The sequence below is a fragment of the Microbacterium zouquanmingi genome (assembly GCF_052266675.1).
Classification (GTDB): domain Bacteria; phylum Actinomycetota; class Actinomycetes; order Actinomycetales; family Microbacteriaceae; genus Microbacterium.
Window position 1 is genome coordinate 510,362 of record NZ_JBQPRA010000001.1, and the last position, 56,409, is coordinate 566,770.

The window sequence follows — 56,409 nt, forward strand, 5'->3', positions numbered from 1 at the left end:
GGACTGCGGCGGCCGGCGGTCGCCAGTGGAGCGGATGGCGCCGGTATCGCGTCGCCACGCAGTGCCCCACCCGTCGGCGTGTAACCGTGATAGTTCGGCGAATTGCGTTATCGACTCCGGGCCCAGCGCGTCGGCGGAGCTCAGTGGCTTCGGCGCGACAAAGGCGATCATTCGTGACATGGCGCTCCCTGGTGGTGCTCACTCTATCCAAAGTGGATCCATATATGTTACTTTTGGATCCTGTTAATAGACCTGGAGGGGCATGAACTCGATGCCGGCGGCGAACGCCGCAGAAAATGATGTTGCACCTTCGACAATCGAAGGAGCAATCGATGTGGCGCGCGAGCGCGGCCGCACCCTCGGCGCTGCCGAGTCGCACCACTTCAATGCGGCCGGCGCTGCGTTGCCCTCGGCGGCGGTCGTCACCACGGTGGTTGACCACCTTCGTCTCGAGGAGACAATCGGTGGGTACGAAGCGGCGGCACTTGTCAAGGATGAGTACGAGGGAATCTACGCGGCGGCGGCGGCGGTGCTCGGCTGTGATCCAGACGAGATCGCGCTCTTCGACAGTGCGTCGACAGCCTTGCGTGTCATCATCGATGCCCTGCGGCCAGCGCCTGGAACGCGCATCATCGCCTCGCGCAGCACCTATGTCAGCCACGCCCTTCATCTAATGACTCTCGTGCGAGAAGGCGGCGTCGAGTTGCTTATCGCGCCGACCGACGCGTCGCGATGTGTCGACCTCGCGGCTCTGGCCGACGTGCTCGCCGACGGACGGCCGACGATCCTGAGCGTGGCACATGTTCCCACGTCATCCGGGCTCGTCGAGCCGGTCGTCGAAATCGGCGACCTCGCCCGACAGTATGGAGCGACGTACCTGCTCGACGCCACCCAGTCAGTCGGCCAACTCTGCGTCGACGTGCGGCAGATCGGCTGCCACGCGCTGGTCACGACGGGCCGCAAATTCCTGCGCGCACCGCGCGGCACGGCGCTCGCCTACGTCGACCGGGCATTCGGCGCATCGCTCGCGCCGGCGGCACCGGATGTGCGCGGCTCGCGCTGGTCGGCTGAAAGAGACTGGGAGGTCGTCCCCGGTGCCCGGCGGTTCGAGACCTGGGAATCAGGCGTCGCCGCGCGGCTAGGGCTCGGCGAGGCGCTACGCGAAGTCATCGAGCGCGGCATGCCGGCCACCGCCGTGTGGCTGAGCGAGACGGCCGCGACCGTGCGCACGGCACTTCGCCGGCTTCCCGGCGTCGTCGTTGTGGATCCAGACGGATGTACTTCCGGCATCGTGACCTTCGTCGTGGGCGGCATCGCGTCCGATCAGGTCGTGGCGCGGCTGGCAGAGCGGATGGTCCGGGTAGTCTCGGTGCCGGCATCGCACGGGCAGTGGGATCTCGGGGACCGCGCGATCGAATCCGTCGTGCGCGCGTCGCCGCACGTGTATAACGATGAACAGGACATCGCTGCACTCATCGAGGGTGTCGCAGCCCTCGCGCAGGAGGTGAATCGGTCGTGAGCACGTTGGATGCCGAGGTTCTCATCCTCGGACTGGGCGTTCACGGCAGTGCGGCCGCGGCAAGCCTCGCGCGGCGCGGCATCGACGTGATCGGCGTCGACCAGTTCACGCCGGGCCACGTGCGCGGCTCGTCTCATGGGCGCACGCGCATGATCCGTCACGCCTACCCCAATCCGGTATGGAACGACCTGGTCGATCGCGCATTTGAGGGGTGGGCCGGCCTGGAGCAGGAGTCGGGTCTCACACTCATCCACCGCACCGGCGGAATGTACGCACATCGCGGTGAGGCGCAGTTGCAGGGGCCGGGATGCATCACGCTCGACGATCGTCGGGAGATGCACGACCTCATGCCGGGCTTCGCCGTGCCCGACGGCTACCGCGCCGTCTACGACCCGACGGCCGGTGTCATTGAGGCCGAGCGTGCGCTGCGCGCCTTCCAGAACTCGGCCTCATCGCACGGCGCGGACCTGCGCTGGGGCGTCCGCGTGGACGGCTGGGAGACGGACGCGCGCTCCGTCGTCGTGCGCACGGATACCGGACTTTTGCGTGCGCGACGCCTCGTGATCGCCGGGGGAAGCTGGATGAGTACCCTCGTGCCCGAACTCGCGGATCTTCTCGAGGTGTGGCGGATCCTGACTCTGACGGTCGCGCCGGGGCAGGAAGTCGGCGTACCGCCCTCGCTCGGTGCGTTCTCGGTCGACCGCGACGCCGGGCTCACCTTCGGAATCCCTGATGTCGACGGCAACGGCGTCAAGGTGGGTGTCGATGCTGGAGCGATCTGGAACCCCGCCGTCCCCGTGACTCCACCCACGGAGGAGGAGACCGGCGAGCTGCAGGCACTGCTCAGCGCCTTCGTCCCGGGCATCGACACCACGCCTCTCGAACTCACCGCGTGCCTCTACACGATGACCGCAGACATGAGATTTACCATCGGCGCTCTGCGTCGCGCGCCCGAAGTCGTGATCGCCTCAGCCTGCTCGGGGCACGGGTTCAAGTTCGCGCCCGCGGTCGGCGATGCACTCGCCGACCTCGCGACGGACATCGTCCGCGAAGACCTCGCATTCGTCTCTACCGCCCGACGGGAGCTGTAACATGCCGATCGCCCTCGCCGCTCCGCACCCCGAGGCCGTTGCCGCGGGAGAGCGCGCCGCCCAACGGGGTGGCAACGCCCTCGATGCAGCCCTCGCCGCCGCAGCGATGCTGACCGTCGTCTATCCTCACCAGTGCGCCCTCGGAGGTGACCTCATCGCTCTCGTCCGCTCACCCGACGGCGAGACCACGGCCGTACTGGCGGCGGGCACCGCGCCCGCCGCGGTCGAAGCCATCGCATCCACCTGGAGCGAGGTGCCCCGGCAGGGCGCCCACTCAGTGACGGTGCCCGGGACGGTCGCCGGCTGGCATGCCATCGCAGGCCTCGGCGCCCGCTACGGACTGTCCCCGGCGTTCCGGGATGCGGCTGAGGCGGCAGAGCGGGGAACGCTCGTCAGCGCGGGACTCGCGCGGGCGCTGGCTTCCCGCGCGGACGCCGTGCTGGCGAATCCCGGGATGCGAGGTGTCTTCGCCGGTGCGGGCGCACTGCTTGCCGAGGGCGACGTCCTGCGGCAGCCTGCCCTCGCCGCGACGATGAGTCGCCTCGAAGTAGACCCGGGCGACTTCTACGAGGGACGGACGGCTGAATCTCTCGTACGGACGCTGCGGGAGGCGGGCGGACTGCACACGGCGGAGGACTTCCGCGGCTACAAACCGGAGGTCACCCCCGCCCTGACGCGGCAGGTAGGGCGTCGGACATGGCACGTCGCCCCGCCGCCGTCGGTGGGCCCGGTGCTGATCGGAGTGGTGAGCGCCGCGGAAGACGGCGAGTCCCTCATTCCCTCCGCTCCGCGCCTGGTGGATGCCGCGCTCAAGGGCGTGCACGCACGATCCGCGCACCTCGCCGATCCGCGAGCGGTACCGGTAGATGTCGAGGCGCTGCTGCGGCTCGATTCCAGTCAGTCCCGCTTGTTCACCGAGCCGCCGCCGCTCGGCGACACGGCCGCCGTAGTGGCGCTGGATGACGAGGGATGGGGCGTGACCATCGTACAGAGCGTGTATCAGACGTTCGGGTCTGGGCTGCTCGATCCCGATACGGGGGTACTCTTCCACAATCGCGGCAGTGCGTTCAGCGCTGACCCGTCCTCGCCCGCCTTTATCCGCCCCGGCGCTCGGCCGCCGCATACGCTGTGCCCGGCGATCGTCGACGCAGAGGAGTCTCTGGTGGCCGCCGGATGCCAGGGCGGCCGCGCGCAAGCATGGATCCTGTCGCAGTTGCTTCCCGCGGCGGCTTCGTCGTCAAACCGGCTGGAAGAGGTGCTGGAGCGCCCTCGCTGGGTCGTCGGAGACCGGGATCTCGGGCAGCCGCAGCTCACTCTCGTGGCAGAGCCGGGCGTGGCGGAAGACGCCGTTGCCCGGGCTCGGGAGCTGGACATCCCCGTCGTATGGTTTCCCGGGCGCGCAGACGAGGCTGGACACGTTCAGCTGGTCCGTCGGATCAACGGCTCGTTGGAAGCGGCCAGCGACCCGCGGGCCGACGGCATCGGAACAGTTTTCGGTTGAGACAATTCGCCGCGAGCATCGCGGCGTTCGAAGGAAGGAAGATGTGATGGAGGCCAACAGGTTGCCTGATGTCGCAAGTGCTGAGATGGGAGAAACCGTGGGTGCTGCCCGGCATTGGACTGAGCCGCTGGTTCCGGCGGAGATCGGCGAAGTGGCCGCGCTCGTCCGTGCGGATGCCAGGATCGGCGAGAACCCGCGATTCTGGGGCATGGCCGTGGAGGAGGCGCTCGCTCGCTCCCTCATGCCTGGCCAGGGTAGGCCCGTGCGTCTCGTGGTCATGAATCCCGACGACCGCGCAGCGTGGGAGGTCACCGGCTGGACGAGCGGAACGGACCGAGAGGCATCCCTCGGTTCCTGGTCGCCCATCGACTCGAAGCGCCCCGGCGTGTCCTCCGAAGAAGCGCGCATGATCGCACAGGCTGCACGCAACCACCCGCTGCTCAAGGAAGCGCTCGCCAAGCGGGGGATCACCGACACATCCCTCGTCTGGGTCGACCCGGAGTCGATGACCGGCTTCGAGCCAGAGGGGCTCGAGGACCGCCGGCTGTCATGGGGGTCGGTCTGGTATCGCGAGAGCGCGGACGACAACGGCTATGCGCGGCCCATCGCCGGGCTCGTGCCGATCCTTGATCTCGAGACGCTGGACATCATCCGGCTCGAGGACCACGGCATCATCCCCCTCACCACAGAAGGTGGCAACTACCGTTCTGGAACGTGGGGACCCGACCGTGAAGTCGCGCCTCTCGATATCACCCAGCCAGACGGTCCCGGCTACCAGGTGGATGGCAACCGCGTGACGTGGCAGAACTGGTCATTCCGGGTGGGATTTACCCACCGCGAAGGACTCGTCCTGCACGACATCGAGTATGCCGATGGGGATGCCGTGCGCACAGTGCTGCGCCGCGCCTCGATCAACGAGATGTACGTCCCATACCTCGACCCCGACCCCACGGCGTATCGGAAGAACTTCTTCGACTGGGGTGAGTACGGCGCGGGCCCGCTGACGGCGTCGCTGGAACTCGGCTGTGACTGCCTGGGTGAGATCCGCTATTTCGACGCCCATGTGCTCGACGGGTTCGGCGTGCCCCAGACCATCACGAACGGCGTCTGCCTGCACGAGGAGGACAACTCGATCCTTTGGAAGCATGTGAACACCCGAATCGGCGAGGGGGATACGCGGCGCTCGAGACGGCTCGTTGTCTCGTTCTTCGCCACTGTCGCCAACTACGACTACGGCTTCTACTGGAGCTTCTACCAGGACGGTGCGATCGAGCTGGAGGTGAAGCTCACGGGCATCCTGTCCGTCTCGGGCATCGCCGACGGCGAGATGCCGAGGACCGGTCGTATGGTGAGCCCGAATGTGCAGGCACCCACGCACCAACACTATTTCGCCATGCGTCTCGATACGGCCGTCGATGGGCCGCTGAACCGGCTCGTCGAGGTGCACGCCGAGGTCGAGGAGGATGAGGAGCTCAACCCGTACGGCAACGCCTGCAAGATGGTGTCGACCACCATCGCGTCGGAGCGGGATGGAGGGCGCAGCGCCGATAACACGCGAGCCGTGCACTGGCGCATTGAGAACACGGAGAAGAAGAACCGCTTCGGCGAGTCGACCTCCTACCGCCTTATGATGCCGAACACGACACGCCTCTTCGCCAAGCCGGGAAGTATCGCCGAGCGAAAGGCGCCCTTCGTGTCGAAGCAGGTCTGGGCGAGTGCCTACGACTCGCGGCAGCGCTACATCACGGGTGATTACCCGAACCAGGCTGAGCTCGAGGCGGAGGGTATTACCGACTGGCTGAAGGCCGATCGTCCTCTCGACGGCGCTGAGCTGGTCGTGTGGCCGGTCGTGGGGGTTCACCACTACCCGCGACCGGAGGAGTGGCCGGTCATGCCAGTCGCCCGGATCGGGTTCCGACTCGAACCCGACGGGTTCTTCACGAGGAATCCGGCGCTCGATGTCCCGCCGTCCGAAAGCGGTGCGAGTTGCCATTCTCCCGCTGAGGCGGCTGCCCCCTGCGACCATCATGGTCATGATGCGCACGGTAGCGACGGGCACCACGGGCACTGATGTTGGGCCAACTCCTGCATGCGGGTGCCCTGGCCGCGGCCGCTATCGGCGCATGCTGCGTCGTGGCGGGCCGCCCGGGTGCTCGCTTGCAGGAGTTTGGAGTTGCGGCTCTCATGGTCGTCGCGATGGCCGATGTCGTCTTCAGTTGGGGGCTTTTGGCTCCGGTGTGGTGGGCCGCCCTGATGGGTGCGGTTGCTCTGCTCTCCCTGTTGTTGCCTCTGCCTCGGGTGGTCGGCCCCGCGGGTCGAGTGTCAGTCCGTGACGAACGGGCGCTTGACGCCTTGGGAGGCGTCCTCATGGGGGCGATGCTGCTGGTCATGACGGGCGGTGAGCCGGTGGCTGGCGGTGAGCCGGTGGCTGGCGGCGGTCACGCGGGCCACGGCAGTTTGTCAGGGATGCTGGCCGCGGTTCTCGTGGCCGCCAGCATCGTGTTCCTTGCGGCATCCGTGTACATGGCGCGGGCGATGCCGCGGGCAGATTCGCCTGTCGCGGTAATCCGTCGGATTCCGTCGCTCGCGATGGCGTCGTCGACGGCGCTGATGGCGGGCGCGCTCGTCTTTTAATGCCCTTGTTCAGCCGTTGAAGACTGTCGAGGATCGGCGTTCGTACCAGCGTGCGAGCTGTTCTCCGGCCTTCTGAACGTGGTCCCGCATCTCGGCCCGAGCCGCTTCCGCGTCCCCTCGGCCGAGGGCATCGAGGATGCGTTCGTGTTCATGGAAATTCGCTTCGCGGTGTCGGTTGTCGTTGGTGAGTACCTGTGCGGACACGTTGCGGGGAAAGGTCTCGTTTATCTCGTCGATAGATCGGGCGAGGCGGAAATTGCCGGAGAGATCGGCGATGGTGCTATGGAAGATGTCGTTCTCCTGGCGGCTACCGAGTGCCGTTTCGTCGTCTCGCTCGCTTTCAGCGACGGAACGCTCGTACATGGCGCGATTTGCTGTACGAAGTCGCTCGATGTCGCTCTTCGCGACGTGGTCCACGGACAGCGCGGCGGCGAGCCCCTCTAGTTCGGCGCGCACCTGGTACGCCTCGCGGACCTCCCACGGTACCGGCACCCTGACGAGCGCCCCGCGATTGGGTACGACGTCGATGAGCCCGCCGGTCTGCAGTTGCCGCAGCGCCTCGCGCACCGGTGTGCGGCTGACACCGAAGTCATTAGCCAACTCCGCCTGCCGCAGTTGCGATCCGATCGGTATCTCACCGGACATAATTCGCGCGCGAATCCGTGCTGCGATGCCGTCGACGAGCGCGTGGCCCGAATTGTCGGCCGGTGGATTCTCCTGACTCACTGTCTCTCCTCTGCGTCCGCTTGCGAGCACGACGCGATTGAACGTTATCAGAATGCCCCTGCCGGACGATACAACCCTTCGCGCGGTGTCCACAATTCCACAATATTGGATCCATATATCCTGTGTTAGGATCCAACCATGGTCACGGTAGACAGTCGGCAGGAATTCTCGGCTCGCGTACGGTCGATGACTCTCGAGTCGGACGACATCCTGTCGCTTGAGTTCGAACCGCTCGACGGTGTCGTGCGGTCGTGGACGCCGGGCTCGCATATCGACCTCGTCCTCCCTGGTGCTCCGGTGCGCCAATATTCGCTCTGCGGCGATCCTGAGTCCGGCCGGTTGCGGATCGCGGTTCTGCGCGAGCAGCACAGTCGAGGCGGGTCGAAGGCGGTGCATGAGGCGGTTCGGCCCGGGGATGAGGTCGTCGTCCGAGGGCCGCACAATCACTTCGAGCTCGAGCCCGCGGCGGATTACCTCTTCATCGCTGGTGGCATCGGGATAACTCCGATCCTGCCGATGGTGCGGGCGGCGCACGCGCAGGGCGTGCCGTGGCGCCTCGTCTACCTCGGGTCGACTCGACGTCGGATGGCGTTCCTTGAAGAGCTCGCGCGCCTGGAGTGTGGCGAGGTGACAATCGGGGCACGGGACGAGGGATCGCGAACGGATCTGGTGAGCGTTGTGGCTGCCCACCCCCACTCCGCCGTCTACGCATGTGGTCCTGAGCGCATGCTGAGCGCGCTGCAAGAGCTCCTGCAGGCAGAGCCGGAGCGGCTGCACCTCGAGTACTTCGTTGCGCCGGAGGTTAAGTACGCGCCAGGCGGCGCCTTCTCGATCCGTCTCGCGCACACGGGCGTGGAGCTGAGCGTGGAGCCCGACCAGAGCGTGCTTGAGGTGATGCGCGACGCGGGCGTGGAGGTACTCACCGACTGCGAAGAGGGCATCTGTGGCAGCTGCGAGACCCGCGTCCTGGAGGGAGAGATCGAGCATCGAGACTTCGTGCTGACGTCTCAGGAGCGCGCACACATGGACTGCATGATGGTCTGCGTTTCGCGCGCCAACTGTTCACTGCTGGTGCTCGACACGTGAACATCGGTGGATACAATCACCAATTAATCGGATCCTGAAGGGAATATTGCGATGCTGAAGCAGGAAGATAACGAGAAGGTCACCAAGTCGGGACCCGGTACGCCGCTAGGAAATCTGTTGCGGTCGTACTGGCAGCCGGCGGCGCTTGTGTCCGAGATGCCCGGTGAACGCCCTGTCAAGGCCGTCCGCATCATGAGCGAGGATCTCGTCCTGTTCAAGAAGCGCGAGGGCTGGGGGCTCATTAGTCGCCACTGCGCCCACCGTGGTGTCGATCTCTCCTTCGGGCGACTGGAGGAGGACGGCATCCGCTGCCTCTACCACGGATGGCTGTATGACGGTCAGGGGCGATGTGTTGAGCAGCCCGCCGAGGCCGACCACAGTCAGTTCCTCGGCAAGATCCGGATCGCGAACTACCCCTGCGTTGAGAAGAACGGCATCATCTTCACTTACATGGGAGCCGGCGACCCGCCCCCGTTCCCCCACTACGACTGCTTCGTGGCGCCCGACGAGTACACCTTCGCCTTCAAGGGCCTGTGGGAGTGCAATTGGCTGCAGGGGCTCGAGGGCGGCATCGACCCGAGCCACGTGTCGTTCCTCCACCGTTTCATGGAGGAGGATCCTCGCGACACCTACGGTCAGCAGTTCGCCGAGGAGGTCGAGGGCACAGGCAAGAAGCTCTCGATGCTCGTGGGCGAGAGCTACCGCCCGGACATTGAAGTCGAGAGCGCGGATCACGGGCTCCGCGTGTACGCAGTGCGTCAGCTCACCGAGGAAATCAAGCACGTCCGCGTGACCAACCTGATGTTCCCCAACGCGTTCGTCGTCCCGTTCGGTAACACGAAGGTGTTCACGCAGTGGCACGTCCCCATCGACGACGAGCACCACTACTGGTACATGATCTGGTACGACTTTGCCGAGACGACCGACAAGGACACACTGCTGCAGCAGCGACTCCAGGGAGTGTCGCTTCCGGACTACCGGCCCGTGCGCAATCGCAGCAATAACTGGGGCTTCGATCCCCAGGAGCAGAAGGAGCTCACTTACACCGGCATGGGGTTGGACATCAACGTCCACGATCAGTGGGCGGTGGAGAGCATGGGACCGGTCCAGGACCGCACGGTGGAGCGGCTCGGAATCTCCGACCGCGCAGTCACCGCGAACCGCAGGCTCCTGCTGCGCGCGATCGACTCCTTTGCGGCCGGTGGGGAGACCCCGTCGCACCCCGTGAGCGAGGAGGAGGCGGCGCAGCTGACGGGGCCGGTTGCGATGGACACGATCGCCGCGAACGACGCGTGGCAAAAGCGCTGGCTCGAGCGGGAGCAGGAACGACGGGATGCCTCGCCGTGGGCGGGACCGCATGCGAACGTCGAGGAGCAGATCGATGCGTGAACGCAACGTCGACGAACGCCCGTTCGCGGAGAGCGGGGGCGGCGTCTCGGCCCGCCCCATGCTGGCGACCGACCGCGGCGGCTTCATCGGCCGCCACGAGCTGTGGGATGAGGCGGCCTACGCCGCCGCCGGGCAGATGCGCCGCGTCGTGGACGAGCTCGGGATCGAGATGGTGCGATTCTCGTGCGTTGACCAGCACGGTATCTTGCGGAGCAAGACGATCGCTCGCGGCGCACTGTCTGCAGCGATGCGCGCCGGGGTCACGGCGCCGAGCTCCCTCCTGCTGAAGGACACCTCGGGTGAGTCGGTCTTCTCCGTGTTCTCGCCCGACACAGGCGTAGGCGCGATGGGATTCAGCGGGGCGGGCGACATGGTCCTGGTCCCGGACCCGGCCTCCTTCCGCGTGCTGCCGTGGGCGCCGCACACAGGCTGGATCCTGTGTGACCTCCACTTTCCTGACGGTTCGCCAGTGCCGTTCTGCTCCCGTACGATCCTGCGCAACGAGCTGACCACGCTTGCGGCGAAGGGCTACGGCATGACTGTGGGCGCTGAGCTCGAGTTCCACCTGTTCCGCTCCGACGACGACGCTCTGGACACCGAGCACATCGGCGCCCCGGGTCGTCCGGGAGCGGCATTGCCCTCAGCTCCGACGACGCGCGGATCGCAGCTGCTGCACGAGGAGGGCCTCGATCGCATGCAGCCGTTCGTCGACGCCCTCTACCGTGGCCTCACGATGCTCGACCTGCCGTTGCGCTCGATCGAACTCGAGTTCGGTCCCAGTCAGTTCGAGATCACTATGGAGGCGGGCGCCGCCACCGCCACCGCCGACGCCATCGTCCTGTGCCGCTCGGCCGTCCGGCGTATCGCCGCCGGACTCGGCTACCACGCGACCTTCATGTCAAGACCCCAGGGAACCGAGGGCGCCTCCACGGGGTGGCACCTTCATCAATCGCTGACGCGACTGGGGACCGGTGAGAACGTGTTCATGCCCGACACGCCGGATGCCGCGATGTCGCTGACCGCGTCGTCCTACCTCGCCGGCCTGCTGGAGCACGCCCCTGCGGCATCGGTGTTCGCAACCCCGACCGTCAACGGTTACAAGCGGTATCAGCCGAACTCGCTGGCGCCCGACCGCATTGCTTGGGGTATCGACAACAAGGGCGCCATGGTCCGCGCGGTCGGCGGTTACGGAGATGCCGCGACCCGGCTGGAGAACCGTTCCGGAGAGCCTGCCGCCAACCCGTACCTGTACATCGCTTCGCAGCTCATCAGCGGCATGGACGGTGTCGAGCGCGGCCTCGTGCCGCCGGCTCCGACGAACGACCCTTATCGCACTGACGCTCCTGAGCTGCCGTCCAACCTCGGTGAGGCGGTCGACGCGCTCGAAGCGGATGGCACCTTCCGGTCGGCGCTCGGCGATGTCGTGGTGGACTGGTTCGCGACGATCAAACGCGCGGAGTTCATCCGCTACCAGCGCCATGTCTCCGATTGGGAGCAGCGCGAATACTTCGACATCTTCTGAATGAAAGGCGAACCAATGAGCATCCGAGCCTCCGTTCCCACCCTGCCCGACTTCGAGCCCTTCTTCTGTGCAGGAGAGTGGGTGCAGGCGGGAGATCGTCAGCGCCACGAGGTCACTGACCCCGCGACGGGCGAGGTGCTGACCAGTGTCGCCCAGGCGACCGACGCTGACGTCGACCGTGCGGTGAACGCTGCCGTAGAAGCGCACGCCGACAAGCGGTGGCGTGGGATAGATCCGCTCGAGCGGACGCGCATCCTGAACCGCGTCGCGGATCTCATCGAGGAAGAGCTCGAGGACATCGCCATCCTCGAGACGCGCGACAACGGCAAGCCGATCGAGCGGTCGCGTGCCGATGTCGGCAACGCCGCCCGCACCTTCCGCCACTTCGCGGGGGCGCCGTCTCGCATCGATGGGAAGGTCATACCTATCGACGGGGGCGCGCACCATGTCTACACGACGCTGGAGCCCGTCGGCCCGGTCGCGATCATCCTGCCGTGGAACTTCCCGTTCATGACGGCGGCGTTCAAGATCGCCCCGGCACTGGCGGCCGGATGCCCGCTGGTTGCCAAGCCGGCCTCGTACACTCCGCTGTCTCTCCTGCGCATGGGGCGCATCCTCGAGCGCGCCGGAGTGCCGGCGGGAGTCGTCAGCATCCTGACCGGTGACCGCAGGGTCGGAGAGGCGCTCACGACGCATCCGGGCATCGCGAAGATCACGTTCACTGGTTCCACCGAGGTCGGGCGCACGGTGGCGCACGCCGCCGCGGAGGACTTCACTCGCGTGACACTCGAGCTCGGGGGCAAGAACCCGAACATTGTGTTCGAGGACGCCGATCTCGACGCTGTGGTGGTCACGGCGATGCGAGCATCGTTCGGTCACTCCGGGCAGATGTGCACGGCGGGGAGCCGCCTGCTCGTGCAGCGCTCCATCCTGACCGAGATGAACGAGCGCATGGCCGCGGCTGTGCGCAAGGTCACGATGGGTGACGGCCTCGATGGCGGCATCACCGTCGGCCCGGTGGTTTCGGCGCAGCAGCGCGACAGTGTGCTCGCCTACGTCCGGAAGGGCGTCGATGAGGGGGCCACCCTCGTGGCGGGCGGTGGGACACGCGAGCCGGGCTACTACGTCGAGCCGACCCTCTTCACGAACGTGACCAACGACATGACGATCGCCCGTGAGGAGATCTTCGGACCAGTGGTCGGCATCATTGCGTTCGAGGACGAAGCCGACGCCGTGCGGATCGCGAACGACACCCCGTACGGGCTGGCGGCGGGCGTGTGGACGAAGGATGTAGGACGGGCACACCGCATGACGCGGGCACTGGATGTCGGCACGGTGTGGGTGAACACCTACAACATCTTCGATCCGGCGCTCTCGTTTGGCGGCGTCGGGGGCTCCGGCGTGGGACGCGATCTGGGGGATGAAGGCCTGCGCGGCTTCCTCGAACCCAAGAGCGTCGTCATCGCGGTGCCCGAGGCCTGAGAGGTGCGCACCGTCGAGAGCGTGACAGGCCCGCTGCGGCCCGAGCAGCTCGGAGTCACCCTTCCCCACGAGCACGTCTACATCAACATGACGCGCACAACGCCGCAGGACGGGTATCTCAACGTCGCCGAGGAGATGGCCGAGGAACTCGCGCTGTTCTCCGATGCCGGCGGCCAGACGCTGATCGACATGACGAACGGCGAGCTGAGCGACTACGCCGCGCCCGTCGGGTGGAGCGACGACCTCCGTGTGATGCAGCAGAACCCCGACACCGGATCCCGTTCGATCGCGAACGTGCTGGCCACGAAGGAGCTGTCCGAGAGCAGCGGCATCCAGGTCGTTCTGGGCACGGGCCACTACTACAACACCTACCTCAACAAGGAGTGGTTCGATCGCAACTCCACGAACAAGATCGCCGATTTCCTGATCGGCGATCTGCTCGACGAAATCCCTGGTACAGGGGTGCGGGCCGGCATCATCGGCGAGATAGCATCCGACCTGTCGCATATCACCGCGGCGGAGGAGCGCTCCTTCCGTGCAGCCGCCCGCGCGAGCCGGGAGACGGGAGCGATGGTATCGACCCACGCCGCGTCGTTCCCGACGGGTCTCGCCCAGCTGGACATCATGGTGGAGGAGGGCGTTGACCCCTCCCGCGTCGTGATCGGACACGCCGACACCGTCAAGAGCGTGGGCTATTCGCTCGAACTGCTTCGCCGCGGCGCCTTCGTCGAGTTCGACTGCTTGATGACCTGCCGCATCGGCGGGAACCTTGTTCTGGGTCAGATCCAGCGTCGGGTGGAGTATCTGCAGACGATGATCGACGCAGGGTACGCCGACCGCATCCTACTCTCGCAGGATGTCTGCCAGCGCTCGCATTTGCGGGCGCTCGGCGGGCCTGGCTACGTCTTTCTCTTCCGTGAGTTCCGGGACCTCGCGATCGAGGCGGGCATCGACCGCGAGGTCCTGGACGGCATCCATCGCGACAACCCGCGCCGCGCGGTCTTCGGCGAGTGACGACAACCGACGAAACGACAGGAGCACGATGCCCATCCACACCGTTCTCGGGCCGATCGAACCCGAGCAGCTTGGCCAGACCTCGATTCACGAACACCTGCTCAGTGATCTGAAGCTGTGGGCCAAGCCTCCGCGCGAAGAGCCCCCAGTGGGGGAGATCGGTCCTGAGACGGCCGGCTATCTCCGCTGGAACGCGCTCTCCATCCCGGACAACCTGGTGCTCGATGACCCCGAGCTCGCCGCGGCGGAATTGGCGCACGTCGCGGACGCGGGCGGGTCTGCTGTCGTCGAGCTCACCCTGGAGGGGATGGGCCGCCGGCTGGAGGAGTTACCTGCGATCTCGCGCGCTTCCGGCGTGCACATCCTCGTCGGCGGTGGGTTCTACGTCGAGGAGACCATGACCGACCACGTGCGGACAGCGGATGTCGATACGCTCGCCGAGCTGCTCATCGCTCAGCTGTGCGACGGCATCGGACCCACGGGCATTCGTCCGGCCATCCTCGGCGAGATCGGCACGAGCTGGCCCATCACCGACGCCGAGTGGCGATCGCTGCGGGCGGCCGCGCGTGCCGGCATCGAGACCGGCGCCGCCGTGTACACGCACCAGTCCTTCCGGGGTCAGGGCGGAGTCTCCGTGCTGGAGGTGCTGCTGGATGAGGGCGTGCCGGTCGACCGCATCGTCATCGGCCACCTCGACGAGCTGTGGGATCCGGGCTACCACCGCGAGATCGCGCAGACCGGTGCGATGCTCGCGTACGACACGTTCGGGACCGACCCCTACTACGGGAGCTGGAAGCAGCGAGGCCCGAGCGACGCTGAGCGGCTCGCGATGGTCGAGTGGCTGCTCTCCGAGGGATTCCTCGACCAGCTCGTCATCGGCGGCGACCTGTGGATGAAGACGCACATGCATCGTAACGGTGGGCACGGCTACGACCACCTGTTCCGCCGCATCGGCCCCGCGATCGCGGAGATCGCGGGCGACCAGGCCGCGGCAGACCGCATCCTGATCGACAACCCCCGGCGGTTGCTCAACCGCCCCTGAACCGACCCGCTGCCGGCGGGGACGTGCGGCCATCCCGTCATCAACGAAATGGAGACACGCATGAAGAAATCCGTGAACGCGATCGTGGTCGGCGCAGGCGTGATGGGCGTGAGCGCCGCGCTACATCTGCTCAGGGCCGGAGCGTCTGTGATACTCCTCGAGCGTGACAGCGTCGCCGACGGGACCTCTGGCGCCGGCGCGGGCTTCGTGGACCCGTGGACGCTGGGCGCCCCGGGAGGTGAGGGCGGCTTCGAAGAAGCGGCGATCGCCGACTACGGCATCGAGTTCTATCGCTCGCTGCACGACCTCGTGCCGGAGTCGCCCTTCCGTCAGCGTGGACTCATCTGGATGGCGGCGACCGAGGCGGACTGGTCGTACGTCGAGCCGCGGCTGACACGCGGACCGGCTGATGCGCGGGGCATCGAGCCGTCCGAGATCGAAGAGGTCACGCGCGGCTTCGTGAAGGCGCGAGGCGTCTTCCGCGGCGTTCTTCGACCCCGCAGCGCACAGATCTCCGCCGAGCGGGCTACTCGCGCCGCCGCCCAGGTCTTCGTGAACGAGGGCGGGGATCTGCGCGAACGCACGCCCGCGCTCGAACTCGTGGTCAAGGGCGGTCGCATCGCCGGGGTGCGGACGAGCGATGAGGTGATCGAGGCCGACGTCGTGGTCGTCGCCGCCGGCGCATGGACCAACCGGCTACTCGAGCCGATTGGCGAGTCGCTACCTATCGCACCGCTTGTCGTGTCGCGCATCGTCACCGAGCCGCTGGGTGTGCCCAGCGACCTGCCGCTTCTCTTCATCCGCGCCCAGGCCACCGGCCTGCCGCGCTCGTACTGGCTCCGCGAGGAGGACGGGCGTCTGATGTTCGGCACCGTCTATCCGACGGCCGCGCGCTACTCCTTTGTGGATCAGCCGATGCCAGACCGTCTCGATCAGGTCGACCTCGACGGCGTACTCGAGGTGCGCCGTGGCGCCGAGGCACTCGCAGAGGCGATTCCTGCTGTCGCGGCGTACCGTAACATGCGACTGAAGCACGGCACGCCGGGGCACACCCCGGATGGCCGCGCCCTCGTCGGTGCTCTCCCGGGCAACGAGAACCTTTACGTGCTCGCGGGATGCAATGAGCAGGGCGTCACGAACGGACCCGGCTTCGGTCGCGTCATCGCTGATCTGGTGATGACCGGTTCGACGGAACTGGCCGACGCATCGGTCTGGAACCCCGCGAGGTTCGGCGACGCGCCGCGTACCGCACGTGACGTGGTGACGGACATGGGGCCGCTCTGACGCCGCGGCGGTCGCGGTGACGGCTCAGCAGTCCACAACCACGAGGCGACGCGGGAGTACGGACAGTGACTGGAGTCCGTCTTGCGTCATCATGACGGTGTCGATCGCGGCCGCCTCGCACGAGGCGGCACGGTCGCTCATGATCGACTCGAAGTTCGACGTGTAGCCGTCGGCGAGCACGATCCGCTCCGGGCCGTCGTTGGCGAGGTAGGTGTGGCCGACCCAGCTGGGTGGGAAGGAGATGCCGATCGCATAGCCGCCCGTCCACCAGATGTTCTCATCCGGGATCAGGGCACGCAGCGCCGCCTCCGCGGCATCCATCGCGGGAGCGGGATCCTCGCCACGGCGCGCGGTGGAACACAGCACGCGCAGGCTCACCGCCGCGGCATCCATCATCGCTTCGGCCGGCGGATTGTCCGTACCCATCGAGAACACGCGGGAGAGATTCACGTGGTAGCGGTCCACGACCGCCGACGCGTCCACCGAGACGATGTCGCCTCTTTCGAGGCGTCTGCCCGACGGGAAGCCGTGCACCTCGCGCCAGGCGGACGGCCCGGATGCGACGAGCGGATGCTGCGCCGGGACTTCGCCGCGCTGTTCTGACATGAGAGTCGTCACCACGGCGGCGACCTCGAGCTCGGTCATCCCCGGTCGAAGTCGGCTGGGGAGTTCCTCGAATGTCGTATCGGCGATCCGGGCGGCGGCCCGCATCCGCTTCTGCTCCTCCGGGGACTTGTAGAGGCGTAGTGTGTCTACGATCCAGTCGCCTGTCGCGACCTGCATGCCGCGGGCGCGCAGCTCCTCACCCATCGCAACGGCGACCGAGGAGACGGGAGTGGGCGATGACCACTCGATCGCGATCCGCGCGCCGGGGCTCCGTCTGGCGAGTTGCTCGGCGACCTCGACCGGTGCCGAGCCGTAGTCGAGGAACTCCGCTTCGTCGTACAGGGCACCGTACGGAAGGAACTCGCGGTGGCGGGTCCAGTCGAAGAAGACACAACGTCCATCGTCCGCCCAGATCGCGACGCCGACGGGAAGTCGGGGGGGATACCAGGACGCGACGTAGTCGGTGAGCCAGAACAGGTTCGCCGGTGACGTGACGATGAGCACATCGATGTCACGCTCGCGGAGAGCCGCCTGCACCCTCCCGCGGCGAGTTCGGTATTCCACAAGGTCGAACGTGAGATCGTCGGGGATGTTCATCCTGCCTCCTTTGAGCAGAAACGGCGTCGAGGGACGCCGCCGCTCTTACATGATGTGTACAATCTCTCCTATATCGGATCCAATTGCAATGCCCAGAACTTCGGAGGAACAGACATGACCCCTATCGCGATCGCTGACGATGCGCACATCGTCGGAAATCCCGTCCTGATCGTCGTGGACATCCAGGGTGGGGCGGCGGAGGCCGACGCCGGTAACGAAGGCATCCCCTCGATGACCGGACGGCAGGAGCGGCGCCCGCGCGTGCGGCGACTCGTTGACCGCTGCCGCGAGGCCGGCATTCCAGTGGTGTGGATCCAGGAAGTGCACAAACCCTCGATGATCGACATCGGCCGCGAACTCGACGGCGCCGAAGGCGCGCACTGCGCCGAGGACGACCCCGAGACAGCCATTGCGGCCTGGCTCGACCCGCAGCCTGAGGAGTTCGTCATCCGCAAGCGCCGGTACTCGGCGTTCTTCGGCACGGAACTCGAGATCGTTCTCAAGGCGTACAAGGCCGACACGGTGCTTCTCATCGGCGGACTGACGGATGTCTGCATCCACTACACCGCCATCGACGCGCATCAGCACGACTACCACGTGCGGGTGCTGACGGACTGCGTGGGCGGATCGACCGAACGGGCACACCAATACTCGCTCGAGGCTGTCGAATACCTGCAGCGTGACGCGCTCATCACCGCCGACGCTGTGCAGGCCTACATCGAGGAGCGCCTCGGCACCGTGGTCCTGGCATGACGACTATGTCGCTGCCGGGTGAGGCGGAGTACATCGTCGTCGGCGGCGGCACGGCGGGCAACGTCGTGGCAGCCCGGCTGGCGGAGGCCGGCCAGGACGTGCTCATCCTGGAGGCGGGCCCCGATTTCGGCGCGGAGGGCGACGCCGCATGGCCGAGCGACATCGTTGACGCGACCAGGCTGGGCACGTCGCACGACTGGGGCTACGACTCCGGCGACGCCTACCCGTGGCGGATTGGGTTCGAGCGGGCCCGTGCGATCGGCGGATCCAGCGACTTCAACGGCTGCACGCAGACGTGGGGTCATCGCCGCGACTATGACGCGTGGGCCGAGGCTGGACTCGACGGCTGGGCGACCGATGACCTCGCCCCGTTGTTCCGCACGGGCATGGAGCGCATGCGGGTGCGTCTGTACACCGCCGCGGAGCTGACTCCCTGGCAGCACGCGTGGTACGACGCTGCCCCGGTCGTCGGGATGCCGCACCTGCGCGACCTCAACGATCTCGACGAGAGCGCCGGCTTCGCTCCGGAAGCAGTCAACATCCAGAACGGCGTCCGGGTGAACACGGCGTTCGCGTACCTCGACCCAGTGCGGCGGCTTCCGAACCTCAGGATTATCGGCGACGCACTCGTCGACCGAGTCGTCGTCGAGAAGGGCGTCGCCACCGGCGTCATCGTGCAGCGCCACGGGGAGCGGGTGTTCGTTCGGGGAGGCGCGATCGTGCTCGCCGGAGGCGCCTACAACTCGCCAACGATCCTGCAGCGGTCCGGCATCGGTGCGTTCGATCAGCTCGCGCCGCTCGGCACCCCGCTGGTGCACCACCTGCCGGGAGTGGGGGAGAACCTGCACGATCAGCCCTTCCTGCTGATGAGCTGGACAGGCAGTGAGGCGATGTCGCACGCGATGGCAGAAGCGCGCGGCGCAGGCTGGGCGCCGGATGAGCAGGCGATGGGCAAGGCCGCCTCGAGCTTCGAGTCGGAGGCCTTCGACCTGCACTTCCTCCCGTACAGCCCCACCCACGCGACCGAGCGCAAGCGGTGGAGCGTGGGGACATCTGCGCTCCTGCCCCGGTCGCGGGGCTTCGTCCGTCTGCGCAGCGCCGACCCGGAGGCCGCGCCGGTCATCGATCATCGGTTCCTCAGTGACCCCGAGGGCATCGATGTGCGGATCCTGGCCGAGGGTGCACAGATCCTCCGCGAGCTGGCCGCCGCACCGGCGCTCGCGGCGCTCGTCGGAGAAGAGATCCACCCCGGCCCCGATACGCTCGAGCCCGCTGCGCTGCGCGCCCACCTCTATGCCCATCCGGACAACTACTGGCACCCCGTAGGCACCTGTCGGATGGGCGTGGACACCGATCCGCTCGCCGTGGTCGACGCTCGTGCGCGCGTGCACGGGATCGAGGGCCTCCGGATCGCGGACTGCTCGATCATGCCGCGGGCTCCGCGCGCGACGACGGCGATGCCCGCCGTGGTCATAGGCGAGAAGGTTTCGCACATGCTCATCGAGGAGTCGAGGAGCCGATGAGCGCACTCACCACTATGTCAGCCGTAGCCCTGGCGGATGCGACTCGCACGCGAAGCGTGTCGGCGGAAGAGGTCGTCGAGGAGCACGTCGCTCGCATCGACGCAATGAATCCGTCGCCAAGCTCGGGGCGCCGGCCGCGTTCTCGGACGAGGGTTTGCCGACCGGCCCGGTTCGTCGGGCCTTGTCGCGGTGACCGTGCGCTGCTCGAGTACGGCCTCGCCTGGGAAGCTGCGGTCGGCGACATGATGCGTCGTCGACCGCAGCTGTGACCCGCGTCATCCCCAGGTCGTGAGCCACTCCATGTAGAGGTCGTTGAGCGATTCGTAGAGATCGGCACGGGCCTCGGCATCCGGCCAGACGACCTTCGTGTTCGCCGGCGAGTTGGGTAGATTGGCCGCCTCCTCGGGGGTGAGCAGGTCGAATGCCGCAGAGCTCCATGGTCCGTAATTGGTGCGACGTGCGAACTCGGCCTGCAGCTTCGGATCAGCCAGCACCTCGGCAAGAGCGAACGTCGCTTCGGGGTTGGACGCCTTGATCGGGACGATGAAGGGGTTCGCCTCCACGAATGCCTGGTTCCACGAAACGACGACGTCGACGCCGCCGTTCGAGAGCGCGGCGAACTGGCCGTTCGGCGCGAAGGCGACTGCCGCGCCGCCTGCGACAAGCAGTGCGGGCACCTGCGGGTACTCGGTGTAGAAGACCATGTCGGGCTTGAGCTCATCGAGCTTCGCGAACGCGCGGTCCACATCGAGCGGATAGAGGTCGTCGACGGGCACTCCGTCGGCCAGCAGCGCGGCCTCGATCATGAAATCGAAGTACTCGCCGGGCACCGCGCGCTTGCCGGGGAACTGCTCGACATCCCAGAAGTCTGCCCATGTCTGCGGGCCGCCGTTCGGGAACGTCTCGGCGAGGTAGCCCTGTGCGTAGCCCACGAACGGGGTCGCGATCGCGTACTTCGCGATGTCGTCGGGGAGCTGATCCGAGCGCGGAAGCGAATCGGGGACCGGGAGGAGGCTGTCGGCGTAGAGGACGACTTCGGCCATACCCGTCATCATCGTGTCGTAGTCGCCCTCCTCGCCGTCGAACATCGAGTACTGCACCGCCGCGGACATGATGGTCGTCGTGACCTCGACGCCGGACTCCTTCGTGAACGGCTCGAAGAAGATCTCGGTGAAGGCTTCGGTCGTCGGCCCGCCGTAGTCGGCCCAGACGATGCTTCCGGACGGGCCGCTGTCGGTGTTCGGTGCCGTGGTGGCGCATCCGACCAGCATCGTGGCCATGGCTACCGCCCCGACTGTGACAGTTCGCTTGTATCGCATACCCTGTGCTCCCATCGTCGTTTGCCCGATCTTGGCATAAGGTATCCATGTTGGCTAGATGCGGATCCAATTGATCTCGCGCACGCAGATGGATGGAGCGAACCTATGACCACTCCCGAACACCGCGCCGCTGAGCTCGGACTCGTCATGCCCGACTACGCGAACCCTCCCTTCGGGCTCCGATATGGGCCGCTCAAGGCGTTCCACCACACCGGGAACACCCTTACGCTGGCGGGCATGACGCCCGAGGATCGTGCAGGCAACAAGCTGCATCCCGGCCGCGTCGGTGCGAACGTCACGCCGGAACAGGGGAGGGCGGCCGCGCGGATGGCGGGATGCAACGTGCTCGGCCTCATCCGCCATGCGGTCGGATCGCTCGATGAGGTCACCTCGTTCGTGCAGACGCTGTGTTACGTTGTCACGACTGAGGAGTTCACCGAGGTGCACGAGGTGAGCAACGGCGCGAACGACCTCTTCCTGGAGGTGTTCGGAGACAGGGTCGGACGGATGACGTCGGCCACCTTCGGGGTTGTGAACCTCTCGGGCGGCAACGTTTTCGAGATCGTCACGACGGTCGAGACTCGCTCGCCTGCGTCATGACTCCCACAGCCACGACAGCTCTGCATGAAGAGGGAATGACGCAGACGTCCTCGACCGTCTTTGTGGCCCCCGTAGTGACGATGGACTCGGAGGCGCCGCGCGCCGAAGCGTTCGCGGTCTCCGGAGGCCGGATTGTCGCTGTGGGCACCGTCGACCACGTGCGCTCGGTCGTGCGTGGTGCCCCCGTCTGCCAGCTGCCCGGGGTCGTGCTCCCTGGTCTCATCGACGCGCACATGCACATGCAGCGCGGCGGCCTTAAGTCGCTCGACCACGTCGAGGATGGCGACGACGTCGAGGTGTACATCCAGCGCATGCGCGACAGCTTCGACGATGATGGCCCCGAGCATCCCCCGTTCGAGGACCGTATCCGCGGGCTCGTGCGTGTCCAGCCGCTGCTTCACTCACTCGGCATCACCGGCATCGTGGATCCCGCGGTGACCACCGCCGAGATGCGAGGGTATCAGGCAGCGCGCCGAAGGGGCCTGCTGACCATGCGCACCGTGGCGATGCCCTACCTCGAGATCGGATCGGCTGCGACCCCCGATGTGGATGCCGTCATCGCACATCTGGACGGCACAGGCGTGTCGACCGGCTTCGGTGACGATACGCTGCGCCTCGGCCCGATCAAGGTCTACTCCGACGGCGAGGCGCTCAAGGGTCAGGCACTTCTCGAGCAGCCGTGGACTGCTGATGGATACACAGGCCTCCAGCGCATCTCCGACGAGGAGTTCACTCGCCTCGTCCGGTGGTGCGGCGAGCACGGCTGGGGCGTCGGCACGCACGCTGTGGGCGGTGGTGCGGTGGCTCTCCTCGCCCGCGCTTACGCGCAGGCAGGCGATGCCGTCAGCCTGCACCGGTTCCAGGCCATTCACGCGTATCTCGAGGCGAGCGACGAGAGCATCCGCGTGCTCGCTGAGTTGGGGACGATAGCGTCCCTGCAGCCATCGATCATCTGGCACAACGGCCGCGGCCTCCGTGCGGCGCTCGGCGAGAGGGCGGAACGCGCGAACCCAGTCCGGACGTGGCTCGATGCCGGCGCGACTGTGGCATTCGGCTCGGACGGCCCCTTCTTCGCATTCGACCCCCGCCATCTCATGTGGCAGGCGATCACGCGTCGCGTCGCGGGGGAGGAAGAGCGGTTGAGTGCCACCGAGGCGATCACGATCCAGGAAGCGCTCGCGGCCTACACGACCGGTGCCGCACGGGCGGCGCTCGCGGAGAACGACAGGGGCATGATCCGCCCTGGGATGTGCGCAGACTGGGCGCTCTGGTCGGCGGACCCCACGGCCGTCGAGGTTGACGAACTTCGGGCCCTCACTGTTCGCCGCACTGACATCGGCGGCGTGACCGTCTACGACAGGACGATCTCGTCAACGCGCCCTCACACAAGGATGTGATCCTGCGCGACTCGAAGTGGCACGCCGAGAACCGGGGCGAATATCTCGACTTCTACACCGAGTGGCTCGCGCAGTGATGTGAGGATTCCGCGGCCGTGACGCTGGGGTTCCCACCATGGCCGGGTCTCAGGGCGTCTCGGCCTCGGTGTTGCTCTCGAAGCCGGCGCCGGCGATCGGTGTCTACACAGGTACCCTCTGGTGTGGCTACTGCTCCCCCCTGATGGCTTGGGGTGAGCAATACAAGAAAAGTCTCGACATCCGAACGGATCCATAACATAATGAATTGGATCCACAATGATGAGGAGAGCCACCATGCACATCACCGCACCTCACCGTCGCCGCGTGCTCGCGGGCATCGCGGCGGCCTCAGCAGTCGCGTTGCTCGCTGGTTGCGCGGGCGGCGGCTCGCCGTCCGAGTCCGGAGGATCGGACCAGATCAGCGGCCAGATCATCTGGGCAGACTACGGTGGCCCGACCAACGAGAGCCGTCAGGTTGCGTATTTCGAAGGCTTCTTTGACGAGACCGATGTCGAGGTTGTCTCGGTCAGCATCGAGGACGCCGTGTACTACGGGATGCTCGAGGGTGAAGACGGTGACTACGACGTCCTCCAGGTCGACATGCGCGATGTCGTCAACTACGCGGACAGTGTGCAGGAGATCCCGAAGGCGGCGCAGGGCGACCTCATCGCCGAGGAATTCCGCCCGTACATTCTGGGTGGGTTCTACGTCGGCCTCGCGCAGGGCTGGCTGACTGAGACCTTCGATGACGGCGGACCGACGAACTGGGCCGACCTCTTCGACACAGAGAAGTACCCCGGCAAGCGCGCCTGGCCGGGCGCCCCTGGTTCGTTCGACGCCTCCTTTGAGATCGCGCTCCTCGCCGATGGCGTTGCGCCTGAAGATTTGTACCCGCTCGATCTGGATCGTGCCACGAAGAAGCTCGACTCGATTCGCGACGATATGGTGTTCTACCAGTCGTACCCCGAGGTGCAGCAGCTCCTCTCGAGCGGAAGCGCCGCGATCGCCGTCAGCGTGACCGGTCAGTTCACCGCCCTGCAGAATGCCGGGCTCGATGTCACTGTGCAGTGGAACGAGGCGTTCGGCACGCTGAACGGGTTCGTGATTCCTGAGAAGGCGGGCAACCCCGATGCTGTCGCCGCTCTTGGAGAATGGTTGAATGTCCCGGAGAACCAGGCCGTCTTCACGGAGCGCACGCTGTACGGTCCGGTTAATCCCGCCGTTTTCGACCTACTGAGCGATGACGTCAAAACGCATGTCGTGAACGCGCCGGAGCACGACAACATGCTCGAGTGGGACGACAACTGGCGCGGCAAGAACTCGCAGCTGCTGATGGACACATATGGCGAATGGCTGGCGGGATGATCAGTGCGACCATAACTGCAATGGCGGCACACTCACGCAGAGTCCACCCGAGAGGATGACGCAATGGCGATGACAGGCCTGATCCATACGCCGGCGGCGCGCATTCGCGTGCGCTCGCTCGGCACGACGCAAGCAGAGCTGGGGTGGCTCCTGTGGCCGCCGCTGATCTTCTTCGTATTCGCGCTCGGTCTCCCGATGATCGCGCTGCTCACGCAGTCGTTCGAGACCGGCGGTGCGGCTTATCCGGGAATGTTCTCGGTGCCAACTTTCGCCGATTCGCTGCTGCGGACAATCATCATGGCTGTGGTAGTGACCATTCTCACCACCATCCTCGGTGGGGCGTACAGCCTGGCGATCGCGGCATCGCCCACGGCCCTGAGGATCGCTCTTCTCGGGGCACTCCTGCTGTCATTGTGGACGTCCGTCATGGTGCGTTCCTTCGGATGGATGCTGCTGGAGCTGCCGAAGGGCGCAATTTACTGGTTCCTGGGCATCTTCGGTCTGGCCGACGAGCCGATCGAGCTCTACCAGACGACGATCGGAATGTACCCGGCGATGGTCGCTATTATGCTTCCGTTCGCGGTGCTGCCCATCATGTCCTCTCTCCAGTCGATCGATAATGAGCAGCTGAACGCGGCGCGCATCTTCGGAGCGGGTCCGATGCTCACCTTCCGGGCCGTGACCTGGCCGCAGATCGTTCCCTCCCTGCTCGCTGGCGGTGTGCTCGTCTTCGTGATGTCGCTCGGCTTCTATGTGACGCCGCTTCTTCTGGGTGGACCGGCCAACATGACGATCTCCGGCGTGATCAATTCGCAGATGAATCAGGCGAACCGTCCGGAACTCGGCGCCGCCATGAGCATCCTGTTGGTCGGCGGGACCATCCTCGTATATCTCGTCGCCGATCGGCTGTTCAAAGTCAGCGAGAAGTGGGGCTGAAGACATGACCACAATCGTCGCTCGTTCTCTCGGCTGGTACCGCCTGCCGATCTTCCTCGTCGCCATCGCGGCGAGCCTCCTGCTCATCGTGCCGTTCCTCATCCTCGTCGCCACGAGCTGGACCAGCGGAAGCTTCATTCTGTTCCCGCCCGACGGGTTCTCGCTGCAGTGGTACGCCGAAGTCCTCACCGATCGCCGGTGGATGGGCTCGTTCACGCTGTCACTGTGGACTGCGGCCATCTCGACGGTGCTCGCGACGCTCCTGGGGGTGCTGGGTGCAGTAGGCATCACGCGCGTGCGCAGTCGAAACGCCCAGCGGTGGATCCGAACGCTCTTCATCGTGCCGATCGCCCTGCCGCCGATCGCATACGCAGTGGGCTTGTACGGGGTCAACATGGACCTCGGCTTCCTCCGCGGCACGCTCGTGACGCTCATCGTCGGCCATGCCCTCATCGCGTTGCCGTATGTCTTCGTCATCGTCTCGGGCGGCCTCACCCGTATCGATCCCGCGCTTCGGCCTGCGGCGAACACCTTGGGCGCCAAATGGCCGCTCGTTCTGTGGAAGATCGAGCTCCCCGCGCTACTGCCGTTTATTCTTTCAGGAATGCTGTTCGCGTTCATCATCGTCTTCGATGAGGTGGTGCTCGCCGTGTTCCTCGTGCCAGCGGGACTGCAGACGCTGCCTCTGCGCATGCTGAACGCGTCACAGGAGGCGTTCTCCCCCGAGCTGACCGCGGCGTCGACGCTCGTCTCACTGCTCGCCATCGTAGTCCTCGCCCTCATCCCCCTCGCCAACATCCTGCGCAGCCGACGCGCTAGTGCCCGTCGCAGGCGCAATGCCCCAATCGCTCTGGAAGGAGTCGTCGAATGACGATCGCGCTGTCCATCAAAGACATCAACGTTAGCCTCGGTCAGAACCACGTACTCAAGGGGGTGAGCCTCGACGTCCAGCCGGGCGAGTTCGTCACGCTGCTTGGAGCGAGCGGCTCGGGCAAGTCGACACTGCTCAACGTGATCGCCGGCCTGCAGGAGCCAGACTCGGGAACCGTGTCGTTCGATGGTGTGGACGTGAGCAACCGCGCGCCGCAGAAGCGGAACGTCGGTGTCGTGTTCCAGTCGTACGCGCTGTTCCCGCACATGACCGTCGGAGAGAACGTAGGCTTTCCGTTGCGTGCGCGCCGTCGACCGCTCACAGAGCGTCACGCCGTCGCAGACGAGATGCTGTCGCTCGTCCAGCTCTCGGATATGGCAGACCGGCTGCCGTCGCAGCTTTCCGGTGGGCAGCGTCAACGCGTCGCGCTTGCGCGGGCTCTCGCATCGAGCCCGGGCATCCTGCTGCTCGACGAGCCCATGGCGGCATTGGACAAGCAACTGCGTGAGCAGATGCAGGTCGAAGTTGCACGCATCCAGCACCAGGTGGGCATCACCACAGTGTCGGTGACGCACGACCAGACGGAGGCACTCACCATGTCGGATCGCGTCGCCATAATGCGCGACGGAGTTCTCGTCCAGGTCTCGTCGCCGGAGGCTCTCTACCGTCACCCGGTCGACGAGTACGTCGCCGGCTTCCTAGGTGAGGCGAATCTCCTGCCGACGCAGGGCGGTCAGATCGTCGACGATCCCACCGGAGCGGGCATGGACGGAACGGCCGTCATTCGCCCCGAGGACCTGGCGATCATCGATCCTGCGGCGCCGACCCCTGCGTGGTGTGTCGAAGGCACCATCCGGTTGCTCAGCTTTCAGGGTTCTCGCTTCCGGCTCGAGGTGCGCTCCGGCGTGGATCGCCGCATCGTGTGCTCGCTGCCGCCCGGTGCTGACGTCTCTGCTCTCACTGTGGGGAGTCGTGTCCGCCTCGGGTGCGTCGATCCGACCCGCGTGCACATCATCCAAAGCAGTCCTCTCACGCGCGTTCCTGTCACGGCGTGAGCACCGAACAACCAGAAGGGTCCACAGTGTCTACACCGATCGATCTAAACATCCCGATTCACCCCGAGATGCTGCATTGGGGGCGTCGTCCCACCTACGACATGGTCGAGGAGATCACCGAGACCAACCCGTCGGAGGTGTCGCGCTGGATCATCGGCGCACATACGGGCACCCACATCGATGCGCCCAGCCACTTCGTCAAGGGGGGAACCTCGGTGGAGAAGATTCCGCAGGACCACACGGTGGGCCCGGTGCGTGTCCTCGATCTGCGGGGCATCGAGAAGGAGATCACCGCGGAGGATCTGGTCGCGGCCGGCGCAGAAGGCGCGAAGCGCGTCCTGTTCAAGACACGCAACTCCACCGACGCGCTCACGCGCAACGAGCGCAGCGAGACGTGGGTGGGTCTCGGCCCGACCGGTGCGCATTGGCTCGTCGACCGCGGTGTGGTGTTCGCAGGCATTGACTACATGACGATGGAGGCGCCCGACCACACGGTCGAATGGCCGAGCCACGTCATTCTCTGCAACGCGGGAACTGTCATTCTGGAGAACGCCAACCTTGCTGACGTCGAAGCGGGCGATTACTATCTCGTGTGCCAGCCGCTGCCGTTCGCAGGGCGTGAGGCGGCACCAGCGCCGACGATGCTCTTGGCGCTGCCGGCCTGATCTCTCGGCCCAGGCACGGAAGAGCCCCGTCAGCCCGCCCTCAGAGCACGGGTTGACGAGGCTCTTCCGGATTGAGATGCGGTCGTGCGGACTCGTCAGGCGTGAAGATCGTAATGACTGCAAGTGCCACCAGTTGAAGCCCTGCCACTATAAGGAACGCCCACATCGATGAAGCGATGGAGAGCACCAGGCCGCCCAGGAGAGCCCCACCCGCGAAGCCAACGCTCGTGAAGCTGCCGAACATGCCCAGTCCCAGCGCACGATTGTTCGTGCGCAGTCCGCGGGCGGCCAGCATCGTGAGGGAGGGGTAGAGCGGCGAGAAGCCGACGCCCATGAGCCCGGCTCCCAGGGCTGCGACGACGAAGTCGCCCGAGAACGCGAGGACGGTGAGCCCTGCGCACAGCAGCACGAGTGAGATCGCCGCCGATCGCAGCGGGCCGAGTCGGTCGGGCATTCGCGCGAGCACGATGCGCGCGATGACGACGCTGAACGCGAAGACGGCGAAGACCGAGGCGGCACCGAAGATCCCCGTGGCAGGGATGCCGGCGCCACCGAGGTGGATGATGAGGAACCCGAGAATCAGGCCTTCTCCGCACCATGCCGCGGCCGCGGCCGAGCCGGGTACCCAGACGGCGCGGAACACCTCCCAGAGTGCGCGCATCCCTCGTCCTGCGGGGGAACCGGTCGGCGACGCCGCGTCGAATGAAGCTGCACTCGATGTCAGGGCTTTGGCCAGCGAGGGAAGCGGAACAAACAGGAGACACACGACGAGCTCGAGTGCGACACAGGTGAGGAAGACGGCCTGCGGGCCGGCGAGATCGTTGACCCCTGCCGCCACCTGTGGGCCGAGCGCGAGGCCGAGCCACACGCTCAGCCCGAAGATGCTGAGCCCCTTGCCGCGCTGTGCAGACGTGGTGAGCCCGACGAGCCACGTGAGTGTGAGGCTCATCGCGGCGGCGTTGCCCAGCCCGAACAGGAGACGACTGATGATCGCACCCGAGAGCGTCGGGATGGTCGCGAGCAGCGCGAGGCCCGCCGCCGAGAGCAGGATGGAGGTGATTGCGACAGCACGATAGCCGTAGCGATCCGCCAGGAACCCGCCTAGCGGCATCGCGACGATCGCGGTGATCGATGCGATCGAAATCAGCATCCCGGAGATATCGGAGCCCCCGCCGAGCACCTCAGCGACGTACAGCGGGATTGTCGGCGTGGTGGCCGAGTTCGAGACTCCGCCGAGCATCGAGATCATGAACATCAACCAGAACGGGAGGGTTCTGGTGATGTCGCGTCCCGACCTGATCACGCGGTCTGCTCAGGCACACACTCCAGGCTGAGCCACAGTTCGAAGCAGTGGTCGTTCGACAGTGTTGTCGCACCGATCGACGCGCGGCCCATGCTGCCGACGTCTTCGCCGAAGACGTCGAGGAAGAGCTCGTTGACGCCGTTGGACACCTCGTGCAGTTGGGTAAACCCCGGCTCGCACACGACGAAGCACAGGGCGCGTGACATACTCGCGACTCTGTCCAGCGAGCCCAGAGCGTATCGGATCATGCCCAGCATGTTGATCGCAGTGTAGCGAGCCGCATACTTCGCCTCTTCGACCGTCACATCCTTGCCCACGATGCCGGGGTGAACGCGATCACCGGAACGGCTCTCGGGGCACATCCCACTCATTTCGAGCAGGTTCCCGATGCGATGGAAGGGTTTCATTCGGCCGAACCGGCGACCGTACGGGGGGTTGGCGTAGTCCGGGATGTCCAGATCCAACTCACGCACTCGCTGCTCTGCGCTCGACATATCAGCGCCCGATCACTTGTAGACGACGTAGAACTTGCGGAGCGGCTCGGTCACTGTCCACACGCCTGTCCACCCGAGGGGGAAGTAGGCGACGCTGCCAGCGGTGAGATCGACCGGCTCCTCGTCGTCGCGCTGCACCGTCATCGCGCCGGAGAGGATGTGAACGATCTCGGCGCGCGTGAGGAACTCCCAGCGCGAGGTGCCGGGGTCACTCTCCCACGTGCCGGAGATGATCGTGCGCTCGTCATTGACGAACTCAACCCTCGCACGCGTCATAATGTCGCCCGAGAGCGGTTCGGCATTGGGCTGTGCGAGGAGCTTGGACTCGAGCTCGGTGGCGGGGACGTCGATGGGACGATAGGTTTTAGTCATGATTGGATCCTAATCGGTAAAGAATGGATCCTCAATGGAGGTTTGCTGTGATTCAGACTGTGCGTGGTCCGATCGCCGCCGACGAACTCGGCACCACATCCATGCACGACCACGTGCTGAGTGACTCTTCGCGATTGCGGCGCGCGGGATCAGAGCCCGCCCCGGACGACGCGGGAGTCCGGATGGAGACCCTCGGTTACCTGCGCTGGAACGCGCTCGCATCGGCAGACAACCTGCGATTGGACGATCCCCGGCTGGCGGCCGAGGAGCTAGCGGCCGCAAGCGTTCTCGGCTTGTCCACCGTCGTCGAATGCACATCATGGGGGCTCGGTCCCGATCACGCGGGCCTCCCGGAGGTGTCGCGGGTTGCAGGTGTCCAGGTCGTGAGCGCCTACGGTGCCTACGTGCACTACTCCCTGCCGGACTGGGTCGCGGCGCTGTCGGCGGTCGCGTTCGAGGACCATCTCGTGGAGGCGCTGCAGGTCGCCGTGCCCGGCACGGAATTTCGCGCAGGGCTCGTCGGGATCATGGGTACGACCGCCGAATTCGGACCGTGGGAACGCGACATGCTGCGTGCGGCTGCGCGCGCAGGTGCGCGCACGGATGCTGCCGTGTCCGTGCGGCTCGACCCGGATGCGCGGAATGGACTCGAGATCATCGAGGCCATGACCGCGGAGGGATTGCCGTCGGAGCGCATCCTTCTCACGAACGCCGACGAATACATGGATGCGCCGTATTGGGATGAGTTGGCGGACGCGGGCGCCGTGCTCGAGATGTGCTTCGGCACCGAGGCTGTACACGTCGGTCGAGTCGACAACCCGTCCGATCGCGAGCGGCTCGCGTTCTTCACCGGTTTCACAGCGACGCACCCGCACGCACGTCATGTGCTCGGTCAGTCGACCTGGACCAAGGCGCAACTGCGCGCCTATGGGGGCTATGGGTACGGCTACCTCCTCGCACGCATCGTTCCGGAGCTGCGCGCGCGGGGTCTGTCAGGCGAAAGGCTGGATGCCATGCTCGCTGGCGAACCCCGGCGCCTTCTGGATCGCCCCGAGAGGTCGCGTCGATGACTCGCGTGGCAGATTGGACCGACGCCAGTCGCCTCGCGGTGGCGGGTCATCCACGGCGGCTGGTCCCCTTCGTCGTTGGGTATGAACCAATCAGCGAAGCCATCTCGATTCGCGGCGGCAGTAGCTTCCGCTACCTGATGGAGCCGGTCACTGCTGTGGCCGTCGTCTACGACGAGGGCTGGATCCTGATCGACGGCGGATTCGATCCCGCGCGAGTGCGTGACCCGGCGCGACGCACAGCGGTATTCGATTACGAGGGCTATACGCCCGTCATCCCCCCGGGCGATCCGCTCATCGATCAGGTTGCGGAGGCTGGGCTGGACTGGTCGCAGCTGGCCGCGGCGACCATCTCGCATGCGCACTTCGACCACACCGGGGCCGCGCGCCTCCTCACCGCGACACAGCCCCTCGTGATGCAGCGTCGTGAGTGGAAGCACGTGTGCGAGGTCCGTTCCGAACGGGATGCCTTCCTGTTCCAAGCCGACTTCGAGCATCCGGATCTTCGCATCCTGCTGCTGGACGGCGACACTAGCCTCGCGCCGGGACTCGACGCCATCGACACGGCGGGTCATACCCCTGGCCACCAGTCCTTCGTCGTCACGCTCGGAGACAGGACGGTCGTCCTCGCGGGAGATGCCGCTGACCTGCGTGCCAACATCGAACAGCGCCTTCCCACAGGCTCAACTGCCGACCCCCGCGCCGGTGACGATGCGGTCCGGGCGATCGAGCGTCTGGCCGATCTTGACGCGGGGCTCGGCACCGTGGTCTGGCCCTCGCATGACCCCGAGTGGGAGCCCTGGCGACACGTCATTAGCGGCCGATAGACCGGCTGCAGAGAACTCGAACCCGAACCCAACCGGAGAGAAATGCCATCCACCTTTGTCGTTGTGCAGCGTAACCGCCGCTTCTATCTCATCTGCGTGGGCATCGGCCTGCTCGCAGGCCTGCTCTCCGGCTTGTTCGGCGTGGGCGGTGGCACCGTCATCGTGCCCCTTCTGGTACTGCTGCTCGTATTCGATCAGCGTCTCGCCGCCGGGACGTCGCTCGCGGCGATCGTCCCCGTGGCCTCGGTCGGGGTCATCTCGTACGCGCTGAACAACGCGGTTGCCTGGCTCCCTGCGCTCCTTCTTGCTGCTGGGGCGGTCGTGGGGGCACAGATCGGCACGTGGTTGCTGCCCCGTGTCTCTCAGCGCGCGCTGCGATGGGGCTTCGTCGGCTTTCTGGTCGCGGTTATCGTCATGCTCTTCATCGTCATCCCGTCACGCGAGGCGGTGCTGGAGCTGACCTGGCTGAGTGGCGTGCTTCTCGTGCTCGTGGGGCTGGCGACCGGCGTCGTCTCTGGTCTCGTCGGCGTGGGCGGGGGAATCATCGTCGTGCCGGTGCTGATGTTAGCCTTCGGCACGAGCGACCTCGTCGCGAAGGGCACGTCACTGCTCATGATGATCCCGGCGGCCATCTCCGGCACGGTCGGCAACTTCCGCCGGGGCAACGTCGACTTCGTTGCCGCAGGGATTATTGGGGTCTCGGCATGTGCCACGACGGCACTGGGCGCGTGGCTCGCAACGATCGTAGATCCGTTCCTCGGGAACATCCTGTTCGCCGTCTTCCTCGTATTTATCGCCGTGCAGATGGCGATCAAGGCGATCCGCGGACGGAGCCGCTGACGCGACGCAGGGTTCGTTACTCGATCGAGACCTTCGATCCCTTCGTATTGGATCCAATCATGCATAAAGTGGATCCTCGCAACGCAATCTGCCTACATTAGTGAGAAAGGTGCGACCCATGAACAGAAACATGCCCACGCCCCATCGAAGCCGAGTGCTGTCGGTCGCCGTCCTCGCGATCATCGCAATGACGGCCGTTTCCTGTAGTTCCCCGACCCCGAACGCATCGCCCTCGGATGCGGGCGGTTCGTCTCCCATCTCCGGCGAGATCGTCTGGGCGGACTTTGGAGGGCCGACCAACGAAGCGCGCCAGGAGGCCTACTTCGACGGATTTGAAGCTGAGACCGGCGTCCGTGTGATCTCGGCTACGCTTCAGGACGCAGTACTCCTGTCGATGCTCGACGGTGAGGATGGGGAGTACGACTCCATGCAGGGGGATGCTGCGCTCTACTCGACCCAAGCGGAGAACCTGATCGAGATTCCCGAATCCGCGCAGGGCGACCTGCTGCCAGCGGCGATGCGGCCGCACGTGCTCGGCGGATTCGTGTTCGGCATCGCGCAAGCATGGCTCTCCGAGACCTATGCGGATGGCGGTCCGCAGGATTGGGCGGACTTCTTCGACGTGAAGAAGTTCCCGGGAAAGCGCGCCTGGCCGGGAGCAGCTGGAAGCTTCGACGCGTCCTATGAGATCGCGCTGATCGCCGACGGCGTTTCCATCGAAGAGTTGTATCCTCTGGACGTCGAACGAGCCCAGGCGAAGCTCGACACCATCCGTGAGGACCTTGTGTTCTACACGGCCTACCCCGAAGTTCAGCAGCTTCTGGTCAGTGGCAGTGTCGCCATCGCCGTGACCGTGAACGGCCAGTTCACCGCGTTGATGAACCAGGGTGTGGATGTGACGGTTCAGTGGAACCAGGCTTTCGTGGTTCCCACGGGATTCGGTATCCCGATCAAGGCTTCGAATCCGGCGGCGACCGCCGCGCTTGCGGAATGGATGAACGACCCCGAGCGTCAGGCCGCGTTCACCGAAGCGACCAACTACGGTCCGTCGAACTCTGCTGTCTTCGACTATCTGTCCGATGAGGTCGCGAATAATCTGGTCAACGCGCCTCAGCACGCCGACATCGTGTTGGAGTGGGACAACGAGTGGCGTGGAGAGAACTACGAGATGTTGCTCAACTCCTATACTGAGTGGCTCGCTGGGTAGAAGCAGCCGACTGCGATGGCAGCGGGATAGGGCTCAGAGCCCTATCCCGCCGCCATCCCTTCTCAGTGTGAGGTCAGCGGTCATCCTTCAACGCGAACACTGTCTCACCGCCGATCACAGTTCGTGTCACCCGGCAGCCGAGGAGCTCCGAATCGGAGATGCTGGTGGGGTCCGCAGAAAGCTCAACCCAATCGGCGAGCTTTCCTGCTTGCAGGGATCCGCGCGAATCCTCGACGCCGGCCAAGTAAGCCGCATCGATCGTCAGCGAACGCAATGCCTCCTGCGGGTCCAGCCGCTGAGATTCCCCCAGTGGCCGTTCCAGAGATCGTGCTGCCCTGGTGCGGGCGAACCACATGAGGCGCAGCGGTTCGAAGGGGAAATATGGGCCGTCGGATCCCACGACGACTCGGACGCCGGCATCGAGCCATCGGCGCAGCGGGTTGGCCGTCGCTCCAGACTCCGGGAGCATCTGTTCCAGCCACGCGCCATTCGCCCACTGGATCGCGGGCTGTGAGGAGACGAGAACGCCGAGCTGTCGCGCACGACGCATTGTTGCGTCATCTGGCTCCAAGTAGGCATGGATGATTCTGAAACGCCGCTCTCGGAGCTCGGGCAATCGAGTCGCGACCTCTTCGAACGCTTCCAACGCCAACCGCATTGCTCTCCCGCCGATGGCATGTACGGCGAGCGACCAGTCATTCACGACGCAGAACTCCGCGATCCGAATGAGATCGGCTATCTCTATCGCCTGCACTCCGCGGTCTCCGGTTTCGGGCCAGTCCTGCTCACGCAGAGCCTGCTGCCGGCGTCCTTCTCCGTCAACGTAGATCTTGAACGCGCCGATCCTGAGGAAATCGTCACCGAACCCCGTCGACACGCCCAGCCCCGCCAGCCCGTGAAGCACTTCATCAACTGTCACGCCATGATCCCGCAGCTCTTCGACGTAAGCCATGGCGGTCACACGCATCGTCAGCTCGCCGTTGCGTCTAGCCCGCTGGTATTCACGCATAGTTTCCGGTGTCGACCATGGATCGGTTACTCCGGTGATACCCACTGCGTGAAGGAGCGGCTGTACCCGGCGAAGTCCTTCGGCGCGGACGGCGCGGGGAGCGATTCCTCCGGCCCAATCCGGATCCCCAGAGGTCGCTTCCATGACCCGCAGATACTCGTCGAGGCGGGGTTGAGCGTCAGGGAATCTGTCCATCAATTTGATACCCGCGCGCTGCATGTAGAAGTGCGAATCGATGAACCCTGGCGCCACGCAGCCTGTTACTTTTCGTGTCCTGACATGCTCGGGGCAGGCAGCGCGTACGTCTTCCAAACTCCCCACCGCTCGCAGGTGTCCAGCGTGATCCACCGCCATCGCCTCGGCCCGGGGACTGTTCGAATCCATCGTGACGATGTCTCCGATGATCAGCTGCCACTCAGATGGCCTGTTCTCTCTTATTGGATCCATATGGTGTATCTTAGGATCCATTACCTCGTTGTGCTACCGAGAGAGGTCGGAGGGGAAATGCGATCGGAAACCGTGACTGTCATCGGAGCGGGCATTATCGGACTCACGTGCGCCTCATTGCTCGTGGAAAGGGGCCACCGGGTTTCGATTATCGCTGAGCACATCGAGCAGACCACTTCTACGGTTGCCGCCTCCGTGTGGTCACTGCCGTTCGTGGAACAAAGTGCCCGGGTGAGGGCGTGGGCGACCGCGACAAGAGATCGGTTCCGTATGGAGACGGATCCAGCGGCCGGCATGCGCGAGGTCGAGATGGTGACGTTTGCCGTGTCGCCGTACGCGCCCGATCCTTGGGTTAACAGCTTCACTCCTCGACTCCGCATTGCAGATGAGGCGTTGCTGCCTGAGGGATACCGCTTTGGGTCGATCACGAGGACCACTCTCATTGACACAAGTCGTTATCTGACATGGTTGCGGGGGCGGCTGGAATCGCTGGGGGTCATCCTGCAAAAGAAGTTCGTGTCGTCTCTCTCCGACCTACCCGGCAAGGGGACGGTGGTGGTCGCAACCGGGCACGGATCTCGCGCGTTGGCTGGCGACGAACTGGTTACCGGCATGGGCACGACGGTCATTCGCCTCGCCAACCCGGGTCTTGATCGCGTCACTGTCGTCCGCGACGGTGAGCAATCTCCGCTCTTCATCGTTCCGCGCTTCGACGACGTCATCGTCGGCGGTCACAGCTCAGCGGGACGCGCGTCGACGATGGATATCGATCGTGTGCTTCGCCGAGCAGCGATCGTGGAGCCGCGTCTCGGAGGGGCCCACATACAGTCCGTAGAGCATGGCGTGCGGCCGCTTCGGCCGACGATCCGCGTTGAGGCGGACATGTTGGGTGACCGTAGAGTCGTCTACTGCTACGGGCACGGCGGCGCAGGAGTCGCGACGAGCTGGGGCAGCGCGATGGCTGCCATCGATCTGGTAGAGGGAGACTGAGTGACTCACGTTGTCGCCGTCGATATTGGCGGAACCCACACGGATTCGGTACTGCTCCGCTCAGACGGAGCGCTATTCATCAGCAAGGTCAAATCGACGCCGCAGGATCCTGGGCTCGCGATGATGACTGCACTTGACGGCCTGATCGATCAGTCGGGCGTGGAAATAGAGGACATCGGGACGCTCGTGCACGGCACCACGGTCGTGACGAATGCCGTGATCCTGGGCAGCTACGCCCGCGTCGGACTCATCGTGACAGAAGGATTCGAAGACATCCTTGAGATCGGAACGCAACAACGATCCGACCTCTACGACCCCTGGCGACCGAAGACGAAACCCCTTGTTTCGCGGGGCTTGGTGATGGGCTGCGGCGGACGAATTTCTTCCGAGGGGCTGATCATCGATGACCTTGACGAAGAGGCGATTCGCGCAGCCGCGCAGATGTTCCGAGGTAATGTCGATGCTGTTGCGGTTGCCTTCCTGTTCTCCTTCGCCAACCCGGCACATGAGAAACGCGTCGCTGAGATTCTGAGTGAGAATCTTCCGGGTGTGCCCGTCTCGCTCTCTTGTGAGGTGGCTCCCGAATTCCGTGAATACCCCCGCACGTCGACGACTGTCTTGAACGCCGCGCTGCTCCCACACGCCGGCGGATACATCCAAAGACTCGATCGTCGCTTGAATGATCGCGGGTTTCGCGGAGCGTTTCAGCTCATGACATCTACCGGTGGGGTCATTCCCGCGAAGTCCGCGATGAAGTTCCCCGTCACGCTCCTGGTCTCGGGGCCGGCGGGAGCGGCGGTGGCGGCGGCCGAGATCGGGACGCGAATCGGCCACACCGATCTGGTCATGCTCGATGTCGGTGGTACAAGTTCAGATATAGCTTTGATCACTCCGGCCGGCCCCAAGCGGCGCTATCGGGGAGAGGTTGCGGGAATGCCTGTGGCGCTGCCACAGATCGATGTGATTCCTATCGGTGCTGGCGGAGGTTCGATTGCTCGCGTCGATGAGTTCGGCTCACTCTCGGTAGGGCCGGAGAGCGTTGGCGCCGATCCCGGACCCGCCGCGTATGGCACTGGTAAGCGCCCCGCGCTCACCGATGCACACCTCGTTCGAGGCTCCCTGGACTCTGCCGGCCTCCTCGGCGGCGCTCTCCCTTTGGATGTCGAGAACGCGCGGCTGGCAATCGATACAGAGGTGGCGGCGGCCCTCACATTGACACCCGAACAGGCTGCGGTGGCGAGCATCCGAATTGCGAATGGAAAGATGGCAGACACAATTCGAGCCGTCACCTTCGCGCAGGGCATCGATATTCGTGCACTCTCGCTCATGGCTTTTGGTGGCGCTGGGCCTCTGCATGCCTGCGAGCTTGCCGAAGAGCTCGGAGTTGACTGCGTTATCGTTCCTCGCTACCCCGGCCTGACCTCGGCGCTAGGGCTCTTAATGGGTGAGGGGCGATATGAAGTGAGCCGAACGTACATTGCGCCGCTGGAGACGATGGATGCTGGAGAGCTCAGGCCGATTCTCGATGTGATGGCAGCCGATGCCTCTGCTCAGCTGAGGGGAACGGACTACGAGATGGTCCTCACCACGCATCTGGATGTCGATATGAGATACCAGGGCCAGGCATACGAACTGACAATTCCTGCGCGTGAGGGAATCGCGCTCTCCGCGGACAGCAGAAACGAGCTGGAGGCCAGCTTCGTAGCCGCTCACCAAGCCGCCTTCGGACACTCGTGGAACGACGAGCCCATTGAACTCGTCACCCTTCGCGTCCGCGCTATCTCGGGCCGTTCGGGCATCGGCTGGAGCGGGGACTCGCGTACGGTGCATGAATCGGTGCCACCGCGCACCCGCCTCGGCACCGACCAGTTCGGAAAGCCGACTGCATACGCAGTCCTTGCCCGTGAAGACGTGCAAGCCGGCCTTCATGGGCCAGCCCTCATTGAACAGACGGACGCTACAACCCTTCTGCCCGAAGGGTGGCACGTCGAGCGCAACCACGGGCTTGCGATGATCATTCGAAGGAGTTCATGATGCGTGTCAAGGATCCCGTACTCCGGGAACTGCTCTGGAACGGGTTCGAGACCATCGTCGGCGAGATGTCCTCGGTTCTGCAGCGGAGCGCGTTTTCGCCGATGATCCGCGAAATGCTCGACTTCTCCTGCGGCTTCCTCGACCCCCGGGGGCGGCTGATCGCGGATTCCCACCTGATCCCGGCGCAAGCAGGGACGCTCGAGTTTGCGTTGCAGGGAGCGCTAGCGCGCTTCCCGGAAGTGAGCGAAGGTGACGTCGTCGTCACCAATGACCCCTACTCTGGCGCAACCCATCTTCCTGACGTTGAGGTCTTTTCGCCCGTATTCCTGGACGGAGTGCTTCTGGGCTACGTCGCGACGGTTGCCCATCACGTCGACATCGGCGGCCTCTCGGCTCGAAATCGAGGGAACATCGGCTTGGCGGGCTCTGCTAGCCGAGACCTATTCGAAGAGGGCCTTCAGATCCCCCCGGTCAAGCTGGTGGATGCAGGGGTCCCGAATGCCGCTCTCTGGGACATGATCCTGCGCAATGTCCGCGACCCGGCCTCTGTGAAGGCCGACCTGACAGCGCAGATATCCTCGTGCAGTCGCGGAGCGGAACGCATCCAGGAGTTGGCACAGAGGTACTCACGGGAGGCATTCCTCGACAGTTGTTCGGATCTGATTGACGACACCTCTGCTCGTGCCGAGGCTCTGCTGCGAACCTGGCCGGGCCATACCGTAACTGCGGCCGTAGACCTGGATGGCGATGGGCTCAACTACGGCCAGCCGCTCCACGTGGAAGCCGCCGTGACCGTTCAAGACGGACGACTGCTGGTAGATCTGTCCGAATCTTCACTCGAGACGGCGGGCACGTTCAACGTGCCCTGGTCGAGCACGTACTCAAGCCTCTACTATGCACTTCGCTGCTTCCTGGGGCCAACGATTCGGCAGAACCACGGGTACATGAAGCACGTGCAGGCGATCGCCCCCGAAGGCTCACTGTTCCGTCCACATCGCCCGGCCGCGGTCCTGTCACGGCACATGCCAGTTCAAGCACTCACCGATGCGGTCTTCCGTGCTTTGAGCGAACTCATTCCTGAGCGAGCAATCGCGGCGAGCCATGTCTCGTTTCCCGTCCTCCTCGCACGTGCCGTGGACCCTCGAAACGGCAGGCAGAAGACCTTGATGGATACCGTCGGCGGAGGTGGGGGCGCCAGAGCCCACTCCAGCGGGGATGACGGCATCGATTCCTATACATCCAACTGTGCGCTCATCCCTGCGGAAGTCATCGAAATCGAGTATCCGTGGCGCGTGCGGAGCTCTGCGTTGATCGAGGGCAGCGGAGGGGCGGGACGTCATCCGGGAGGCCGGGCGGTCAGCCGTGAGTATGAACTTCTCTCGGACAACGCCAGTGGTCGGGTATCCGCTGAACAGCGTCAGCAGTCCCATACGCCCAAGGGGATTCTGGGCGGCGAGAACGGCGAGCCCGCAGATATATCGATCAAGCGCATCGGTGATGGCGGCTGGGAGTCGCTACCTTTCGGCGTCACCACATTCACACTCGCGCGAGGCGACCGAATCCGACTTACGGCGGCTGGGGGCGGGGGCCTCGGCGAATCGCATTAGGGTGCGCGGCGTCGGTTGCGGGCTGAGACCTATGAGCAGAGCGGTCATAAGCCCGGCCTTGCGGCGGATGCTGCGGCAACGAACTCGGCTAGGTCGACGAACTGGTCAGCGTCGTCAATTGGCGCGGTGATACGGTGCTCGGTCTCGCTCGTCGCTTGAAACCAGCCCGATCATAGATGTTGCTCCTCAGCGAGACAGCGCCAGTGCGGTGAGCTCTGCGCGCGTGCTGGCGCCGACCTTCCGCAGCAGATTAGACACGTGGAACTTAACCGTGTTGGCACTGATTCCGAGTTGAACGGCTATGGCCTGGTTTCTCTCTCCGGTGGTGACAAGACGCAGCACCTCATACTCGCGTGCAGTGAGGGACGCCCCGTCAGCGAGCAGTTTGATGTCAGAACGAGGGTTCAGAGGAAGTCGCACATCCACCGAGGAGCCCCACCCTGGGGTGGCGTCGACGCTCAGAACACCATCCAATTCGGTGACGCGCTCAGCGATCGGCCGGAGTGAATCATCGTGCACGGTCAGCGTGCCTCGCCCGTCATCGCGGATGCTGACCAGAAGGTTCAGCCCGTCGCAGTCCCACTGGACTCGAACACGGTGCGCATCGCCACCGTCGACCAGCCCCAGGATGGTGTTTCGCACGATTGCTCGCGCTGCGTGGGCGACCTCGCTGGGCAGCGCCCTTCCGGTGGCTGGCGGTTCGATGAACTGAATCTCCAGCGAGCCGAAACGCTCCAGCGGGCGAAGGTCACTCCGCAGCCGAGCGAATGCTCCGACAACCGGTTCGAGGATGGAACTTCGCTGTTCGTCAGCCTCGGTCCGAAGTCGCACCAACGCGGACGCAGCCGTGTCTATCGCGGATGACCGCGCCGAGCGGTCGTCAAGGCGGGAAGACCGCAGGATCGCCAGAAGCGATTCGAGCTCGAGGGCATGGCGATCGGCCTGATCCGCCACCGTCCGATCGAGATCGACTAGTAGCCTGCGTGACCCGGGGGAAGCATCTTCGCTGTCCATAACGCCAACCTACCCGAGAGCTCCCCACCCGTCCGGGCGGGGAGCTCTCGGCATAGCGTTTACAGCGCTGCCGCACCTGCTTCGGCGACCGAGTGGTCCTGCTCACCGGAGCCGCCGCTGACGCCCACCGCGCCCACGACTTCGCCATCGCGCAGGAGCGGAATGCCGCCCGCGAAGATCGCCACCTTTCCGCCGTTCGTGTTCTGGATGCCGAAGAACTGCTGGGTCGGCTGGGAGTTATCGCCCAGGTCCTTGGTCGTGATGTCGAAGGCCCTCGAGGTCCAGGCCTTGTTGATTGAGATGTTCACGCTGCCGAGCCAGGCGCCGTCCTGTCGGACGTGCGCGACGAGATTGCCGCCGGAGTCGACGACGGCGACGTTCATGGGCTGGCCGATCTCGGTGGCCTTCTTCTCAGCGGCTGCGATGACGCGACGTGCGTCTTCAAGGTTGACAGTGGTCATGATTACTCCTTGCTTCTTCCCGGCTCTGCCGGGACTTGATCAGAACTTGGTCAGAACTCGGTCAGGCAGTGATGTACCCGTTGGGGTTCAGCACGTACTTCGTGGCGGCCCCCGCATCGAACTCGGCGTAGCCCCGGGGCGCCTCATCCAGCGTGATCGGCTTGGCATTGACTGCGGTGGCGATGTGCGCCTTGTCATGCAGGATCGCCATCATGAGCTGTCGGTTGTATTTCATAACCGGGCACTGTCCGGTGGTGAACGACAGCGACTTCGCCCAGCCGGTACCGAGGCTGATTGAGAGCGATCCGACTTTGGCGGCGTCGTCGACGGCGCCGGGATCTCCTGTGACATAGAGACCGGGGATGCCGATCGCGCCGCCAGCGCCCGTCACATCCATGAGCGAGTTGAGCACGGTGGCCGGAGCTTCCTTCGCCTTTGCGCCATGGCCTTCGCTGCGCGCCTCGAAGCCGACGGCATCGACCGCGGCATCCACCTCTGGCACGCCCAAGAGTTGGTCGAGCTGATCGGGCACGGACTCTGCACCAACATTGATCGTCTCGCAACCGAAACTGCGCGCCTGCGCGAGGCGCTCCTCGTTCAGATCGCCGACGACCACCACCGCCGCGCCGAGAAGCTGTGCACCGACCGCGGCCGCGAGGCCGACCGGGCCGGCACCCGCGATGTACACCGTGGAACCCACGCCCACTCCGGCGGTGACAGCGCCGTGAAAGCCCGTCGGGAAGATGTCGGACAGCATCGTCAGGTCGAGGATCTTCTCCAGAGCCTGGTCGCGGTCCGGGAACTTCAACAGGTTCCAGTCTGCGTACGGCACGAGCACGAATTCTGCCTGACCGCCGACCCATCCGCCCATGTCGACGTAACCGTAGGCGCTGCCGGGCCGATCGGGATTGACATTCAGGCAGATGCCGGTCTTCCCCTCCTTGCAGTTGCGACAGCGACCACACGAGATGTTGAAGGGCACCGAGACGATATCGCCGACCTTGATGAACTCCACATCTGGGCCTGTCTCCACCACCTCGCCGGTGATCTCGTGGCCGAGCACCAGGCCTGCGGGAGCCGTTGTGCGCCCACGCACCATGTGCTGATCCGACCCGCAGATGTTCGTCGCGACGGTGCGGAGGATGACGCCGTGCGGAATCTTTCGGCCAATATTCGCCGGGTTCACCCCTGGGCCGTCATGAAGCTCGAAGTCAGGGTAATCCGTATTGATCACCTTCACGACGCCGGGACCTTCATAGGCGACCGCTCTGTTTCCAGACATCTTCGTCCTTCCTCTCGGGCGGAGGATCTCCGCACTTCCCAGACTGGCCCGGCCGCGCAGTCGGCGATACTCCCTCTCGAGCTGTTTGTGCCTACCCGATCAGGTAGGGTCCGACGTTTGTCACGCGTACGACGACGCCAGCGGTGCTGCGAACAGTTCTTCGGCATCGCGCTCGACTCGTTGCCGTATGAATCAGTCGCAGACGTTGACGCAGTCTCGATGCAGCAGCTCGATGCCCTGCGGGTTCGCGAAGATGTCGACGATCTGCGGCAGATCCTCGTGGCGTTTAATCTGCGCTTGTCAATCGGGCTCGGGGTGTTGGCCGTTGTCAGCGCCATCGTTCCTTACGCGACGATCCCGATGGAGATCTGGCTACACCGCAAGGGGTGGCTCAAGGGTGACTGGCGCCTCGAAGAGAGCGACCACCCGCAGGATCGCACCTGGTACGACCGGACGATGCGCTGGTTCCTGCGCCGGGCATGGTTCTGGTGCTGCTCATCGTCGTCACTGTGGTCGCGCCCTATGTAATCCTGCTCACGGCCGGTCCTCCCGGCGGAAAGTAGGCTTACGGGGCTTCGACCACGATGCAGTTCTTCGACATCACTTCATTGGCATGGTGTCAACATCCGTGCCGACGCATGTCACGCGAACATGAACCGAATGGTCGACGGCGGCAAATGCGCGCGCCGCGATGAAGCACCCGTCATTGACGGTGTAAGAGAACTAACGAAGGTCCAGGCGCGCACCGCGATCGACGCCGAGGAAGAAGTATCCGTCGTACACCAGGAGGCCGAGCTCGCCCGGATCTTTATCCAGCTGCGCTGCGATCAAGGCATCGGTCGCCTCACGGTCATTCATGACGCCAGCATCGCCGAGCAGACCGCCGCGGAATGCTGCTGTGCAGGACTGGTCAGCGTGGCATATGTCCATCGCCCGGGTGCGGCTGCCTCGGCGAAGGTCAGCGACAGCATTGTTTCCGCGTTCGAGGTCGAGCCTGGGGCAGTAACCGTGGTCGAATCTCGATCCGGTGTCGGTGCGGTGCGGTCTGAACACCGGGGTGCGAGTGCGCAAGCAGAAACCGGTGCGCTATGAACACGAGCACCCCGGCGATCTGGTCCACATCGATGTGAAGAAGCTCGGTCGTATCCCTGATGGCGGTGGGCACCGAACTCTGGGCCGCTCAGCCGGCAAAAGGAAGAGCCGGGCCGGTTTCGGATACTCGTTCCTGCACTCCGCGATCGACGACCACTCGAGGGTGGTCTACTCCGAGATCCTCGACGATGAGAAGAAAGACACCGCCGCCGGGTTCTGGACCCGCGCGAACGCGTTCTACGCCGGTCTGGGAATCACCGCGCTCCGCGTCCTCGCCGACAACGGCGCCTGCTACCGCTCACACGTGTTCAACAACACGCTCGGCGAGGGCGTGAAGCACAAGTTCACCCGCCCCTGCCCGCAGACGAACGGGAAGATCGAACGCTTCCACCGCACCCTCGCGTTCGAATGGGCCTACGCCCGCCACTACGAATCCGACGCCGCCCGAGCCTCCACCTACCAGGCCTGGATTCACAGATACAATCACCGCTGACCCCATACCGCTCTCGGAGGCCGCTCACCCATCGACCGCGTCCACAACGTCAATGGGAAGAACCACGAGATCACGAACCACTCCTAATATTTCGCATCCGGTCGGGGACATGGAAGCGTGTGCGGTGGCAGTCCATTCCTGCGCCGAATCGTTGAAGATCGTTCCCATTGGCAGCGAAGTGTCCGGAGAGTCCCGAGAACCACGATTCTGCTGGGACATCGCGTGCGTCCAGTGCGTGACGAGTACGGCTTGCGGACGTCGAACTTCCGCACGATCGCTCGCAACCGGAAGGCGCCAAGCCGCGACGGTGTCATCCACACGAGTGCCCTGAACGCTGTCGCACCACCCTGCTAAAGATGGCGCATCTAGTTTGCGAATGTCTCAAGTAGATCGAGAACTGACAACGGAGGGACTGACGGGAATCGAACCCGCGCTATCTGCTTGGGAAGCAGAAGTTCTACCATTGAACTACAGTCCCGCAGCCTTGCGGCGCCTGGCCAGCATAACAAAAGTTGATCGGCTTGCCCGACACTTCGACAGGTTCAGCGACCGGGCGGCGGGTGCGTCAGCGCAGTGGATCGAACGCGGCGATCGCAGGATGGATCTTCCCCGTCACGATCTGCTCTGCGAGCATCTTTCCGGTTGCCGGTCCTAGCACGATGCCCCACATGCCGTGCCCACCTGCGACATAGACGCCGGGAGCGCGAGTCGCACCGATCAGCGGTAGCCCGTCGGGCGTGACCGGCCGCGAGCCGACCCACTCGTCCTGGCGTACGTCGAGATCGATGCCGCGGAACATCTGCCGCGCCTGATTGATGATGGCCTGGATTCGCCGCGGCTGCGACGGTTCGTCAGGCCCGCGGAACTCCATGGTCCCCGCGATCCGGAACCGCCCCTGATACGGCGTGCAGGCGATGCGCTGCATCGGCAGGTAGACCGGATGCTCCGCCTTCTGCGCGGTCTCGACAGTGAAGGAGTACCCTCGCCCCGCTTGCACAGGCATCCGCACGCCGAGCTTGCGCGCGAGCTTCGGCATCCAGGCACCCGTGGCGATGACGACGGAATCGGCGGACAGGCGCTCGCCGCTGGAAAGGGTGACGCTGGCTGAGCTGCCACCGCCGACCGAGGCGACCTCGGCGCCAGTGCGCAGCGTCGCGCCGCGCGCGACGACCGCATCCGCGAGGGCCTGCACGAATGGGGCGGGCTCGAGAAACCGCTGTCCTTCCAGCCGGTAGGCGACGGTCACGGCGTCCGAGAGCATCGGGGCGAGCTCTTGAGGGGAGTCGAGCCGTTCGAGTAGAGCATCCTGTCCGTGCCTGATCACTCCGTCGATCTCGCGGAGGAATCCTCTGGCGTGCGCTTCCGCCGCGAAGCCCACGACGAAAGGGCCTTCTCTGGTCCACGAGTCCACGCCGCCGTCGGTGAGTTCGTCGAAGCACTCGAGGGCGAGCTTGTCGATCGGAGTGAGTGCGGCCATCGTCCGATCCCATGCGCGGGTCGTGCCGTGCGCGGCGAATCTGGCGAGGAACCCCCAGAGCTTCGGATCCATCCGGAAGGGCACATGCAGCGCAGCATCCGGATCGATCAGCGCCTTCGGCCCGTAGGTCCACAGGCTCGGATCGGCGAGCGGGATCGTCTTGCTCGGTGTGAGCCAGCCCGCGTTTCCCCATGACGAACCGGCGGCGACGTCGGTGCGATCGAGGACCGTCACCTCGACGCCGTGCTCCTGAAGATGCCACGCTGTCGCGAGCCCGACCATGCCCGCGCCGACGACGATCGAGTGCGCCATTGCCACCTCCGTGTAGTCAACTGAGTCCAGGATGCCAGACGCATCAGCGCCGCGGCCGATGCCATACGCTGGTTGCGTGCTTCTCAGTGATCGCGACATCAAGGCAGAACTCGCATCCGGCCGGATCGGGCTGGACCCGCACGAGCCCGAGATGATTCAGCCCTCGAGCATCGACGTGCGTCTGGACCGGTACTTCCGCCTCTTCGACAACCACAAGTACCCGTTCATCGACCCTGCCGAGGACCAGCCTGAGCTCACCCGCCTCATCGAGGTGAAGCCCGACGAGCCGTTCATCCTGCATCCGGGGGAGTTCGCGCTCGGTGCCACCTTCGAGCAGGTCAGTCTTGCCGACGACGTCGCCGCGCGCCTCGAGGGCAAGTCGTCGCTCGGACGCCTCGGCCTCATCACGCACTCCACCGCGGGCTTCATCGACCCAGGCTTCACCGGTCACGTCACCCTCGAGCTCGCGAACGTGGCGACGCTGCCGATCAAGCTCTGGCCCGGAATGAAGATCGGGCAGCTCTGCTTCTTCCGCCTGACGTCTCCTGCCGAGAACCCCTACGGCTCCGGCCCGTACGGCAACCGCTATCAGGGGCAGCGCGGGCCGACGGCATCCCGGTCGTTCCAGAACTTCCACCGCACCGACGTCGGAAACACCGATGTCGGGTCGCTCGGCGGATGACCCGGCGCGCTTCGCCGCGCCCGCACGTAGTATCGAGAGCGTGAGCGGCGAAAACACGGAGAACCCGCAGAACCCAGGGGCGGATGCCGCCTCCGATGCGCCAGCGTACGGTGGTGAGCCCTCGACGCCCACCCTGGCACCCACCACGACGCCAGGTGTGGAAGCATTCGAGGTCCCGGCGCCGGAGACCGTCACCGCTCCCGACGCCGACGCGGCGATCGAAGAGTTCGAAGTGCCGCCGCCACCCGCGTTCGCCGCCGCGCCGCCGCTGTCCAGCCCAGAGCCGGTCATCCCGCCCGCACCGTCCGAGAGCGTCGGACCGGATGCGGCCGCTCCTGCGCTCCGGCAGCGCAGGACCTGGGCGCCGGATGACACGTGGTCCTCAGCGTCCGCCCACAAGCAGGAGGTTGTGCCCCCGACCGCTGCGCAGAAGGCCGAGTCGCGCGCTGCTGCGTCGCGCGCCGCGACGGCTCGCGATGAAGCGACCCGGAACTACGTCAGCCCGGCTGCCGGCGGAACGGCAGGGCAGAGCTACCGCGGCTGGACGATCGCGATCTACGGCGGGCTTGCCGTGCTGTTCTTCGGTGCGATCGGATTCATGGTGGTCTCGGGCCTTCCGGGCTGATGTCGCCGGCGTAGCTCAGCGCGGCCGGAAGGCCCGGCCACGGAAGACGCGGCCATGGAAGAACACTTTCGCGCGTCGCAGGCGCTCGCCACCGACGAAACTGTTCTCGGCTGGCTCTGGTTCTCGACGCGCGCGGGGACGCCCACTCGAACGGTCAGCGGAGATGAAAAACGTCGGTTGCGCATGGGTGCAACCGACGTTTTTCATCTAGCCCGCGTGCTTCGCCTGGCCCGCGTGGTGCGGATCAGTGGCGCCGCGTCTGCCACTTCCGTGCTCGTGCCCGCGCGTCACGTCTTGTGCAGCAGGGCGTTCAGCACGGAATGGTGCAGCGCGAGGCCGACCCCGATGATGCGCGTCGCACGCGCATCGTGCTCACTGAAGAAGGTCGTCGCATCGGTCGCGGCATACTCGGCGAGCAGCGTGAAGTGCTCTCGAAAGCGCTCGATTCGTTCACCGACGACGAGGCGCGCGAGCTCGCCCGCCTGCTCGGCAAGCTCGCCGATAACTGGACGAAGTGAGTCAGCCCACCCGCTGCGACTTCACGGGCAGCAACAGGAAGAATCCGAGCATCAGCACGAGGATGATGCCGAGGATGCCGTACGCCGTGTCGTGCGTGAGCACGATGAGCAGTGTCCAGGCCCCTGCGGCCATCCAGCTCGCCGCGCGACCGGTCGTCGCGTAGAGGCCGAAGATCTCCCCCTCGCGTCCTGCCGGGGTGACGCGAGCGAGGAACGACCGCGATGCCGCCTGCGCGGGCCCGACGAAAGCGCACAGCAGCAGTCCGCCGATCCAGAACACGATCGTTCCGGCATCCACGAGGAAGAAGACTGCGAGGCCTGCCATCACCATCGCGGCCAGCGCGAAGAGAATGATGCGCTTCGGGCCGAACCGGTCATCGAGGCGTCCGGCGAGGATCGTCGAGACACCCGCGATGAGGTTCGCCGCGATGCCGAAGATCGCGAGCTCGAGGAACTCGAAGCCGAACACCTGCCCGGCGATGATCGCGCCGAAGGCGAAGATGCCGCCCAGCCCGTCTCGGAACACGGCACTGGAGAGCAGGAACCAGAACGTCGGCCGGGTCTCAGGGGAGCGGTACAGCCCGAGGACGTCCTTCACGAGCAGCACGTACGACCTGAAGAACCCGACTCGGCGCTCGGGGCGCCCCATCGAGGGCTCCGGAACATTCAGGAAGATCGGGATGCTGAAGATGATCGCCCATACCGCACAGCCCACGGCGATCAGGCGGAACGGCAGGCCGCCCTCGTCGGAGATGCCGAACCAGTTCAGCGCGTAGAAGACGATGACGATGATGAGGGCGACGACCCCACCGATGTAGCCGAAGCCCCAGCCGAGTCCGGAGATCTTGCCGACGGTCTTCGGATTCGCGATGCCGACGAGCATGGCGTTGGAGTTCACTGCGGCGATCTCGCCGAACACTGCTCCCGCCGAGATCAGCACGACGCCCAGCCAGAACAGTGTGGGAGTCGGCTCGACGAACCACAGCCCGAACATGCAGAGGATGAGCGCGCCGGTGCCGATGCCGAGCCAGAGCTTCTGGCGGCCCGCGGCATCCGCACGCTGTCCGAGCACCGGCGCGAGCAGCAGAATCGCGAAGGCGGCGATCGTCGAGCCGAGCCCGAGACCAGAGGCCAGGTCGGCCTCGGCCGCCTTGCGGATCGCGTCGCCTTTGTCGAGTGCGGCGATCTCGGGAGGCAGGAACTGCGAGGTCGTCAGATAGAGGGCCGTGAAGATGAACGTCAGAATGACGGTGTTGAACGGCTGCGTCGCCCAGTCCCACAGTGCCCATGAGTAGATCTGTTTCTTCGGCGCCTCGGTCTCACCGCGCAGCTCCAGGCCGACGACCCCGACCGCGCCGCTGTTCGCTGTCGCCTCAGGGCGCGGAACGCGGGGATCCTCAGATGCACTCATGCTCGCAGTCTGGCCGGATCTGGTGAACGGCGGGTTGCGGCGCGCCGGGCGCGCCGCACAGCTCGCGCGGCGCGCTCTCACTCACGCGTACGACGAGGCCACCAGCTCTGCGAACAGCGCTTCGGCGTCGCACTCGACCCGGTGCCTTGTGAACCAGTCGCAGATGTTCACGCAGTCGCGATGCAGCAGATCGAGTCCCTGCGGGTTCACGATGACATCGACGATCTGCGGCAGGTCGATCACCCGCACGCGGCCCCCGTGCACCAGCAGGTTGTACGGCGACAGGTCGCCATGCGCGAAGCCTGCGCCCGCGAAGATGCGCATGATCTCGACGATCTGCGCGTAATAGTCCGCCAGCGTCCGCCGATCCTCGCGCACCTGCGCAAGGCGCGGAGCGGCCGAGGCATCCGTACCGATGAACTCCATCAGCACTTCGGTGCCGTTCACCTGCACGGGATACGGCACCGGCGCACCCAATTGCCACATGCGCGTCAGTGCCTCGAACTCCGCGAACGACCATTCGGCTGCCGCCACTTCGCGGCCGAAAGCCGTCTTGCCCGCGACGGCACGCGCGGCGCGGGAGTCGGTCACTTTTCGGCCCTCGGTGTACATGCCGGAGCGACGGAACGATCGATGCTCGGGACTGCGGTAGCGCTTCGCCGCGAGCAGGGTGCGCTGGAATGGGTCGTCGGGGACGGCGCGTTCGATGAGGAACACGTCCGCCTCCTTGCCGGTCTTGAGCACGCCGAGTTCGGTGTCGAGTGCGCCGGCCGAGGTCACGACCCAGCTCGGCCAGGGCACAGGTCCGCGCTCGGTCGGGGTGATCGTCGGCCATGTGGACCAGCGTTGGTCTTCGCCGGGCTCGACGTCGGCGAACGAGAGATTCTCGTTGAAGAAGAAGGATGCGTCGGTGGACGCAGAAGGATCAGTCACGGTGGTTGCTCCGGAAGGGAGACCACGCGCAGATCAGTAGCGGGCGGCCTCGAGAAGAAGATGTTCGGCGAGAGGCGCGACAACGACAGCGTTCATGTCACAGCTCCTCTCTCGCGGAATCTTCCGGATACTTCCCGGTGCACGAGCAAGCCTAGGTGGGACGGCGGTTGGTGTCCATCCACGCGCCGGGCAGACGCGCCGTCAGGTGACTGCTATTCCGGGTGACGTACGGTTGATTCGTCCCACGAACAAGGAGCACGATGTTCCGCACACCTGCAAGCCTCTACCGCGTCCTCGCCATCGCCGAAGCGATCACCTGGACCCTGTTGATCTCCGCGCTCATCGCCAGGGCTGTCGGAGCTCCGGGGATCGTGGTGACGATCGCCGGAGGCATCCACGGTTTCGTGTTCCTCTCCTATGGTGCGACGGCGATCCTCGTCGCCTTCAACCAGCGCTGGTCGATCGGACTCGGCCTCCTGGCGGTCGCGAGCGCGATCGTCCCCTTCGCGACCATCCCGATGGAGATCTGGCTGCACCGCAAGGGCCGACTCGAGGGCGCCTGGCGTCTCGAGGAGAGCGAGCACCCGCAGGACCGCACCTGGTACGACAAGACGATGCGCTGGTTCCTGAATCACGCCGGCCTGCTTGTGGCACTCATCGCCGTCGCCGTCGTGGCGCTCTACGTCGTGCTGCTGACCGTCGGCCCTCCCGGCGGCAAGTGAGCCGGCGGCGTCAGCCGCACGAGCACGCCATCACCCTCGCCGCCGACCGCGACCACCCACGCATCTCCCACCCATGCGGCGGCATTCGGGCTGCACAGCAGCGATAGCGGCTCTTGCTCGTCCGCATATGTCAGGTGCAGTGCGTCCTGCCGGTACAGCTCGTCGCACGACTGCCGCGCCTTGATCAGGTCGCGGGCTTCGGCTGATCCGCCGACGATGACCGACTCGGCTGTCGACGGTTCTGCGCTGCCGCCCCACCACAGCGCGAGACCATCCGGGCGCACCGCGACGACAGGACGAGTCGCCGATTGGGCAGTGCGGGACAGCTCTGTGCCGTCGGGCGCGAGCACGATGCGGTTCGCCGGAGTGGCCAGGTAGATGCGGCCCTCGGCGTCGACATCGATGTCGACCGGCGGCGCTCCGGGAGCTGACGGCGTCGACTCGTCGAACGTCAGCGCTTCGCGGTGCACGAGCTCGCGTTCGCCCGTGTCGAGATCGATGCGCAGGACCTCGGAGTCGATCGCGGGAGTGGGTGGCGTCGGTTGATATCGAATCACGTAGGCATCGCCGTCGTGCACGGCCAGCGCGCCGAACATGAAGTCGCCGAAGTCGAAGCCGGCCGGATCCGGCTCGTCCTCCGGCAGCGGCTTCATCGGCACGTCGGTGTACTCGAGCGTCTCCATGTCGACGAGGGAGAGCCCTGGCGTGGCATCCGGTTCATTCCGGGATCGCACCGCGACCAGCTCGGTGGGGGACAGTGCCGCGACATCCCCGATCCCGTGCAGCGGATGCTCCACCTCGATGTTGAATCGAGCGAGCGTCTCGCCGTCGGCTCCGACGCGCAGCCAGGAGCCTGCGGAACCGCTCCAGAAGCCTCCGACTCCGTCTGCGGCGACTGTTGACATGCCGAAGGCGACGTCGACGTCGCCGAAGGTCTGCGCATCCCACGAGATGGGCTCCAGCTTCCAATCCCCGACGCCGAGCGCCGGCGCGCAGCCGGACAGCCCGCTTGACATTGCCAGGAGGGCCGCCGTCGCGACCGCAGCAGGGAGGGCACGCGACCGATGCATACGGAGATCCTAGGTCAGTGCAAAAGTTGAGCCTGTTCATATCAAGTTCACTTGACAGCATTTCACGCTCGCGATACAGTTGAGCCATTGCGACTCAGGTTTCTGATTCGCCCCATATCTTCACTACGTACTTCAACCAGAAGGAGAATCGCATGGCACGTGCTGTAGGAATCGACCTCGGAACGACGAACTCCGTCGTCAGCGTCCTCGAGGGTGGCGAGCCGAAGGTCATCGCTAACGCCGAGGGCTTCCGCACGACCCCCTCGGTGGTCGCATACACGAAGGACGGCGAGGTGCTCGTCGGCGAGACCGCCAAGCGCCAGGCCGTCACGAACGTCGACCGCACCGTTGCATCCGTCAAGCGCCACATGGGCACTGACTGGGGCTTCGACGTCGACGGCAAGAAGTGGACGCCGCAGGAGATCTCCGCGCGCATCCTCATGAAGCTCAAGCGCGACGCAGAGTCCTACCTGGGCGACACCGTGACGGATGCCGTCGTCACCGTCCCCGCGTACTTCAACGACGCTGAGCGTCAGGCGACGAAGGAAGCCGGTGAGATCGCGGGCCTCAACGTCCTGCGCATCATCAACGAGCCGACCGCTGCAGCTCTGGCCTACGGCCTTGACCGCGGCAAGGAGGACGAGCTCATCCTCGTCTTCGACCTCGGTGGCGGAACGTTCGACGTCTCGCTGCTCGAAGTGGGCAAGGACGACGACTTCTCGACGATTCAGGTGCGCTCCACCTCGGGTGACAACCGCCTCGGCGGTGACGACTGGGACCAGCGTCTGGTCGACCACCTGATCAAGCAGTTCAAGGAGACCAGCGGCGTCGACGTCTCTGGCGACAAGATTGCCCTCCAGCGTCTGAAGGAAGCAGCCGAGCAGGCCAAGAAGGAGCTGTCGAGCTCGACCAGCACCTCCATCAACCTGCCCTACCTGTCGCTGACCGAGTCGGGCCCCGTCTCGCTGTCCGAGACGATCACTCGCGCGAAGTTCGAGGACCTCACCAAGGACCTCCTCGACCGCACGAAGAAGCCGTTCGAAGACGTCATCCGCGAGGCGAACGTCAAGGTCGCCGACATCGACCACGTCGTGCTCGTCGGCGGATCGACCCGTATGCCCGCAGTTGCTGAGCTCGTCAAGCGCGAGACCGGCAAGGAAGCGAACAAGGGCGTGAACCCTGATGAGGTCGTCGCCGTCGGCGCTGCCCTCCAGGCCGGTGTCCTCAAGGGCGAGCGCAAGGACGTTCTGCTCATCGACGTCACCCCTCTGAGCCTCGGAATCGAGACCAAGGGTGGCCGGATGACCAAGCTCATCGATCGCAACACCGCGATTCCGACCAAGCGCAGCGAGACCTTCACCACGGCAGACGACAACCAGCCGTCCGTCGCGATCCAGGTCTTCCAGGGCGAGCGCGAGTTCACTCGTGACAACAAGCCGCTGGGCACCTTCGAGCTCACCGGCATCGCGCCGGCTCCCCGCGGCATGCCGCAGGTCGAGGTCACGTTCGACATCGACGCGAACGGCATCGTGCACGTGTCCGCCAAGGACAAGGGCACCGGCAAGGAGCAGTCGATGACCATCACCGGCGGCTCGTCGCTGTCGAAGGACGACATCGAGCGCATGGTGCGCGAGGCCGAAGAGAACGCTGCGGAAGACAAGAAGCGCGCCGAGGCTCTCGAACAGCGCAACCAGGCCGAGACCCTGTCGTACTCGATCGAGAAGCTGATCAAGGAGAACGAAGACAAGCTCCCCGCCGAGGTCAAGGACGAGGTCCAGGCTGACGTCGACGCTCTGAAGGCGGCTCTTGCCGGCGAAGACGACGACGCGGTCAAGACTGCACTCGACAAGCTGAACGAGTCGCAGGGCAAGCTCGGTGAGGCCATCTACGCACAGTCGCAGGCAGATGCTGCAGCTGGTGCATCCGCTGAGGGCGAGGCTCCGGCAGACGAAGCATCCGATGAGGATGTCGTCGACGCCGAGGTCATCGACGACGAGGACGAGAAGAAGTAACCATGGCAGAGAAGAACTTCGACGAAAACGGCGAGGTTCGGCCTGAGGACGAGGGGTCGGATGCTACGGCATCCGGCCCCGCGTCGCAGGTGAACCCCGACGCCGCAGAGGCCGCAGCCGCGGAGGGCGCCGACGAGTCGCCCGCCGACGGTGCGGACGAACTGACGGTCGACGACATCCTGAACGCGGAACAGAGCGACGAAGCGGCCGCGGGTGACGCGGCTCTCGCAGATGCCGAGTCTGCGATGCTCAATGACCTCAAGCGCCTGCAGGCCGAGTACGCCAACTATCGTCGGCGCACCGAGGAGCAGCGTCACGTCGAGATCGCGCGAGCGAAGGGTGAGGCGGCCAAGGGTCTGCTTCCGGTGCTCGACGACCTCGATCGCGCGGCGGCCCACGGCGATCTGCAGGAAGGCACGCCCTTCTTCGTGATCGGCGAGAAGGTGCGTGCGGTCGTGGAGCGTCTCGGTGTCATCGCTTACGGTGCCGCCGGGGAGGACTTCGACCCGCAGCACCACGAGGCGATCTTCCAGCAGCCGACTCCGGGAGCGGAGAAGTCCACGATCCTCGAGGTCGTGGAGGTCGGCTACCGACTCGGCGATGTCGAGCTGCGACCTGCGAAGGTCGTCGTCGCTGTTCCCGCAGAGTAGGTGATCTATGGCCAGCCAGGATTGGTTCGACAAGGACTTCTACAAGACGCTCGGCGTCGCCAAGGATGTCAGCGATGCGGATCTGAAGAAGACCTACCGCAAGCTGGCGCGCAAGTATCACCCTGACTCCAATCAGGGGGATGCAGCGGCCGAGGCGAAGTTCAAAGAGATCAGCGAGGCATACTCGGTGCTCTCTGACGCGGAGCAGCGCAAGGAGTATGACGAGATCCGGGCCATGGGCTCGGGTGCGCGGTTCACTTCGGGCGGTGCGGGCGCCGCGGGCGGCTTCGAAGACGTCTTCAGCCGGTTCGGGCAGGGCGGCCGTGGCCAGAGCGCCGACTTCGAGGACATCTTCGCGATGTTCAACCAGGGCCAGGGCGGGGGGAGCTTCGGCTCCGGCCGCTTCGGCCAGACGAGCGGCGGATACCGCGGTTTCGGCGGACCGCAGAAGGGCGCCGACGTCACGGCGCGCACAACGCTCGACTTCGTCACCGCTGTGCAGGGTGAGACGATCACGTTGCAGGGTGAAGACGGCAAGCCGTTCAAGGTGAAGATCCCCGCGGGTGTCGCAGACGGACAGAAGATCCGTCTGCGCGGCCGTGGGCGTCCGTCGCCCGATGGCGGAGAGAACGGCGACATCGTCGTGCAGATCAAGGTGCGTTCGCACCCCGTCTTCACGCGAGACGGTCTGAACCTGCGCCTCACGGTGCCGGTGACCTTCACCGAGGCAGCTCTCGGTGCCACGATCGAGGTCCCCACCCTCGCCGGCGACGTGGTCAAGCTGCGTGTCGCACCCGGTACGCCCTCGGGGCGGATCCTGCGGGTGAAGGGTCGAGGTGTGAAGACCTCGAAGGGCACCGGTGACCTGCTTGCTGAACTGCAGGTGGCTGTGCCCTCGCACCTGGATGACGCGGCGCGCGAGGCGCTGCTCGCTTTCCAGGCGGCAGAGCCCAAGGAGAATCCGCGCGGCGAGATGATGGCGAAGGCGCAGGCCTGATGATGTACGCGAGTCTCGGAGGTGATGGCAATGGTTGACGATGAGGATGCTCCAGTCTTCGCCATCGCCGTCGCCGCTGAGCTCGCGGGCATGCACCCGCAGACGCTGCGTCAGTACGATCGCATCGGTCTTGTCGTGCCCGGCCGCACGCGTGGAGGCTCCCGCCGCTACTCGGCGCGCAACATCGAGCAGCTCCGCGAGGTTGCGCGGATGAGCGCTGAGGGCATGAGCCTGCCGGCGATCGCTCGACTGCTCGACCTCGAGGACGAGGTGCGGATGCTGCGCCGCCGTGTCCTCGATCTTGAAGGCGCGCTGCGCGCCGAACGACAGAACCGTCCCGGTGTGCGCGTCTTCGCCGCCGGTGCCACGGGAGTCACGCCAGTGACCGGTGGACGTCGCATCCGCCGTTCGACCGAGGTCGTGCTGTGGCGCCCTGGCGGGCGAAGCGACGCGGAGTAGGCTCCGC

General features: G+C 65.4%; 53 protein-coding genes, 1 tRNA gene and 2 pseudogenes (1 of these 56 running past the window's edge). 40 read left to right on the forward strand and 16 right to left on the reverse strand.

The window, feature by feature from the left end; all coding sequences use genetic code 11:
* A protein-coding gene (locus ACTU6V_RS02505) for a class II glutamine amidotransferase (RefSeq protein ID WP_443474828.1) crosses the window boundary here: on the reverse strand, positions 1 to 180 show its 5' end (the start). It extends 612 nt beyond the left edge of the window; only the first 180 of its 792 coding nucleotides appear in the window; it begins with the start codon at positions 178 to 180; its stop codon lies beyond the left edge, outside the window.
* Between the two features lie 154 nt (positions 181 to 334).
* On the opposite strand from ACTU6V_RS02505, the gene ACTU6V_RS02510 reads away from it, so the two are divergent.
* Genes ACTU6V_RS02510 through ACTU6V_RS02530 form a run of 5 tightly spaced genes read left to right on the forward strand, consistent with a single transcriptional unit; the run spans position 335 to position 6,745 of the window.
* Complete coding sequence (locus ACTU6V_RS02510) at positions 335 to 1,519, forward strand: aminotransferase class V-fold PLP-dependent enzyme (protein WP_443474829.1); 1,185 nt, start codon at positions 335 to 337, stop codon at positions 1,517 to 1,519.
* Positions 1,516 to 2,610, forward strand: coding sequence for an FAD-dependent oxidoreductase (locus ACTU6V_RS02515; protein ID WP_443474830.1), 1,095 nt, complete (start codon positions 1,516 to 1,518; stop codon positions 2,608 to 2,610). The genes ACTU6V_RS02510 and ACTU6V_RS02515 overlap by 4 nt, the downstream gene beginning before the upstream one ends.
* A 1-nt stretch (position 2,611) precedes the next feature.
* Complete coding sequence (locus ACTU6V_RS02520) at positions 2,612 to 4,111, forward strand: gamma-glutamyltransferase (RefSeq protein ID WP_443474831.1); 1,500 nt, start codon at positions 2,612 to 2,614, stop codon at positions 4,109 to 4,111.
* A 46-nt stretch (positions 4,112 to 4,157) separates the two neighbouring features.
* Entirely contained in the window at positions 4,158 to 6,182 is a 2,025-nt protein-coding gene (locus ACTU6V_RS02525; protein ID WP_443474832.1) for a primary-amine oxidase, read from the forward strand.
* Positions 6,182 to 6,745: a hypothetical protein gene (locus tag ACTU6V_RS02530; protein WP_443474833.1), complete on the forward strand. Its 564-nt coding sequence runs from the start codon at positions 6,182 to 6,184 to the stop codon at positions 6,743 to 6,745. The genes ACTU6V_RS02525 and ACTU6V_RS02530 overlap by 1 nt, the downstream gene beginning before the upstream one ends.
* A 9-nt stretch (positions 6,746 to 6,754) precedes the next feature.
* Here ACTU6V_RS02530 and ACTU6V_RS02535 read toward each other — a convergent pair whose 3' ends face one another.
* Positions 6,755 to 7,471 (reverse strand): GntR family transcriptional regulator, encoded by a 717-nt coding sequence (locus ACTU6V_RS02535; protein WP_443474834.1) that lies wholly within the window; start codon positions 7,469 to 7,471, stop codon positions 6,755 to 6,757.
* A 186-nt stretch (positions 7,472 to 7,657) separates the two neighbouring features.
* Here ACTU6V_RS02535 and ACTU6V_RS02540 point away from each other — a divergent pair, with 186 nt between their 5' ends.
* Genes ACTU6V_RS02540 through ACTU6V_RS02570 form a run of 7 tightly spaced genes read left to right on the forward strand, consistent with a single transcriptional unit; the run spans position 7,658 to position 16,290 of the window.
* Positions 7,658 to 8,557: a PDR/VanB family oxidoreductase gene (locus ACTU6V_RS02540; RefSeq protein ID WP_443474835.1), complete on the forward strand. Its 900-nt coding sequence runs from the start codon at positions 7,658 to 7,660 to the stop codon at positions 8,555 to 8,557.
* Between the two features lie 51 nt (positions 8,558 to 8,608).
* Positions 8,609 to 9,946: a Rieske 2Fe-2S domain-containing protein gene (locus ACTU6V_RS02545; RefSeq protein WP_443474836.1), complete on the forward strand. Its 1,338-nt coding sequence runs from the start codon at positions 8,609 to 8,611 to the stop codon at positions 9,944 to 9,946.
* The gene (locus ACTU6V_RS02550) at positions 9,939 to 11,468 is read left to right on the forward strand and encodes a glutamine synthetase family protein (RefSeq protein WP_443474837.1); all 1,530 of its coding nucleotides are present in this window, start codon (positions 9,939 to 9,941) and stop codon (positions 11,466 to 11,468) included. Before ACTU6V_RS02545 ends, ACTU6V_RS02550 begins: the two co-directional genes overlap by 8 nt.
* Before the next feature lie 15 nt (positions 11,469 to 11,483).
* The gene (locus ACTU6V_RS02555) at positions 11,484 to 12,950 is read left to right on the forward strand and encodes an aldehyde dehydrogenase family protein (protein WP_443474838.1); all 1,467 of its coding nucleotides are present in this window, start codon (positions 11,484 to 11,486) and stop codon (positions 12,948 to 12,950) included.
* 21 nt (positions 12,951 to 12,971) lie between these two features.
* Entirely contained in the window at positions 12,972 to 13,964 is a 993-nt protein-coding gene (locus tag ACTU6V_RS02560; RefSeq protein ID WP_443474839.1) for a phosphotriesterase family protein, read from the forward strand.
* A gap of 28 nt (positions 13,965 to 13,992) precedes the next feature.
* On the forward strand, positions 13,993 to 15,006 hold the full coding sequence (locus ACTU6V_RS02565) for a phosphotriesterase family protein (protein ID WP_443474840.1): 1,014 nt from the start codon (positions 13,993 to 13,995) through the stop codon (positions 15,004 to 15,006).
* Positions 15,007 to 15,066: 60 nt separating this feature from the next.
* Positions 15,067 to 16,290 (forward strand): NAD(P)/FAD-dependent oxidoreductase, encoded by a 1,224-nt coding sequence (locus ACTU6V_RS02570; RefSeq protein ID WP_443474841.1) that lies wholly within the window; start codon positions 15,067 to 15,069, stop codon positions 16,288 to 16,290.
* Between the two features lie 24 nt (positions 16,291 to 16,314).
* Here ACTU6V_RS02570 and ACTU6V_RS02575 read toward each other — a convergent pair whose 3' ends face one another.
* Complete coding sequence (locus ACTU6V_RS02575; RefSeq protein ID WP_443474842.1) at positions 16,315 to 17,493, reverse strand: M24 family metallopeptidase; 1,179 nt, start codon at positions 17,491 to 17,493, stop codon at positions 16,315 to 16,317.
* A 114-nt stretch (positions 17,494 to 17,607) separates the two neighbouring features.
* Between ACTU6V_RS02575 and ACTU6V_RS02580 the strand changes: the two genes are divergently transcribed.
* On the forward strand, positions 17,608 to 18,246 hold the full coding sequence (locus ACTU6V_RS02580) for a cysteine hydrolase family protein (RefSeq protein WP_443474843.1): 639 nt from the start codon (positions 17,608 to 17,610) through the stop codon (positions 18,244 to 18,246).
* Positions 18,243 to 19,769: a GMC family oxidoreductase gene (locus ACTU6V_RS02585; protein ID WP_443474844.1), complete on the forward strand. Its 1,527-nt coding sequence runs from the start codon at positions 18,243 to 18,245 to the stop codon at positions 19,767 to 19,769. Before ACTU6V_RS02580 ends, ACTU6V_RS02585 begins: the two co-directional genes overlap by 4 nt.
* A gap of 275 nt (positions 19,770 to 20,044) precedes the next feature.
* On the opposite strand, the gene ACTU6V_RS02590 is transcribed toward ACTU6V_RS02585, so the two are convergent.
* Positions 20,045 to 21,049, reverse strand: a complete 1,005-nt coding sequence (locus tag ACTU6V_RS02590) for an extracellular solute-binding protein (protein WP_443474845.1) — start codon at positions 21,047 to 21,049, stop codon at positions 20,045 to 20,047.
* Between the two features lie 144 nt (positions 21,050 to 21,193).
* Here ACTU6V_RS02590 and ACTU6V_RS02595 point away from each other — a divergent pair, with 144 nt between their 5' ends.
* The 8 genes and pseudogenes from ACTU6V_RS02595 (at position 21,194) to ACTU6V_RS02630 (ending at position 27,995) form a co-directional block, all read left to right on the forward strand.
* Positions 21,194 to 21,688, forward strand: a complete 495-nt coding sequence (locus ACTU6V_RS02595) for a RidA family protein (RefSeq protein WP_443474846.1) — start codon at positions 21,194 to 21,196, stop codon at positions 21,686 to 21,688.
* A complete protein-coding gene (locus ACTU6V_RS02600) occupies positions 21,685 to 23,085 on the forward strand; it encodes an amidohydrolase (RefSeq protein ID WP_443474847.1) in 1,401 nt (466 codons plus the stop codon). The genes ACTU6V_RS02595 and ACTU6V_RS02600 overlap by 4 nt, the downstream gene beginning before the upstream one ends.
* Positions 23,086 to 23,397: 312 nt before the next feature.
* The gene (locus tag ACTU6V_RS02605) at positions 23,398 to 24,468 is read left to right on the forward strand and encodes an extracellular solute-binding protein (RefSeq protein ID WP_443474848.1); all 1,071 of its coding nucleotides are present in this window, start codon (positions 23,398 to 23,400) and stop codon (positions 24,466 to 24,468) included.
* Positions 24,469 to 24,531: 63 nt separating this feature from the next.
* The gene (locus tag ACTU6V_RS02610) at positions 24,532 to 25,404 is read left to right on the forward strand and encodes an ABC transporter permease (RefSeq protein ID WP_443474849.1); all 873 of its coding nucleotides are present in this window, start codon (positions 24,532 to 24,534) and stop codon (positions 25,402 to 25,404) included.
* A gap of 4 nt (positions 25,405 to 25,408) precedes the next feature.
* On the forward strand, positions 25,409 to 26,275 hold the full coding sequence (locus ACTU6V_RS02615; RefSeq protein WP_443474850.1) for an ABC transporter permease: 867 nt from the start codon (positions 25,409 to 25,411) through the stop codon (positions 26,273 to 26,275).
* Positions 26,272 to 26,770 (forward strand): annotated as a pseudogene (locus ACTU6V_RS02620) (ABC transporter ATP-binding protein); the annotation flags it as partial. The gene ACTU6V_RS02615 and the pseudogene ACTU6V_RS02620, both read left to right, overlap by 4 nt.
* Positions 26,771 to 27,039: 269 nt before the next feature.
* Entirely contained in the window at positions 27,040 to 27,330 is a 291-nt protein-coding gene (locus ACTU6V_RS02625; protein ID WP_443474996.1) for a TOBE domain-containing protein, read from the forward strand.
* A 26-nt stretch (positions 27,331 to 27,356) separates the two neighbouring features.
* Positions 27,357 to 27,995: a cyclase family protein gene (locus tag ACTU6V_RS02630; RefSeq protein WP_443474851.1), complete on the forward strand. Its 639-nt coding sequence runs from the start codon at positions 27,357 to 27,359 to the stop codon at positions 27,993 to 27,995.
* Between the two features lie 40 nt (positions 27,996 to 28,035).
* Here the strand turns inward: ACTU6V_RS02630 and ACTU6V_RS02635 are convergent, their stop codons facing one another.
* Genes ACTU6V_RS02635 through ACTU6V_RS02645 form a run of 3 tightly spaced genes read right to left on the reverse strand, consistent with a single transcriptional unit; the run spans position 28,036 to position 30,164 of the window.
* Complete coding sequence (locus ACTU6V_RS02635) at positions 28,036 to 29,298, reverse strand: MFS transporter (RefSeq protein WP_443474852.1); 1,263 nt, start codon at positions 29,296 to 29,298, stop codon at positions 28,036 to 28,038.
* On the reverse strand, positions 29,295 to 29,792 hold the full coding sequence (locus ACTU6V_RS02640) for a RidA family protein (RefSeq protein ID WP_443474853.1): 498 nt from the start codon (positions 29,790 to 29,792) through the stop codon (positions 29,295 to 29,297). Before ACTU6V_RS02640 ends, ACTU6V_RS02635 begins: the two co-directional genes overlap by 4 nt.
* A gap of 12 nt (positions 29,793 to 29,804) precedes the next feature.
* The gene (locus ACTU6V_RS02645; RefSeq protein WP_443474854.1) at positions 29,805 to 30,164 is read right to left on the reverse strand and encodes a cupin domain-containing protein; all 360 of its coding nucleotides are present in this window, start codon (positions 30,162 to 30,164) and stop codon (positions 29,805 to 29,807) included.
* Positions 30,165 to 30,211: 47 nt separating this feature from the next.
* Here ACTU6V_RS02645 and ACTU6V_RS02650 point away from each other — a divergent pair, with 47 nt between their 5' ends.
* The 4 genes from ACTU6V_RS02650 to ACTU6V_RS02665 all read left to right on the forward strand — a co-directional run bounded on the left by ACTU6V_RS02650 (position 30,212) and on the right by ACTU6V_RS02665 (position 34,105).
* A complete protein-coding gene (locus ACTU6V_RS02650; RefSeq protein ID WP_443474855.1) occupies positions 30,212 to 31,234 on the forward strand; it encodes a phosphotriesterase family protein in 1,023 nt (340 codons plus the stop codon).
* On the forward strand, positions 31,231 to 32,058 hold the full coding sequence (locus ACTU6V_RS02655) for an N-acyl homoserine lactonase family protein (protein WP_443474856.1): 828 nt from the start codon (positions 31,231 to 31,233) through the stop codon (positions 32,056 to 32,058). The genes ACTU6V_RS02650 and ACTU6V_RS02655 overlap by 4 nt, the downstream gene beginning before the upstream one ends.
* 42 nt (positions 32,059 to 32,100) lie before the next feature.
* Entirely contained in the window at positions 32,101 to 32,898 is a 798-nt protein-coding gene (locus tag ACTU6V_RS02660; protein ID WP_443474857.1) for a sulfite exporter TauE/SafE family protein, read from the forward strand.
* 118 nt (positions 32,899 to 33,016) lie between these two features.
* Entirely contained in the window at positions 33,017 to 34,105 is a 1,089-nt protein-coding gene (locus ACTU6V_RS02665; protein ID WP_443474858.1) for an extracellular solute-binding protein, read from the forward strand.
* Between the two features lie 73 nt (positions 34,106 to 34,178).
* On the opposite strand, the gene ACTU6V_RS02670 is transcribed toward ACTU6V_RS02665, so the two are convergent.
* Positions 34,179 to 35,582: an amidohydrolase gene (locus tag ACTU6V_RS02670; protein WP_443474859.1), complete on the reverse strand. Its 1,404-nt coding sequence runs from the start codon at positions 35,580 to 35,582 to the stop codon at positions 34,179 to 34,181.
* Between the two features lie 36 nt (positions 35,583 to 35,618).
* Between ACTU6V_RS02670 and ACTU6V_RS02675 the strand changes: the two genes are divergently transcribed.
* Genes ACTU6V_RS02675 through ACTU6V_RS02685 form a run of 3 tightly spaced genes read left to right on the forward strand, consistent with a single transcriptional unit; the run spans position 35,619 to position 40,192 of the window.
* The gene (locus tag ACTU6V_RS02675) at positions 35,619 to 36,551 is read left to right on the forward strand and encodes an FAD-dependent oxidoreductase (protein ID WP_443474860.1); all 933 of its coding nucleotides are present in this window, start codon (positions 35,619 to 35,621) and stop codon (positions 36,549 to 36,551) included.
* Positions 36,552 to 38,585 (forward strand): hydantoinase/oxoprolinase family protein, encoded by a 2,034-nt coding sequence (locus tag ACTU6V_RS02680; protein WP_443474861.1) that lies wholly within the window; start codon positions 36,552 to 36,554, stop codon positions 38,583 to 38,585. It abuts the gene before it with no gap.
* Entirely contained in the window at positions 38,582 to 40,192 is a 1,611-nt protein-coding gene (locus tag ACTU6V_RS02685) for a hydantoinase B/oxoprolinase family protein (protein WP_443474862.1), read from the forward strand. Before ACTU6V_RS02680 ends, ACTU6V_RS02685 begins: the two co-directional genes overlap by 4 nt.
* 186 nt (positions 40,193 to 40,378) lie before the next feature.
* Here the strand turns inward: ACTU6V_RS02685 and ACTU6V_RS02690 are convergent, their stop codons facing one another.
* The 3 genes from ACTU6V_RS02690 to fdhA form a co-directional block, all read right to left on the reverse strand.
* The gene (locus ACTU6V_RS02690) at positions 40,379 to 41,206 is read right to left on the reverse strand and encodes a helix-turn-helix transcriptional regulator (protein WP_443474863.1); all 828 of its coding nucleotides are present in this window, start codon (positions 41,204 to 41,206) and stop codon (positions 40,379 to 40,381) included.
* A gap of 59 nt (positions 41,207 to 41,265) precedes the next feature.
* Positions 41,266 to 41,667 carry a GlcG/HbpS family heme-binding protein gene (locus ACTU6V_RS02695; RefSeq protein WP_443474864.1) on the reverse strand — a complete coding sequence of 134 codons (402 nt, stop codon included), beginning with the start codon at positions 41,665 to 41,667 and terminating at the stop codon, positions 41,266 to 41,268.
* Positions 41,668 to 41,728: 61 nt separating this feature from the next.
* Positions 41,729 to 42,949, reverse strand: a complete 1,221-nt coding sequence (gene fdhA / locus ACTU6V_RS02700; protein WP_443474865.1) for a formaldehyde dehydrogenase, glutathione-independent — start codon at positions 42,947 to 42,949, stop codon at positions 41,729 to 41,731.
* 117 nt (positions 42,950 to 43,066) lie between these two features.
* Between fdhA and ACTU6V_RS02705 the strand changes: the two genes are divergently transcribed.
* The 3 genes and pseudogenes from ACTU6V_RS02705 to ACTU6V_RS02715 all read left to right on the forward strand — a co-directional run.
* On the forward strand, positions 43,067 to 43,477 hold the full coding sequence (locus ACTU6V_RS02705) for a hypothetical protein (RefSeq protein ID WP_443474866.1): 411 nt from the start codon (positions 43,067 to 43,069) through the stop codon (positions 43,475 to 43,477).
* A gap of 132 nt (positions 43,478 to 43,609) precedes the next feature.
* Complete coding sequence (locus ACTU6V_RS02710) at positions 43,610 to 44,041, forward strand: hypothetical protein (protein WP_443474867.1); 432 nt, start codon at positions 43,610 to 43,612, stop codon at positions 44,039 to 44,041.
* Positions 44,001 to 44,621 (forward strand): annotated as a pseudogene (locus ACTU6V_RS02715) (integrase core domain-containing protein); the annotation flags it as partial. The gene ACTU6V_RS02710 and the pseudogene ACTU6V_RS02715, both read left to right, overlap by 41 nt.
* A 320-nt stretch (positions 44,622 to 44,941) precedes the next feature.
* Here the strand turns inward: ACTU6V_RS02715 and ACTU6V_RS02720 are convergent.
* A tRNA-Gly gene (locus tag ACTU6V_RS02720) sits at positions 44,942 to 45,012 on the reverse strand.
* An 87-nt stretch (positions 45,013 to 45,099) separates the two neighbouring features.
* The gene (locus tag ACTU6V_RS02725) at positions 45,100 to 46,323 is read right to left on the reverse strand and encodes an NAD(P)/FAD-dependent oxidoreductase (protein ID WP_443474868.1); all 1,224 of its coding nucleotides are present in this window, start codon (positions 46,321 to 46,323) and stop codon (positions 45,100 to 45,102) included.
* Positions 46,324 to 46,399: 76 nt separating this feature from the next.
* On the opposite strand from ACTU6V_RS02725, the gene dcd reads away from it, so the two are divergent.
* From dcd to ACTU6V_RS02740, 3 genes are all read left to right on the forward strand, one after another.
* Entirely contained in the window at positions 46,400 to 47,005 is a 606-nt protein-coding gene (gene dcd, locus ACTU6V_RS02730) for a dCTP deaminase (RefSeq protein ID WP_443468449.1), read from the forward strand.
* 40 nt (positions 47,006 to 47,045) lie between these two features.
* Positions 47,046 to 47,630, forward strand: a complete 585-nt coding sequence (locus ACTU6V_RS02735) for a hypothetical protein (RefSeq protein ID WP_443474869.1) — start codon at positions 47,046 to 47,048, stop codon at positions 47,628 to 47,630.
* A gap of 320 nt (positions 47,631 to 47,950) precedes the next feature.
* A complete protein-coding gene (locus ACTU6V_RS02740) occupies positions 47,951 to 48,148 on the forward strand; it encodes a MarR family winged helix-turn-helix transcriptional regulator (RefSeq protein WP_443474870.1) in 198 nt (65 codons plus the stop codon).
* A 1-nt stretch (position 48,149) separates the two neighbouring features.
* Here the strand turns inward: ACTU6V_RS02740 and ACTU6V_RS02745 are convergent, their stop codons facing one another.
* Positions 48,150 to 49,559, reverse strand: coding sequence for an MFS transporter (locus ACTU6V_RS02745; protein WP_443474871.1), 1,410 nt, complete (start codon positions 49,557 to 49,559; stop codon positions 48,150 to 48,152).
* An 81-nt stretch (positions 49,560 to 49,640) separates the two neighbouring features.
* Positions 49,641 to 50,492 (reverse strand): serine protein kinase RIO, encoded by an 852-nt coding sequence (locus tag ACTU6V_RS02750; protein ID WP_443474872.1) that lies wholly within the window; start codon positions 50,490 to 50,492, stop codon positions 49,641 to 49,643.
* 260 nt (positions 50,493 to 50,752) lie between these two features.
* Between ACTU6V_RS02750 and ACTU6V_RS02755 the strand changes: the two genes are divergently transcribed.
* Positions 50,753 to 51,214, forward strand: coding sequence for a DUF3817 domain-containing protein (locus ACTU6V_RS02755; RefSeq protein WP_443468454.1), 462 nt, complete (start codon positions 50,753 to 50,755; stop codon positions 51,212 to 51,214).
* Here ACTU6V_RS02755 and ACTU6V_RS02760 read toward each other — a convergent pair.
* On the reverse strand, positions 51,172 to 52,284 hold the full coding sequence (locus tag ACTU6V_RS02760; RefSeq protein WP_443474873.1) for an SMP-30/gluconolactonase/LRE family protein: 1,113 nt from the start codon (positions 52,282 to 52,284) through the stop codon (positions 51,172 to 51,174). The genes ACTU6V_RS02755 and ACTU6V_RS02760 overlap by 43 nt on opposite strands.
* A gap of 152 nt (positions 52,285 to 52,436) precedes the next feature.
* Here ACTU6V_RS02760 and dnaK point away from each other — a divergent pair, with 152 nt between their 5' ends.
* The 4 genes from dnaK to ACTU6V_RS02780 are packed head-to-tail and all read left to right on the forward strand — an operon-like array spanning position 52,437 to position 56,402.
* On the forward strand, positions 52,437 to 54,296 hold the full coding sequence (dnaK, locus tag ACTU6V_RS02765; RefSeq protein ID WP_443468456.1) for a molecular chaperone DnaK: 1,860 nt from the start codon (positions 52,437 to 52,439) through the stop codon (positions 54,294 to 54,296).
* 2 nt (positions 54,297 to 54,298) lie between these two features.
* Entirely contained in the window at positions 54,299 to 54,946 is a 648-nt protein-coding gene (locus tag ACTU6V_RS02770) for a nucleotide exchange factor GrpE (RefSeq protein ID WP_443468457.1), read from the forward strand.
* Between the two features lie 7 nt (positions 54,947 to 54,953).
* A complete protein-coding gene (locus ACTU6V_RS02775) occupies positions 54,954 to 55,943 on the forward strand; it encodes a DnaJ C-terminal domain-containing protein (RefSeq protein WP_443468458.1) in 990 nt (329 codons plus the stop codon).
* Between the two features lie 24 nt (positions 55,944 to 55,967).
* Entirely contained in the window at positions 55,968 to 56,402 is a 435-nt protein-coding gene (locus ACTU6V_RS02780; RefSeq protein WP_443474874.1) for a heat shock protein transcriptional repressor HspR, read from the forward strand.
* The last annotated feature ends 7 nt before the right edge of the window (positions 56,403 to 56,409 follow it).

Coding starts and splice junctions, on each gene's coding strand:
- ACTU6V_RS02520 (WP_443474831.1), top strand. CDS start 2,612: ATGCCGATCGCCCTCGCCGCTCCGCACCCCGAGGCCGTTGCCGCGGGA.
- ACTU6V_RS02525 (WP_443474832.1), top strand. CDS start 4,158: ATGGAGGCCAACAGGTTGCCTGATGTCGCAAGTGCTGAGATGGGAGAA.
- ACTU6V_RS02530 (WP_443474833.1), top strand. CDS start 6,182: ATGTTGGGCCAACTCCTGCATGCGGGTGCCCTGGCCGCGGCCGCTATC.
- ACTU6V_RS02540 (WP_443474835.1), top strand. CDS start 7,658: ATGACTCTCGAGTCGGACGACATCCTGTCGCTTGAGTTCGAACCGCTC.
- ACTU6V_RS02545 (WP_443474836.1), top strand. CDS start 8,609: ATGCTGAAGCAGGAAGATAACGAGAAGGTCACCAAGTCGGGACCCGGT.
- ACTU6V_RS02550 (WP_443474837.1), top strand. CDS start 9,939: ATGCGTGAACGCAACGTCGACGAACGCCCGTTCGCGGAGAGCGGGGGC.
- ACTU6V_RS02555 (WP_443474838.1), top strand. CDS start 11,484: ATGAGCATCCGAGCCTCCGTTCCCACCCTGCCCGACTTCGAGCCCTTC.
- ACTU6V_RS02565 (WP_443474840.1), top strand. CDS start 13,993: ATGCCCATCCACACCGTTCTCGGGCCGATCGAACCCGAGCAGCTTGGC.
- ACTU6V_RS02570 (WP_443474841.1), top strand. CDS start 15,067: ATGAAGAAATCCGTGAACGCGATCGTGGTCGGCGCAGGCGTGATGGGC.
- ACTU6V_RS02575 (WP_443474842.1), bottom strand. CDS start 17,493: ATGAACATCCCCGACGATCTCACGTTCGACCTTGTGGAATACCGAACT.
- ACTU6V_RS02580 (WP_443474843.1), top strand. CDS start 17,608: ATGACCCCTATCGCGATCGCTGACGATGCGCACATCGTCGGAAATCCC.
- ACTU6V_RS02585 (WP_443474844.1), top strand. CDS start 18,243: ATGACGACTATGTCGCTGCCGGGTGAGGCGGAGTACATCGTCGTCGGC.
- ACTU6V_RS02590 (WP_443474845.1), bottom strand. CDS start 21,049: ATGGCCACGATGCTGGTCGGATGCGCCACCACGGCACCGAACACCGAC.
- ACTU6V_RS02595 (WP_443474846.1), top strand. CDS start 21,194: ATGACCACTCCCGAACACCGCGCCGCTGAGCTCGGACTCGTCATGCCC.
- ACTU6V_RS02600 (WP_443474847.1), top strand. CDS start 21,685: ATGACTCCCACAGCCACGACAGCTCTGCATGAAGAGGGAATGACGCAG.
- ACTU6V_RS02605 (WP_443474848.1), top strand. CDS start 23,398: ATGCACATCACCGCACCTCACCGTCGCCGCGTGCTCGCGGGCATCGCG.
- ACTU6V_RS02610 (WP_443474849.1), top strand. CDS start 24,532: ATGGCGATGACAGGCCTGATCCATACGCCGGCGGCGCGCATTCGCGTG.
- ACTU6V_RS02615 (WP_443474850.1), top strand. CDS start 25,409: ATGACCACAATCGTCGCTCGTTCTCTCGGCTGGTACCGCCTGCCGATC.
- ACTU6V_RS02625 (WP_443474996.1), top strand. CDS start 27,040: ATGGACGGAACGGCCGTCATTCGCCCCGAGGACCTGGCGATCATCGAT.
- ACTU6V_RS02640 (WP_443474853.1), bottom strand. CDS start 29,792: ATGTCGAGCGCAGAGCAGCGAGTGCGTGAGTTGGATCTGGACATCCCG.
- ACTU6V_RS02645 (WP_443474854.1), bottom strand. CDS start 30,164: ATGACTAAAACCTATCGTCCCATCGACGTCCCCGCCACCGAGCTCGAG.
- ACTU6V_RS02655 (WP_443474856.1), top strand. CDS start 31,231: ATGACTCGCGTGGCAGATTGGACCGACGCCAGTCGCCTCGCGGTGGCG.
- ACTU6V_RS02660 (WP_443474857.1), top strand. CDS start 32,101: ATGCCATCCACCTTTGTCGTTGTGCAGCGTAACCGCCGCTTCTATCTC.
- ACTU6V_RS02665 (WP_443474858.1), top strand. CDS start 33,017: ATGAACAGAAACATGCCCACGCCCCATCGAAGCCGAGTGCTGTCGGTC.
- ACTU6V_RS02670 (WP_443474859.1), bottom strand. CDS start 35,582: ATGGATCCTAAGATACACCATATGGATCCAATAAGAGAGAACAGGCCA.
- ACTU6V_RS02675 (WP_443474860.1), top strand. CDS start 35,619: ATGCGATCGGAAACCGTGACTGTCATCGGAGCGGGCATTATCGGACTC.
- ACTU6V_RS02685 (WP_443474862.1), top strand. CDS start 38,582: ATGATGCGTGTCAAGGATCCCGTACTCCGGGAACTGCTCTGGAACGGG.
- ACTU6V_RS02690 (WP_443474863.1), bottom strand. CDS start 41,206: ATGGACAGCGAAGATGCTTCCCCCGGGTCACGCAGGCTACTAGTCGAT.
- ACTU6V_RS02695 (WP_443474864.1), bottom strand. CDS start 41,667: ATGACCACTGTCAACCTTGAAGACGCACGTCGCGTCATCGCAGCCGCT.
- fdhA (WP_443474865.1), bottom strand. CDS start 42,949: ATGTCTGGAAACAGAGCGGTCGCCTATGAAGGTCCCGGCGTCGTGAAG.
- ACTU6V_RS02710 (WP_443474867.1), top strand. CDS start 43,610: ATGGTCGACGGCGGCAAATGCGCGCGCCGCGATGAAGCACCCGTCATT.
- ACTU6V_RS02725 (WP_443474868.1), bottom strand. CDS start 46,323: ATGGCGCACTCGATCGTCGTCGGCGCGGGCATGGTCGGGCTCGCGACA.
- ACTU6V_RS02740 (WP_443474870.1), top strand. CDS start 47,951: ATGGTGCAGCGCGAGGCCGACCCCGATGATGCGCGTCGCACGCGCATC.
- ACTU6V_RS02745 (WP_443474871.1), bottom strand. CDS start 49,559: ATGAGTGCATCTGAGGATCCCCGCGTTCCGCGCCCTGAGGCGACAGCG.
- ACTU6V_RS02755 (WP_443468454.1), top strand. CDS start 50,753: ATGTTCCGCACACCTGCAAGCCTCTACCGCGTCCTCGCCATCGCCGAA.
- ACTU6V_RS02760 (WP_443474873.1), bottom strand. CDS start 52,284: ATGCATCGGTCGCGTGCCCTCCCTGCTGCGGTCGCGACGGCGGCCCTC.
- dnaK (WP_443468456.1), top strand. CDS start 52,437: ATGGCACGTGCTGTAGGAATCGACCTCGGAACGACGAACTCCGTCGTC.
- ACTU6V_RS02770 (WP_443468457.1), top strand. CDS start 54,299: ATGGCAGAGAAGAACTTCGACGAAAACGGCGAGGTTCGGCCTGAGGAC.
- ACTU6V_RS02775 (WP_443468458.1), top strand. CDS start 54,954: ATGGCCAGCCAGGATTGGTTCGACAAGGACTTCTACAAGACGCTCGGC.
- ACTU6V_RS02780 (WP_443474874.1), top strand. CDS start 55,968: ATGGCAATGGTTGACGATGAGGATGCTCCAGTCTTCGCCATCGCCGTC.